The sequence below is a fragment of the Paenibacillus lacisoli genome (assembly GCF_030580655.1).
Lineage (GTDB): Bacteria > Bacillota > Bacilli > Paenibacillales > Paenibacillaceae > Paenibacillus > Paenibacillus lacisoli.
Genome location: NZ_JAUQTB010000009.1, coordinates 57,672 through 115,342, shown reverse-complemented (window position 1 = coordinate 115,342; position 57,671 = coordinate 57,672). Strand labels below are relative to the sequence as shown.

The window sequence follows — 57,671 nt, the reverse complement described above, 5'->3', positions numbered from 1 at the left end:
AGCCGTCTGTGCATCCGGGCATCGGTATCAGCAATTATGATAGTATACATACAGAACCTTCCAGATTTTTTAATAGAGTTGTTTTATTATTGTATACTATCATTCATGTTACATCGTCATTTGTGAGGATTCTATCCTTACCCATTTTACGAATCGCAGGAGGTAGAGTACGAATGCCTAAGTTACCATTGGAGCAGCTCATTGACCGGGAGAATCCGGCTTGGGAAGAAATTAAGGAATTGCTAAGCAGCGGCAGCCATGCATACACCCTGTTACCAGCTGATCGTGATGCAGCAGCCGGCACGCTGTCTGCCTTACAGGTCTCGACCCGTTCGTATCTGGGCGCCATTGCCTATGAGACCGGCGGTATTCGCCTGGATCACGGCTGGGTGACCGTGCTGGGGGCTGGACATTCGGAGGTCAGCGGAAGTCTGGCTTCCTGGAATGGTCTTGGCACACAGACGGATCTGGCTGCGTACCCGGACCTGCTTGTCGTTGCCTATGATGCCGCTGGTGGATTCTTTGCGTTAAATACAGGCAGGTTCGGCCAGGACGGATATGTCTATTATTTTGCACCGGATACGCTGGAATGGGAATCCACCGAACTGGCGTACTCCGGCTTTGTGAACTGGCTCGCACACGGTGATCTGGATTTGTTCTATCAGACCTTTCGCTGGGCAGGTTGGCAGGAGGATACTGAAAAGCTGGAAACTGGAGAAGTATGGGGTTATTATCCGCCGCTGTGGACGGCCGAAGGCGGCGGGGAACTCAGCAGCCATGCGCCCATCTCAGTGCTGGAAGCCTGGAATCAGACCTCAGGCCAGTCCCGCCCGCAGGAGTAAATTCATGCGTTATCTGAGAGATATTCCGGAGCCGGGGATGGGGACTTGGTACTTCGAGATTGATGCGGGCGGAACTGCCTTCCGGCAGATCGTACTGGGGTCGGATGGCAGCTCGATAACATCAAACCGGAAGCACGGAGCTGCTCACTTTGTGCTGGCAGAGCATCCGCTGAATCCGGAGGAGCCTTATTATGAGGAAATTAGCCGTGAGGAATTCGAAGGAATGTGGCACAGGCAGCTGCAGAAGCACGGAAGTCAATGGAAGGAAATACAGAAAAAGTTTCCGGTTGGTACAGCGGTTGAAGGCTATATTGAATGCTTTTATCCTCAGGGCACACTGGTGAACCTGCTGGAGGAAGGTGCCGTCGGATTGGCAAATACCTCCTCACTGTCCGCCTCCGCTTCAGAAGCATGGATGTATCCGCGGCACATCGTTCAGGCAGAGGTCACCGGGTATGATGAAGTGAACCATTGGGTGCTCCTGGATCACGCGCAAATTCTGAAGAATCAATATGAAGAGAAAGAGGGTGAGTCAGGTCATGACTGAACGTGTTCCTTGCCGGATGGAAGGCTGCACATCGACCATTCTGCCGGCTACTGCGGCGAGAACGGGCGGCTATTGTATGCCTTGTGTTCAGGAAAGGGAAAGACAGGAACGGCAGGCCTATATTGAGAAGCATCGCCGGACGGTCAATTTGTATGAGAACGTGACAGATCCTGTAGAGATTCTGCAAATTGGCTATGCCAAGCAGGTCCGCGACCCCCTTATTCGATATGTCCCCTATCCGAAGAAGCGGGAGGAGCTCTACCAAGAGCTCTCGGTTGGCGATGCCCGGCGGATGAAGGAATATGCACTGAAGCTGCTTGCAGAGGGTGAGAAGGACACCGCAATAGATATACTGACTGCCCTTGTCTGCTGGAGAAATGATGAAATCAGCGACGTGCTGCCACAGCTCATGGAGCGGAGGATATATGATCCCGGAATGATGTATAAGGACGCTCCACCCGAGGTGCGGGACCAGCTGCTCGGGCAGCTTGAACGTGACGAGGAGAACCGCAATCTTCTTCTGCTGGCTCTGGGCTGGATTGGTGATGAGGCGGTAGTGAACCAATTTCAGGAGTGGCGTCGTCAGGCTCCTGCCTGGGCCAAACAGCTGTATGTGCTTCCGGAAGCATACACCCGGGAGGCAGGATGGGAACTGGATGAGGGTGGAGGCCGAAGAGAGCTGGTATCCCCGGCAAGCTATGGGATTGTTGTGGAGAAGGACCTGACGGCAGAGGCTGTGCGTGACGCTGAGGAGCCAGTTGGACCCGGATTTCTGCAGCCGTCGGATCAGGTCTGTCCATGGTGCCATGGGAGTCTGGTTCTGCTGATGGACGTGGACGGGGCACACTCGTCCTTATCCGGGCTTGGACTGGAAGGAAGGCTGTGTATCCAGACCTGTGAGCGCTGCGGCGGGTACAGTGATATCTTTATGGAGCTTGACGAGCAGGGGATGCCGCACTGGAGCCCGTATAATCATGAGCCTGACTATCTGCCGGATTGGGAGGAAGAATCTGATGGCGACGGAATTCGTCTTCCACAGCTGTCCTTGTCCTCCGTACCGCGCTCGCCTTATTTTGCAGCTGTATGGGCCTTGTCGCAATCGGGTTCTCAGCTTGGCGGTCACCCCGGCTGGGTGCAGGACGCGGCTTATCCGCTCTGTCCCTGCTGTTCCAGGAGCATGCTGTTCATCGGGCAGCTGGATGGTGAGGATATAGAAGTGTATGGCGACGGAATTTTCTACATGTTCTATTGTCCGAAGGACAGGATGACCGCAACCTGTTACCAGCAGAGCTGATCCTGATTTGCAGGCATCTGGTGCTGCGGAGATGTGAAGGGAACGATAAAGGGGGTGAAATGATAATGAATACCGGCTGGGCATCGGGTGAACTGGTTGTAGAAGGCGAGCGGGTGGTGTATGCAGAATTGACTGAAGAGGAGCTGACGGCCTCCGCTTGGTACACTCGTTATTTCCATTCCACCCGCTCCATGGGGAACGGATATGAATGGCATCACCTCGACGAAGTGCCGCTCCTGAGGGAGAAATTTTTCGTCTCCGTTTGTTTTCATGGCGGCAGGCTGTATGCTCTGGAACTCTCCGTTCAGGGTGAAGCGTATCCGACTTCATGGGATAACTGGACTGTGGAGGGGGAACGCAGAAGGTATGAGAAGCATCGCAGACTGCTTGAAAAGGCCTTGTCCCGGAAACCAGATGATCAGTGGGAGAAGCCTTATCCTTATATGGAGTTCAAGCTGGATTGGGGAGCCATCATTTCTTACCAGGATCCGCGCTCGGGGTCGACCGCAATCGTATGGAACTACGGGGAATAACCATGTAATCCAGAACTGCGCCAATCCGGCGAAGCAAGGTGAGATTTACATATTCACATGCGATTGAAGCGGTCGGAGCCGGCATTGTAAGGCTGTTGGTGGGGAAGATGAGAGAAATCCGGCTAGCAACATATGGGATGACCAATGTCCCAGAAAGATTCATACTTCTTGTCTACTCTCCGGGCGCTGCTTTTCCGATATAATCAAGGTATAGACTGGGCTGTAACTGACTTTTTATGTTTCTGCCAGACAAGCCCTTCTCAGAGGTGATAAAGCGATGACAGTAGATGTTCTTGAACGTAATCATGTACAAGTCATAGGGAGTGGGAGCCAAACCATTATGTTTGCCCACGGCTTCGGATGCGATCAGGGTATGTGGAGATATATCGTTCCTGATTTTATGAGTGATTACCGGATTGTTTTATTTGATTATGTGGGTTCCGGTAACTCCCAGATCAGGCATTACGATGCAGACAAATACAGCAGTCTGCAAGGTTATGCCCAGGATGTAATTGATATTATCGAGAGGCTGGACCTCCGGGATGTCATTTTTGTAGGACACTCTGTTAGCAGCATGGTTGGCATGCTGGCTTCCATACGCGCTCCAGAACGTTTCGAACGAATCGTCATGCTGGGCCCTTCTCCGCGTTATGTGAATGATCCTCCAGCGTATTTCGGCGGTTTTGACAAAAGTGATATTGACGAACTGCTGGAGATGATGCAGATGAATTTTATTGGCTGGGCCAGCTATATGGCTCCAATTGCCATGAATTCAGACCGGCCGGAGCTAACTCACGAACTGGAGCAAAGCTTTTGTTCGAGAGATCCGCATATTGCCCGTCAATTTGCAGAGGTAACGTTCTACTGCGATTGCCGGAAGGAGCTTGCACTTATGTCTGTACCGACGCTGATCCTGCAGTGCTCGGACGACAGTATCGCTCCTGTTGAGGTGGGGGACTATCTGCATTCTCATCTTCGTCACAGTGAGCTGAGGCAGATGAATGCCAAAGGCCACTATCCCCATCTAAGCCAGCCCCAAGAGACAATCGAATTGATTAAAGAGTATATTTCCAGATCATAGATAACCAGACCATCAGGTAATTTGGATAGAAAGGCTGTTTTAATGGATATTCAACTAGATAGAGCCCCTTGCGGTTATTTCTCAATGTTGGAAAATGGTGTGGTCCAGGAGGTGAATCAAACGCTTTTGGACCTGCTGGAATACAAGCGCGATGAGCTGGTAGGGAAGCACATTGAATCCGCAATGTCAGCTACGAACAAAATGTTTTTTCATACATACTTCTATCCGTATATTCAGCTGTATGGGCATGTGAACGAGATGTATTTCTCATTAAGAACCAGCAGCAGTCAGCAGTTTCCCGTCCTCCTCAACGGAGTCAGGCAAGAAAGGGAAGGGATCGTCTATATTGACTGTATCTTAATCGTTGTGCGCAAGCGGATTGAGCATGAGAAGGATATCCTGCAGACCAAAAGCCGGCTGGAGGAGCTGTATCAGGCTACGAATGAGGCCAATTTGAGATTAGAACAAATACATAGGGAGTATGAAGCCAAGCAGCAGGAACTGACCCGAATGAATGAAGAACTTGAACAGCTGGCATCAACCGATCCGTTAACCGGCCTGAAGAACCGGCGATATTTTCAGAAGCAGCTGGATTTGCATATTCATGCTTACCAGGAATCAGGCACGCCCTTCTCGCTGCTTATCCTTGATATTGACCATTTCAAAAAAATCAACGATACCTACGGACACCCTGTAGGAGATCTGATCCTGACTCACTTGGCCAAGCTGCTGCAGCTCAATTTGGAGAAAGATGATGCAGCCGCCCGTTTCGGCGGAGAAGAATTTGTAATCATTCTGCCCGGAACCCAGGAGGGTCAGGCAGTTGAGGCGGCAGAAAAAATTCGTGAGGCTGCCGAGTCCGCCCGTTGGGGGGATTATCGCATTACAATCAGTGTGGGGACAGCAGCCGTTGAAGATTCGGATACAGGGGAGTCTCTTCTGCACAAAGCGGATGTGGCGCTGTACGCCTCCAAAACAAGAGGACGTAACCAGGTTACCGGATATAGTGAGGTTTAATGTAAAAAAGGACGCTATCCTCCCGGATGAAAGCGTCCTTTTCATTTTTGTGACATGGATAGTTGCAGATACCTGGCCTGAGCAGATCAGACAAAGCCGGTCGGTCCAGAATCGTATATGGTAAAATATAACTCAAGAAGCATTGTCGTTACGAAAGACAGCTTGAAGGAGGAGCAGGAGCATGAATGGGGAACTGCATCAATTGCTGCTAATTACAGCTCTGGGCAACGGCTTCCTGATTGCCGGGTCCGATTCAGCACATCCGGAGCTGGAGCAGCATGAAAGCCTGAAAATACAGTTTAAGAACAACCACCGCAGCTGTGGATGGCGGGAGTGGCTGCAGGAGATCAGACAGCAGGGAGGAGAACGGATCATGCTGGTCAGCAGCAGCGAACCGCACTCTTATTGGCAGACCAGCGGATTTGCCGGCGGTGGGAGACCTATCGGAGTTGTTGTGCTCGGAACCGGGGTTAACCGGGTATGGACACCGTCCTGGCAGTTCGATCAGCGGGGTTCCCGGCAGCTCTGGAATGTAACCTATACCGAGAAGGAGCTGCAGACGGGCAGCATGGATTCACGGCAGTTTATCCCGCTAGAGGTTTGCTCCAGCCGACTGCATCAGGTTCTTCAGGGAATTGGAGAGCTGGCCGATGCGATTGAAGAGAGCTTTTGGCGGGAGAAATTTTTTGAACCCGGCTTGAATATCCTCAAGGGTATTCTCCCTGTTCCCAAAATGTCCTTTGATCTGCCGGCCATCTACTCGGAACAGGCAAGCCGGATGCTGAATGCTGCCTACAAAAGCTGGGTATTTGGTGGGATGGGATCATGGAACGATTCGCCGCCATACTCCGCTTACCAGCATCAGAAGGAGAAGGAGTACGAAGAGCTGACTTCACAGCTGTATGAAGCTCTGCTAGGGTGTGTGCAGAGCGCCGTGAATTCAGTGATATTTCAGACAGGATGAGCCGTTATAGATGCAGGATTACCAGGTGGCGAGGATGACCCAAGTAATAAAAGTAAGGAGGACGAGCATGTACAAGCTGAAGGATAAAGGAAGCTTTGCAACCCTGCCGGATCCGGCATTACATATTTATGAAGGGAACAAGCAGGCTTTGGAACAGGCATTGGAAAAGGGATGGAACATTCAAGAGCCGCTTATTTTGAGCAAGCATATACAGCTGTCTCCGCTCGATATCGCTCTAATTCTGGATCGGCAGGAGATCATTCAAATGCTGGTTGAGCATGGAGCGGAACTGAATCATCCGGAGAGCCCTGCATTTCTTAAAGCCGTCCGCTATGGCAGCGAAGCGACAGTGCGGTATATCTATGAGAAGGGAGCACGCATCGACCTGATCAACCGCGTCGGCTCTTCTGCCTATCAGGAGGCCTACTACGGCAAAACGGGGCATATTCCGTTAATACAGGAGCTGGGTCTGGATATACGCAAGTATGGAGGGAAAACACTTCGGACAGCAGTTTCGGATCATCAGTTATCGGTCGTTGACTTCTTTCTGACCCAGGGGGTGGACATAAACTTCAGCGAGCCGGATATGGTCTATCCTTATGGGGCCACCCCGCTGACGGTGGCTGCCCGGAATAACGATATGGCCATGGTGCGTTATCTAGTAGAACGCGGAGCCGATGTGACAGCGACGGAGAAGGACGGGGATCGTGCCTATACGATTGCAGTTGTGAACAAGAACACCGAAATGACGGATTACCTGAAGGGACTGGAGCCTGCTGAATACCATGACCGCAGCAATAAGCTGTATGCGCTGCGAAGCTACAAGCTGCCTAGGGCAATGGTGGATTTTCTGTCTGGTGAAGAGCGGCGTCTGGAGCTTCCCGACAATGAGTATGATATCAGGTATATCGAATTTTTCAGTCTGACGGATACGATCGAGATGAAGGCGGGGCGCAAAAAGCTGCTGAGACTCTCGGCAGAGGTGGATAACTATTCCGATATCCTGATTGTATGGCATCCTGGTTCGAACATGGTGGGCTGGTACGATGAGGAGCATTTGGAGTATGCGCCGCTTGCCAAGTATGCCGATTTTATGGCTGATCCGGTCCGGTATCTCATGAGCATCTTTTAGTAGCAATGCGATAACGGGAAGTATTTCACCTGAGTTAGATGAAAAGGAGGCTGATGGAGTGTATCAGAAGCAAATAGATCGAATCCTGCGGAAGCTGAAGCAGCTGGCAGCATTGGATCCTGCGCTTGATCTGTTCGGAGCAGATCAGCATCGATACAGACTGGCCCCGCCCTGGAATGAGGATCAGGTCAGGGGCTTCGAGAAGGCCTGGAGTGTGACGCTGCCCGAGAATTATAAAGCTTTTATCATGCAGGCGGGCGCCGGCGGCGCGGGTCCCTACTACGGTCTGGCTGAGCCGGAAGAGGGTGTATACAGCGATTTGGATCACAAAAATGAACTAAATGATATATCTGCACCATTTCCCTATACGGACGAGTGGAACATGGATACGGATTGGAACGAAGATACGCACAGTGAGGAGCAGCTTCAGAGAATGGAGGAACAGTATTTCAGTACGGAGCATTCAGCCGGGCTGCTGCGCATCAGCAATTTTGGCTGCGGGGTGTCCATGAATCTGGTCCTCTGCGGGCCTTCCTGTGGAGAAATCTGGGTTGACGACCGGGTCAACGGTAACGGCATTTTTCCGGATCATTATTTTGAGAATGAGAACCGGCTTACCTTCCTGGACTGGTATGAAACCTGGCTGGACCGGTCGCTCGAAGAGCTGGAAGCACAGCAAGATTAGGACCTCATAGATTCCTGAATAAATGCCTAGAGTAAGTAAAGACATAAACAAAGAATATATGACGCCACTGGCCGTAACGGAGGCCGCTGGGGGATAACAGAGAACAGGCGTGCAGGACATTGAATTCCGAACGAATGCCGGTCATCTGCATGAACGGAAAGCAGCCGCAAGCTGCAGTGCAAAACCTTATTGACATGTTAGCGCTTCCGAGTAGAATGGGGAAAGAAAGTCAGATGAAGACGGACCCCAGGTCAGTCAAAGGAGTGTATCCCCATACCTAACACGGTCAAGCAAGTCCGACCGGCGGTCAAGCCAAGACCGCGCAGGAGGCTATCAGTTCAACGCAGGCAGATACGTATTGCCACATGGGAAGGGGTACCTTCAACGATATTTCAGACCCTCCTTGGAGGTCCGTTTCTTACCGGATTTCTGCTTTATCTTGGCGCCAGCTCCAGTCAGATCGGTTTTGTACTGGCAATAACCACCTTTGTTAATATCGCTCAGCTTGGAATTGCTTATGGTATACAGCGCATTCGCAGCCGCAAGTGGACATTGATCTGGTTTCTGACCATTCATCGACTGCTGTGGGCCGGTACCGGATTAATTCCTTTTATATTTCCGAAGGATCTGTGGGTTAGCGTATATATTGCGACCTATACAGTGGCGTTTGCGGCCAACGCTGTCGCGAGCATGCTCTGGACATCGTTAATCAGTGATATCGTGCCTGCGCGGGTACGGGGCCGACATTTCGGGATCCGCAATACCATTCTGAATGCACTCGGCAGCCTGTGCCTCTTCACGGGTGGCATCCTGTTAGACCGTTTTCCCGGCGGCACCGGCTTCCTGCTGCTCTTTATTCCGATCTGGATCTGCTCGGTAGCCAACATTATCATTTATTTTTATTATCCGGACCTTCCGTTCGAACGGTCACAGGAAACGTCCTTCTGGCCGATGCTTCGCAGACCGCTGCAGGACGCCGGATTCATGAAAGCGACTGCATTTCTGGCCAGCTGGCTCTTGGTACAGACGCTTGTTGTACCCTTGTTCAGCTATGCCATGCTGGACCTGATGCATGTCAATTACAAAACAATATCCATTATTACCGTCATGCAGACACTTGCAATGATGGCGAGCTTCTATATCTGGGGCAATCTGAATGCGCGGTACAGCAATAAGAAGCTGCTTTTCTGGACGCTTCCGATTATTGCGGCTTCCTGTCTTTCCTGGGGACTGCTTGCAATCCTGCCGATCCTGCTGGTGCTGGTTCTGTCGCATGTGCTGCTTGGGATCGGTGTCGGCGGATTTAACCAGCTTGCTTTTAACTTTACCATCGGAGATACGCCAAAAAGTGAACGTCCGATGTTCATCGCCATGTATTCAGCTTTAACGGGATTAACCTCGTTTGTCGGGCCTTTAGCCGGTGGCAGGATCTATGGCTGGATGAAGGCCTGGCCCTCATCACTGGACTGGTTTGAGCTCTACGGTTTTCCGGTCTCTATCGGTTTCATTATGCTGATTCTGACCGGTACCCTTGGAAGGCGTATTTTGCTGGCCAGCTGAAGCTCATAGGGATCAAATTGAATCGTACCACAAACAGGCGGCCGAGAGATCGGCCGCCTGTTTGGCTATCTGACCCGCCCTGATTATCTGGGGAGCAGCAGTTTATATAAGCTTTTCGATGTTCTACAATATGGAGTAACTCATTTTCATATATGATGAGATTATTTACCTATTGCATTGCCTGAAGGAGTGAGATTATGAAAATGATACCGTTTGATATTGTTGATGTATTTGCGGAAGAGAGATACCAGGGGAACCAGCTGGCAGTCTTCCGTCATGCTGCCGGCCTCACGCCAGAAGACATGCAGCGGATCGCCAAGGAAACGAATTTTGCCGAGACCACCTTCATCATATCCGGAGAATCAGTCCATGGAGGGTATGATGTACGGATCTTCACGCCGGATACGGAGGTGCCTTTCGCTGGTCATCCAACGCTCGGAACCGCTTATATCCTTCGTCGTGAATACGGTCATGAGCAGACGGACCAGCTTCTTCTTAATCTCAAGGTCGGACAGATTCCGGTTACCTTCGAAGCCGGAGGAGAGATCTGGATGCAGCAGAAGCCTCCACAGTTCGGCCGTACCGTCGATAGGGAAACAATATGCGGAATATTGAATCTCCAGCCGGAAGATATGGCCGATGGGTATCCGATTCAGGAGGTGTCCACCGGGCTGCCTTCGCTCATTGTACCGTTAACTTCACTCGCAGCCGTTAGGAAATGCCGGATCCACCCGGAAAAGTACAGCTGGTTCTTAAAGGAGCAATTTGGGGCCAATATTCTGGTGTTCTCTACGGAAACATATAACAAGGCAAATGACCTGAATGTGCGGGTTTTTTGTGATGATTCCGGCTATCCTGAAGATGCAGCAACAGGCAGCGCGAACGGTAATCTGGCGGGATACCTGCTGAAGCATCATTTTCTGAACAGACAGCGTCTGGCTTACCGGGTTGAGCAGGGGTATGAGATGCAACGGAAATCTCTGATCCTGGTTAGAGCCAGCGGTGATGGAGCAGGAATGGATATCCGTGTAGGAGGACAAGTATTTCCTGTTGCAAGAGGAGAATGGTTGGTAGAATAGCAGCCGGAGACTCGCAGACATGCGGGTCTTTTTGTCTATCATTTGATGCAATCCTGTAGGGGGCAGGAGATCTAGTTCGGAAACGAGAATTCACAGAAAAAACAAGATGAAAACGCTTTAATTATAATTCCTATAAAATAAGTCGGAAAAATGGTTGATTTTTGTCGGTGACTTGCTATACTACTTAACAGAATCTCTAATAGATTTGATACAACATGAGGGGGAAACAACAATGAAAGCAGGAAAAATTTGGCTGTCTCTAATGCTCGTTGCGATGATCGCCATCGTGAGTGCGTGCGGCAGCAGTAGTGACAGCGCCAGCTCGTCCAGCTCCACGGCAAGTGACGACGGTACGCCGAAAGATGGCGGCAGCATCGTGATTGCCGTTCAGGATGATCCGCAGGTGATGAACCCAATCTATGCAGGAGACCGTGTGACGCTGACGATTGACCAGTCTCTGTACGCTCCGCTGTTTAACATTAATGATGGCAAAAAAACTTATGTCCTCGCCGAGAGTGACAGCTTCTCCGATGACCATCTTACATACACCCTGAAGCTCAAAGACGGGCTTAAATGGCATGATGGACAGCCGCTGACGGCTGACGATATCGTGTTCACCATGAACAGCATTCTGGATGAGAAGCAGCACAGCTCCATGCGCAGCCAGTTTGTGTTCAACGGCAAGCCGGTGAAGGTTACCAAGGTAGACGATCTGACTGTGAAATTCCAGCTGCCGGAAGTATCCGCAGCATTCGAGGGCGGTATGGTTGCCTTCTATCCGATTCCAAAGCACATCTTCGATGGTGTGGCTGACATTGAGAAAAGCGATAAGAACAATGCGCCTGTCGGTTCCGGTCCATTCAAATTCAAAGAGTACCGTCCGGGCGAATATGTGACCCTGGAACGTTTTGACGATTATTTTGCAGGTAAAGCTCATCTCGATTCGGTGACTTATCGTGTAGCGAAGGATCCTAACGCAGCGAATCTTGCCCTGCAGAACGGCGAAATCCAGATGCGCATGGTGGATACCCAGGACTACAACAAGCTGAAAGATACCGGCAAGTTTAACCTGGAGATTTATCCGGAAGGCCGTCTGCAGTACATGGTCTTTAACCTGAATGTACCTGTAATGCAGAAGAAGGAAATTCGTCAGGCTATCGCTTATGCGCTGGATAAGAATGAATTGATTACAGCTTCCTACTCTTCCGGTGATTTTGCGGAACCTGCACCTTCCATTCTTACGCCGGATACGCTGTATCAGACGGACGATGTAGAGAAATATGATTACAATGCAGACAAAGCGAAACAGCTGCTGGCTGACGCAGGTGTCAGCAACCTGAAACTGCGTCTGGCTTATACGAACACGAACAAGCCGCAGACGAGCCAGGCTCTCTATATCCAGCAGAAGCTGAAGGATGTCGGCATTGAAGTCGAACTGCTTCCAATGGACGGTACGGCTTATGGTAATAAGACATTGGATATGAACAATAAGGACTTTGATCTGTCCTTCGGCGGTTACATCATGGGTTATGAGCCGGATGCGTATAAATCCCTCTTCCTGAGTGATGCAGCCTACAACTACTCTCATTATAAGAGTGCCGACTTTGACAAACTGTGGGATCAGGCAGCCGTTGAGATCGATACGACCAAGCGTGCTGATCTGTACAAACAGATCCAGCAGACGGTAGCTAACGAGATGACGGTATATCCAATTGCTTATACCAAAGCGATTGTGGCAATCGACAACACCTACGGCGGTGTAAAAGAAGCCAATCCGAAACCGGTCGTTATGCTGGAGGATCTGTCAAAGCTGTACAAAAAATAATAGCAGCAAACCAACTAACGCCGGCCGCGAGGCCGGCGTTGATTCGGAGGTGCCCAATTGAACAACTATATCGTCCGGAGGATCGCGCAGGCGATCCCTCTTCTGTTTGTGATTTCAATCGTTTCGTTTACGCTGATTAAGCTTGCACCTGGTGACCCGGTGTTATCCTTCGTCACCCCGAATATGGGGGCAGCCGATGTGGAGCGGATGCGCCAGAGTCTGGGTCTGGATCAGCCCATGTATGTCCAGTATGTCGTATGGCTCAAGAATGTGCTGACAGGTGACCTAGGTTATTCTCTTGTCAGTCATAGACCTGCTGCACAGATGATTATTGAACGCATACCAGCTACCTTTGGTCTAATGGGCGTGGCACTGCTGCTGTCCCTGTTAATCTCCATTCCGCTCAGTATGCTGGCAGGGTCCAAGCAGAACGGGCTTCTGGACCGTGTACTGAGCTTGATCTCGTATGTAGGGATTTCTATTCCAAGCTTCTGGTTTGCGCTGATGCTGATCTATCTGTTCGCCGTCGAGCTGCACTGGCTGCCCAGCATGGGTATGCGGACGGTAGGGATGGACTCTGCCTGGGACATTATCAAGCATGGAATTCTGCCATGTACGGTGTTAACGTTTATGAATGTCTCGGTTTATATGCGATATATCCGCTCCAATACGATCAGTCAGCTGGAGGAGGACTATGTCCAGATTCAATACGCCTATGGTGCAACCAAAGCTACGGTTCTTCTGCGTCATGTGCTCAAGAATGTGCTGCTGCCTGTGATCACGATTCTGGGCATGTCCTTACCTGAACTTATTGCCGGGGCTTTCATCACCGAGTCAGTCTTCTCCTGGCCGGGCATGGGCTCGTTGGGCATAACGGCTGTACATGGTCTGGACTATCCGATCATTATGGGAATTACCATGATTTCATCCATCCTGCTGGTCATCGGCAACCTGGTGGCCGATATCCTATATGGGGTGGTAGACCCAAGAATCAAGACAACGGGGTGAGATAAACAATGAATTCAATGCGGTGGCGTAATCTGCGGGAGCAGTTCCGGCATCAAAAAACCGGACTGTTTGCTCTAATTATATTATTTATTTTCGTGCTGGCCTCACTGCTGGCCTTTCTGTCTCCGCACGATCCCAACAAGATTGTTGTCATGGAGCGCCTTCAGCCGCCCAGTGCGGACCATTGGTTCGGCACAGACGATTATGGACGGGATTATCTGGCGCGGGCACTGTATGGGGGACGAGTCTCCCTGGCTGTCGGCTTCCTGTCCATGGCGATCGCTGTTATCGTCGGCACGATTGTCGGAACGGCGAGCGGTTATTTTGGCGGATGGGTTGATAATACCCTTATGCGTATCGTTGATGTGCTGATGTCCATTCCGTCCTTTTTCCTGATGCTGATTCTGAATGCTTATCTGAAGCCGGGAATCGGAACCATTATTGTCATTATTGGTGTTCTCAGCTGGATGAACATTGCGCGGATTGTCCGTGCCGAGGCCATGTCCGTCAAGGAACGGGAGTATGTACTCTATGCAAAAGTATCCGGCCAGAATCCGGCACGCATTATTATTAAGCACATTATTCCCAACGTGATGCCGACGATTATCGTGGCCGCTACCATCAATATTGCAACCGCGATTCTGATGGAATCGTCGCTGAGCTTTCTGGGGCTTGGGGTGAAACAGCCGAATTCCTCATGGGGCAGCATGCTGAATGACGCACAGGGCTTTATCAGTGAAGCGCCGTATATGGCGATCTTCCCGGGGCTGTTCATTCTGCTGACCGTGCTGTCCTTTAATTTTCTGGGGGATGTGTTCCGGGCTGCGTTTGAACCTAAAGTGAACAAAAGATAATGCATGGAGTGCGCATATGCCACAAGATGCAGAATTACATAGATACAGCGGGGTGAATACAAATCATGACGGAATTGTTGTCTGTACACAATTTGAAAACATCATTTAAAACCCGGGAAGGTGAAGTGCAGTCAGTACGGGGCGTCAGCTTTTCTATGCAGGAAGGTGAAGTCGTCGGGCTGGTCGGTGAATCGGGAAGCGGTAAAAGTGTGACCGCCCGTTCGCTGATTCGTCTCATTCAGCCGCCGGGACGGATTACAGAGGGGGAAGTCCTGTTCCGCGGGATGAATCTGCTGGAGCAGAGTGATCAGGAAATGCGTAAAATCCGGGGCAACCGGATCTCAATGATCTTCCAGGACCCGATGACCTCGCTGAATCCGGTGGTGCGGGTAGGCAAGCAGATGGTGGAGGTCATCCGGCGGCATCGCGGGATGGACAAGACTGCCGCCCGCAAGGAAGCAATTGAGCTGCTCCGTCAAGTCGGTATCCCTTCACCGGAGACGCGAATCGACCAGTACCCGCATGAGTTCAGCGGCGGAATGCGCCAGCGTGTCATGATTGCGATCGCTTTATCCTGCAAGCCGGAACTGCTGATCGCTGATGAACCGACGACAGCGCTCGACGTTACCATTCAGGCACAGATTCTACAGCTGATGAAGGAACTGAAGGAGACCACGCAAACCTCTATTCTGATGATCACCCATGATCTCGGGGTAGTGGCACAGGTCTGCACCAGAGTCGTCGTCATGTACGGCGGTCTGATTATGGAGGAAGGCCCAGTGGAACGAATCTTTGCCGAACCGCAGCATCCATATACCCAGGGGCTGCTGCGTTCCATTCCGAAACCGGGTGAAGAGGGGGCGCGCCAGCGTCTGGTTGCGATTGAGGGAACACCTCCGAATCTGGTGCATCCGCCTTCCGGCTGTCCGTTTATGGAGCGCTGCCCGCATGCCATGGACGTATGCAAGCAGATGCCTGCCTATACGGAGACCGCACCGGGACACCGCGCACTGTGTTGGCTTCTGGATGACCGTACCGATGAGGAGGTGGAAGCATGAGTGACAAAACACGCGAAGTGCTGCTGGATGTCCAGGGATTGAAGAAATATTTTCCGATCCAGAGCTCCAAAGGCAAGGACGTATTGAAGGCCGTAGATAACGTCAGCTTCCATATTCACCGCGGCGAGACCTTTGGCCTCGTCGGTGAATCAGGCTGCGGTAAATCTACGACCGGTCGCAGTATTGTCCGCCTGTACGATGTTACGGACGGAAGGATCCAATTTGGCGGGCAGGATCTGGCGAAGATGAACGAGCGTCAGCTCAAGCCGTTCCGCAAACGGATGCAGACGATATTCCAGGATCCGTATTCCTCATTGAATCCAGGCATGAATGTGCTGCAGATTATCAGCGAACCTATGGGAATTCATAACATCGGTTCGAAGGCCGAGATCAAGGAACGAGCGCTTGATCTCTTGAACCGGGTAGGGCTCAAGCCGGAACACGCTGAGCGTTATCCGCATGAATTCAGCGGCGGCCAGCGTCAGCGGATCAGTATTGCACGCGCGCTGTCGGTGAATCCGGAGTTTATTTTATGTGATGAGCCGCTGTCCGCGTTAGATGTGTCTGTTCAAGCACAGGTTGTGAATATGCTGGAGGACTTGCAGGAAGAGCTTGGCCTGACCTACCTGTTCATTGCCCATGACCTGTCCATGGTACGACATATCTCCAACCGGATTGGCGTGATGTACCGGGGCAAGCTGGTTGAGGTTGCTCCGAGTGAGGAGCTGTACCGTCACCCGGCGCATCCGTATACCAAGTCGCTGCTGGGAGCTATCCCGGTGCCTGATCCTACGGTCCGCCAGCAGATGCCGCCGCTCTATGTAGAGGCAGCCCGTCCGCAGGATGAAGAGCCAGAATGGTTTGAGGTTTCTCCGGGTCATTGGGTATCGGGTTACCGGGACCAGCTGTGAGTTGTGCTTTAATCCGAGCTGCTGAATGGACAGAAACCTGATAACGGAAGGAGCAGAATCATATGAGTACCGAAGTAAGAATATCGCAGAATACAGCTATTTTATTGGAGCATGCCCGCGGCAAGGGTTTGTCCGATGAGGTCATCCTGGAAGCGGTTCGCTCAGGAGATACGACATCGCTGGATACCGTGTCTGAGGAGCATTTTACGTATGAGGATTTTCTGTCTTATGCCCAGGAGCACAACGAACCCTTGGAACAGGCGGTACGCGAGGGGTACCGGATTACGTTCAACACACGCAACGGACTTAAGATCTGGCTGGAAAAGGCATTCGGCCTGCAATCAGACCGGGACTTCCAGGTAGGAGAAGGAGTCGTGAGTGGCCTTTCGCTCACAGCCGAACAGACCCGGCTGCTGGAGCAAAGGTTAGCCCCGAACTGGGTGATTGCCGAGTCGGTGAACACAGCGGAAAGTCATGAGCTGACCTTGAAGCTGCGAGCTCTGGCGTAGCATAATCTGAATCGTTTAGCAGTAAGACCGTTTATCACAGGCAGGCAGGTGCAGCTGTGATGAACGGTCTTATTTGCATGGAGAAGCTATCCTGCAGCTGCAAATATACTGGTAATCAGCATGAGAGCAATCCCCGAGAAGACGACGACGAACCAGCTTGCAGCTCCCGCGAACGAATGCCAGTAAGGAAGAATTACATTGGTTTTGCTTAGTACAATTAAGGCCATTAGCGACAGAATCGCAGCTTGAACTATGGATGCTATACGCATAACCGGCGAATATTTCCCAGGAAACTTTCCGCCCATGGCATAACTGCCCCAAGGGGCACCAGCCGCCAGTGCAAGCTGAAAAAGAATGACGATCCCGATTAGAATAGAAAAGGCGACAGCCGATACCAGCATGAAATGGAATCCCCCTTAATTGGTGTTTATATAAAATCAATTCAGCTTTCCATCAGACGAATTGAATAATCGTTATCAGTTCTTCATGTGAAACTAACAGTTTCCGTCATAAGTGTAAATGCTGAAGCTTTTCCGGATTGCGGATCAGGTAGATCCGTCCAATCTTACCTTTTATGAATGCCAAACTGACTACTGTGGGGAAAGGCTCGGAAGGACCGCTTATTATAAATCCAGGCTCTCCGTTTATCTTAACGAGCTGGAAGGTTTCCGTACCGGTACTCTTGGATAAAATCCCCTGGATGAAGCCGATGACGCGCTGGCTGGAGGTGATAGGCTTCACCGCCGCGAGAACCTTGCCGCCGCCATCGCTGTAGAGCACGATGTCATCGGAGAGCAGTGCGAGCAGTTTTTCCATATCACCAGTAGAAACCGCTTGGAGAAAGCTTGTTACCAGCAGCTTGTGTTGGCTGCCGGGAATCTGGTCAGCTGCCGGCTCAGCTTGGATTTTTCGTTTGAGACGGCTGTATATTTTACGGCACCCGGGCTCTGTTTTATCGACGAAGTGAGCAATATCATGATAGTCGAATTCGAATGCTTCCCTAAGAATGAATACTGCGCGTTCCACAGGTGTCAGCTGGTCCAGCAAGATGAGGAACGCATAAGAGATCGTATCCTCGAGGAGGACGGTCTGCAGAGGATCCTGATGCAAGCTCGCTCCGGCTCCAGATGGATCTGCGTAGGGTTCTACAAGAGGTTCTGGAAGCCAGGGTCCAACATAAGTCTCTCTTTTGAATCGGTTGGATTTCAGAAAGTCGAGACAGCGGTTGGTGATCATTTTACATAAGTAGGCCTTACAGTTAGATACGGAAGTATCATCCTTGTACAACCTCTGCTGCTGTACCGTTACAAATACATCCTGCACCAAATCCTCAGCCTGTGCGACAGAGCCCAGCATGCGGTATGCAATGGAGAGAAGTAGAGGTTTATACGATCTGTATACGAAATCAAGTTCCACCATGAATCCCTTCCTTATCCTGATCTATACCAGAAACTATACATTGTGCTGCTTCCTTCGCACTCGCCAGAGAGGCATTCAAGAGCATTCCCTTTGATCCTACCCAGTCGCCGGCAATGAACAGTCCGGGCCTTCCCTTGACCGCAGGTCCGGGCCTGCCAGCAAGGCCGCCGTTGACTGCTGTGACGGTACCGTGCGAGACAAGCATCCGGGGCAGAAACCGCTCTTGAATAACATATCTGCGCCATCCCGGCTGAATGATATCCAGAAAGTTTTCGAGCTCCCGCTTATCCTCTTTCGCATCTGACCGACCCGAAGCAGGCAGATACTTCATTACGTGAATCACCTCATGGGCACGGCCATCGGTTAACAGGGCAGCCTGTGAATGGTTGGAATAGTACCATGGAGCTTCAATGCCTAACACAAACTTCGTGTCCTGCTGTGGCATCCCGGAGACGACGAGATCGAGGCATGCAGCTCTGACCGGAATGAGGTTTTGATAAATTGCAGCTTCCGCCGTTGAGAGTGCCGGGTTCAGGAAAGCCAGCATTTCAGATGGTCCTGCAGTGGAGATGACATTCCGGGCCGCCAGCTGGGTTCCGTTTTTCAAAGTAACTGTCATGTTGGGGGTGCTGCCGCTAACTTCTAGTACCTGTGAATGATTAAGGAAAGAGGTACCCAAACGTTGGGCTCGTTCTATCAGCTGATTCACGATAGACTGCCAGCCTCGATCCACATAGATTACCCCTCCTTGCCTGAGCTGCTCAATAGCAGCCCCTGCACTTAGCAGTTCAGGAGCATCACAGTATGTGGAGAGACGAACCAGGGCAAGAACGATATGACGTACACGCAAACTGGAGATGCGGGATTCCAGGTAAGCCTGCAGGGTTATCGAACTGAGAGCGGGAGTGTCTGCTTTACGGAGACGGCTGTAAAAACGCAGCAGTTGAGTTTTCTCCTTCCACTTCAGGAAAGGTCCGAGCAGCAGCTGCGTAAGGGAGATCGGTATAAACTCTCCGTCAGCGTCCTTAACTATAAGTTTTCCCGGCGGTTTCGGTTCTGTTCCGACAGGCGTCACGCCGACCTCGTGCAAAAGGGGGAGAGCACTTTTGGAGAGAGCATGTGCCCCGAGATTCACCTGCGCGCCAGCCAGCTGATTTGTCATACCGCGGCCTCCTGGTTGTGCTCCTTTGTCGACCACCAGTACGCTGCGGCCCGTTTGTGGCAAATGAATTGAGGCGGTTAACCCGGCGATGCCGGCTCCAATAATAACTACATCCCATATCGTTTCATTGAGGTTTTTAATCATCAGCAATCATCCTTTCCGGTCTGCTGCTTATATGACGATTAATCGAAACGATGTGTGACATGACGAAGAGCCAGGATCTTCAGCTGATTCGATAGCGAATCATTACAATTTCAATATAATTACCTTTACCTGATCATATTCGGTCTGTCCATAGTAAATCTCCTTCTTATGGATTAATAATACTTCTGTTCATAGCATGGCTCAAATCAATTTCCAACACCAAAAAGCCCGCTGTTCAGCAGGCTTTTTGGCATAACTGTCTATTACAAATTAGGAGATACGAGAATTTTGACCTGGTTTTTCTCTTTCAGCAGAGCTTCAAAACCCTGGTCAACAATATCCTTCAAGCCAATCCGCTTGGTCACAAGCTTCTCGGCAGAGAAGTAGCCTTGATTCATCAGGCTGATCACAGCCGGGAACACATCACGATAACCGATAATACCCGCGATATTGCGCTCCTGCATGACGATCAGATTCGGATGAATCGGAGCTTCCTTCTCAAAAATGCTGACGATCATGATCTGCCCGCTCAGCTTTGTGGACTCAATGGCCTGTGTCAGCACGACAGGGACCCCGGTAACTTCATAAGCGACGTCTGCACCGCCATCAGTCAGACGGCGGATCTCCTGGACAACGTTGACTTCAGCCGGATTGAGGCCAATCGCACCCAGCTCCTCGGCTTTGCTTCTCCGTTCGCTGGAGAGCTCGACGGCATAAATATCGGAAGCTCCGGAAGCCTTCAGCGCTTCGATCACCAGCAGTCCGATTGGTCCTGCGCCGAAGACGACAGCACGGTCACCAACCTTGAACTGGCTCTGGCGGACAGCATACAAGGCCACAGCCGAAGGTTCTACAAGTGCACCCTGTTCGTAGGAGACAGAGTCCGGGATCTTATGGACCATATGCTCATCGGCAGCCACATACTCGGAGAAACCGCCGCCCCCGCCGGCAAGGCCAAGGAAGCCCATTTGTTCGCACAGGTTATATTTACCTTGTCTGCAGGCCGTACATTCACCACAGGCAAAGATGGGTTCAACGACAACGCGGTCGCCAGCCTTGAATTTGGTTACACCTTCGCCAACCTCAACGACCTGGCCGGAAAATTCATGGCCCATGACAACAGGTGCCTTCTCATGAGTCAATGGATGAGGGCTGTCCTGTGAAATAAAGATCGGTCCTGCCGCGTATTCATGCAGGTCACTTCCGCAGATACCGCACCATTCGATTTTAATTTTTACTTTCCCTTTAAGTGCTGCCGGCTCCTGAATTTCTTCCACCCGCACATCCTTAACGCTGTGCCATCGTAATGCTTGCATGAAAAGTCATCTCCCTGATCTAGGTTTGGAACATAATGAAAGTTAAAAAAGAAAATAAAAATAATTTAGGAAACGTTTCCTAAAACATGATGTCATAATATGTATGGGTTGTCAATGGGGCAGCAAAATCGGAATAAGGTCAGATCAGAAGGGAAGCCAGGGGAATGGGCAAGTTACAAAGCGGCACAATCTTAGTACAATAAAGGAGGTGATTTGAAATATGCATATAGTAACCTGAAGGACAGCAAAAGCAGGGCGTTAGACGGCTAACGCAATCTGCCAAGAAGGCTGCTTCATGATATAATGAAAGAAAGAGAATGAAAATTTCAAGTGATACGGGAAACGATTCCGGTAAAAGGGGAACGAACAGCATGGCAAACCAGAAAAAAGTAACCATAGAGGATGTAGCCAGACAAGCGGGTGTCGGCATTGCAACCGTATCCCGGGCCCTCAATAACAGCGGGGGTATCAGTGCCAAGACCAAAGCTCATATTCTGCAGGTCGTTGCCGAAATGGGGTTTGTTCCGAATACGTCCGCCCAGAGTTTGAAGATTCGCCAGACTCGTCAGATTGCGCTGGCTGTCCCGGATATCCGCAATGCTATCATTCCGGATATTGCCTGGTCGGTTGAACAGGCGGCCAAGCAGCATGATTACAGGGTTGTGCAGATCAATACACTTGGCAATGCCCGTCTGGAGCTGGAGACACTGCGGGAGATCAAGAAGCTGCACGTGGACGGCCTTGTGATCATGCCGCTCGCGTATCCGAAAACACTGGAGAATATGATCAACCAGGCTGGAATCCCTGTGTCGGTTATTAATTACGGCAAGACGCTGAGCGCGGACCTGAAGGCTGATATTGTAGGGCTGGCCCGCCAGGAAGGGAAGCTGGTGATGGAGCATCTGCTGCAGATCGGCCGGACCCGGATCGCTTATGCCGGTGCGCCGAAGGACAAGATTGAGGAGCGTTACCGGGCCTATGAGAAGTCACTGGGACAGGTCGATGCTTCGCTGGTCTATTTTGGAGAGGATTTCTCGTTTGAGACAGGCCGTCAGGCCGCTAACTATTTCTATAGTCTCAAGCATATGCCGGATGCGATCTATGCCGTCAACGACATGGTCGCGATTGGTATCGTAAACCGTTTCAAGGAGCTGGGCATCTCGGTTCCGGAAGAGGTAGCTGTGGTAGGGATTGATAACAACCTATGGACAACCGTAACATCACCCCAGATCAGCTCGGTTTCCATTATGGGGAATGAGGTCGGCCGTCTCGCCGCAGAACTGCTGCTCAAGCGCATCCAGTCCACGAGTCCGACCGAATATGAACGAGTCGAGTTCGAGCCGCGTCTGATCGTCCGGGAATCAAGCGTGGCCATGAGGCAGTATTCACACCGGGACATGCCGTCGTCGGATTGACGATTTGCCGATGCCTCATATCAGCGGACCGATGGATGAACGCTCAATTTTGTGAAGTCCGCGTCCAGCGCGGGCTTTTCTGATTTAGGGTGCCTCGGTTTCAGGTTTTCATTTGTAAATAATCGGGTCCTTGTCACCCTTTCTTCATTTATCTTACAATTTACTTATTCAATACATAATTATAGCGAGGGAGTATAAACAGCCATGGACAAGAAAGCAAAAAAGATACTGATTCAGACGTATTGGACCTCCAGCGGATGGAAGAGCGGAGGTTTTACCTTTACGAATGAGGACTTCAATTATGCCAAAAGCAAAGGCGTTATGTTCGATCCCCTCAGCATCACCCATGATGAATGCATTGGCAGACTGCGGGCCATTCACGAGGGTAGACTTACACAAAGTCAAGTAGTGAATGCATTCCTGCACAGTCTGTCTACCCGGAAGGTGCATTTGCGGAGTGCTCTATCGAGCTGGGCTTTGACGAAGGAGCTTCCGCTGCACAGCTATGGACAGCCGAAAGCGGCAGAGCCTATGTACAGTGCCTGCGAGTATTGTAATGAACACAAGCTGATGTCTAATGAGCATTACGTGGACGAGGATCTGAACATTCTGAACTTCGAGCGGATAAAATGGGGCGGTGTCCGCCTGAACTGGCTGGTCTACTGTCTGCTGGATCTGGAACTGCTGTGCCGGGAAGAGGAACATACGGTCAGTGAAGAAGATATCGCGATTTTGAAGAGTATGCTCGAAGCTGTGGAAGCCTGCGGTGAGAATGAAGCTGCACGGCAGCTGGAGAAACGCTGGAAAGGGATATTCCCCTCCAGTAAAGACGAGCGCGACCAGGTGATGGAGATTTGGGGTTATGCAGGCCTTCTTCAATCTACGGATGACTATAGAAAAGAGCGGGGGCGGGGTACTGATTTTAACTCGATGGCAACCTGGCGGGGGATCGACGGATATCGCCGGGACAAGGTGGATGAATATTTCGGCGGCTGTCTTGGCGGACAGCGCAGTTAAGCGGCAGGCCGCTTGATCGCGGCACCTGCCTGTAATACTGCCGGGATAGCTTCATTCTACTTTTTGTGTACAATGCCGCTATCGCCGACAGCTTTCACTGCTTGCCGGAGAACGTCTGCATCCTGTACCAGGGCTAACCTCACATAACCTTCGCCGGAGGGACCAAAGGCACTGCCCGGCGTCACGATGACACCGGCCCGGTGAACCAGCTCCATAGCAAAATCCTCGGAGGTCTGGTAGTGATCCGGAATACGGCTCCAGATAAACATGGTAGCAGCAGGTTTGTCCATGGGCCATCCCAAGCTGGTGAATCCTTCGCACAGAATATCCCTGCGTTCCTCGTAGATTTCTCTGACACGTATAACTTCGGACTGATCACCGGTAATGGCAGCAATGGCAGCCTTCTGGATCGGCAGGAACATCCCGTAATCCATGTTGGATTTCAGCTTCTTCAGCATGGATACGATTCCCGCATGGCCGACACAGAAGCCAATACGGGCACCGGCGAGACCATAGGTTTTGGACAATGAATTGAATTCGACGCCCACGTCCATAGCACCGGGGTAGGAGAGGAAGCTGCCGCAGGAGTTCCCGTCAAAAACGAGCTCGCTGTAGGCGTTATCATGCAGTACGATAATTTCATACTTTTGTGCAAAAGCAATCAGATCATTGTAAAACGAATCGGGTGCTATTGCTGCTGTCGGATTATTAGGGTAGGACACCAGCATAAATTTAGCTCTTCGGGCAACCTCCTCGGGAATGTCCTGGAGCTGGATGACATAGTTGTTTTCTTCCGTTTGCGCCATGTAGTAGAGCTCGGCGCCGGCCAGCAGAGGGCCATCCGCGAACACCGGATAACAAGGGTCCGGTACGAGCACCAGATCGCCCTCATCCACGATGGACAAAGAAATATGGGCAAGTCCCTCCTGCGAGCCGAGCAGGGAGCAGATTTGGGTCGCGGGATCCAGGTCTACCTGGTACCGGTGCTTATACCAGCCGCTGACGGCCTGCAGCAGATCGTTCTGGTCATTGACCGCATAGATGTAATTGCGTGTATCCGCTGCGGCTTCGCATAAAGCGTTTATGATGTGGGGAGCCGGAGGAATATTCGGTGTTCCGACACTGAGATCAATGACAGGATCCCCGTTCTCCAGCCGCTGCCGCTTGATTTCCAGAAGCCTGGTAAATATTCCTTCCCGGAATAGGTCCATTCGTTTGGCAAACTTCATGATGTTTGTTCTCCTCCAATCGCATTCTGATATCTATCATAGATGGGATAGCAACAAATGAGAAGGGGATGAAGCATCGAGAAGAAGAACCTGTACAGCTTCTATTACTGGTTGTATTTGCTGAAGGCATCCTTGTCCGCCTGCACATTTTCCAGATAGATAATTTGCCCTGCCTCATTAACACGAGCAATATCAATCCCTGTTTTAGCGTATACCTTACCGTCTGCCGCTTGTCCGCAAACTGCCCAGTTCGTCTTATAACTGCCATCCGGCTGCAGCTCCCATTGATCCCACATGTGTTTGACGTCTGCGTTGTATTCATAAAAAGCCTTTATAAAATCTGTAAATCCTGTTCTTCTGGTGCCGTTGAGAACAATTTCTGCATCAGGTGTAAAAAGGGACAATAAGTCCTGCATCGCACGTTCATCCGTGCGGGAAGCGTCAAATAAACGGAAATAGTTGTTTAACAAGGTTGTCATCTGTATTCCTCCTGAAAATGAAGTAAATCTGAATTAAGTTTGAAAAATATCGAACTAATTACCAATGTGAACTGTACCATAGTTAGTATCCTTTAACAACTATGAGTTCGAAAAAAATCAAACATTGAAACGGCGGGTTGATTGTGCTACCGTCGTACATATGAAAACTCCAACAATCCCTTTGGTCTCAGCATTAAGTCTGACTGCAGTCTGCAATGCGCTGGGAGATCCGGTTCGCATGAAAATTGCACACTGTCTGGCCCGTTCCGGAGAGAAAAATTGTTCCGCCTTTGAAGTAGACCATATTTCTAAATCGACGTTGTCCCATCACATTAAAATTTTGCGCGAAGCAGGACTGATCCAACCGCGAATTGAAGGCAAGCAGCATTTTTATTCCTTGAGAAAGGATGATTTAAACCAGCGTTTTCCTGGTTTGGTAGAACTGATTTTGAGTGCTTCCGAGGAGTAATTATATTCAAGGAAGTCCTTGTAAGATTGTGCTTCTGAGCCCTTCTGGACAGCGGATAAGACAGGGCTCATTCAAGGACTAAAAAAATTCAAATTTAATATCATGGTATACATTGACAAAAAGGGACGGCTCCCTCATAATGCAATTAATGATAATGATTATCATTATCTATTAATATTACATAAGCAGGGGAGATACGAATCAATGAGAACATATACAGCGAAAAAGGGGTTTGTCGGGATTTTATTATCACTTTTTTTGGTGATTGCTTTGGCAGGATGCGGTTCAGCTAACAATGCAAATGATGCAGGTGAGAGCAGCGGAGCCGGGAACAAGCCGGCAGAGACCGCATCAGAGAAACCTGTAACATTCAAGGATAACCGTGGTGAGGTTACGCTTGCCAAGCCTGCGACGCGTGTGGTCACACTGGAATGGACATATACAGAAGATGTTATTGCACTGGGTGTGCAGCCGATCGGTAATGCAGACAACGCGAACTACAAGATTTATGTTACACCACAGGCCGCGCTGGACAGCAATGTCACGGATGTCGGGACACGGGGAGAACCCAACCTGGAGACGATCGCTGCCCTGAAGCCGGATCTGATCATTGCGGATGCCAGAAGTCATGAAGCTATCTATGATCAGCTGAAGGCGATCGCACCAACGATAGAATTCAGTCCGTACAGCGGTAATGGTTATGACTATGACAAAATGACGGAAATTTTCAATACAATTGCCGTTGCAGTAGGCAAGGAAGACAAGGCGAAGCAGGTACTGCAGGAACTGGATCAGCATTATGCAGAAGCCAAAGAAAAGCTTGCCGCAGCTGGTAAAGCTGACTTTCATTATGCGCTGACCCAAGCGTTCACCTATCAGAATGCCGTCAGCCTGCGCATGTTCTCGGACAATTCCGTTGTTGTAGGGACTTTGGCGAAGATCGGATTAATCAATGACTGGAAGCCTGCCAAACTTGAGGAGTATGGCTTCACGACCGTAGGCATCGAAGCACTCCCTGAGGTGCAGGACAGCAACTTCATCTACATTACACAGCCAGATGACGATGTATTTGGTACCGCTATGAAGGATAACAAGGTGTGGAACGGTCTTAAATTTGTCAAAGAAAAACGTACGTACCCGCTGGGCAGCACGACCTGGACTTTTGGCGGACCTGTATCCTCCAAAGAGCTGGTTGACCAGGTAGTGGGAGCTATTACGAAATGAGCACGGTCCGGGTGACACGCCGGTTCTATAACTGGCGGATGATGAGCATCTATGGGGGCGGTCTTACCGCTCTCATCGTGCTTTTTTTTGTAAGCCTATGTTACGGAGAGGCGGAAATTCCCCTTCATACAGTGATCAGTGCTCTGACACACAGACAAGACACGCTGGAACATGATATGGTCTGGGACCTGCGGATGCCGCGAACCGTTATCGGCATTCTGGCCGGGGGTGCGCTGGCCGTGGCCGGGGCGCTGCTGCAGACCATTACGCGTAACCCGCTGGCTGCATCCGATACGCTGGGTATTAACGCAGGTGCTTATTTTGTAGTCGTATTGGGTACCGTGTTATTCCCGGGAGTTCTGCGCCAGTCGCCGTTCCTGTTTGCTGCGATCGGAGGATTGCTGGCAGCTGGAGCAGCCTATTTGATGGGGGGAGGGCGTACGTCCAGCCCGGTACGACTCGCCTTGTCGGGGTTGATCGTTTCTATGGTACTGGGCTCATTTACAAGTGCGCTGCATATCTTTTTCTCCGAACAAACCCAGGGGCTGTTCCTGTGGGGCTCAGGGACGCTGGTACAGAATGATTGGAGCGGGGTACGTTTTGTCTGGCCGTGGGTGCTCGGAATTACGATCGCTGCGCTGCTGCTATCCAGGCAGTGGGATGTGCTGGATCTGGATGAGTCTACAGCCTCTTCGCTCGGTCAAAAGGTAGGACTGACAAGAGCCGGAGGGCTGTTGATCGCTGTCTTGCTGGCGGCGGTCATTGTCAGCATTGTCGGGCCGATCGGTTTCGTGGGGCTCGTTGCACCGCATCTGGTGCGGTTAAGCGGGGCGCGTTCACACCGTATGCTGCTCCCGGGGGCCTTCCTCTGGGGTTCGGCGCTGCTCGTCGGTGCAGATGTTCTTGCTAAAATGGTGCACAACTCCAGCATGGAACTTCCAACTGGTGCGGTAATGGCCATCATCGGTTCTCCCTGCCTGGTCTGGCTTGTACTCACACGCATGAATGCTGCGAATGGGGCAGGTGGTGCATCTTCTTCCATGAGCGTTGGAGGACGGAACCGGCGCTGGCCTTTTATATGGGTGGCAAGCCTGTTCACGGTAATGACGATTGTACTTCTTGTGGTTAGTACCATGTTTGGCGGCATGCGGATTCCACTGGCCGAGCTGCTGCCAAGCCTGTTCCAGTCGGATGGACTCTACTCGGCGCTGGTGCAGCTTCGAATACCGCGGACACTGGTTGCCGCAGGTGCAGGGGCAGCTATTGCCATCAGCGGGGTACTCATTCAGATGGCGGTACGCAATCCATTGGCAGACGCATCCATCGTAGGGGTATCTTCGGGTGCGGGGCTTGGGGCGATGACGGTGATGATCTTATGGCCCGGGCTTCCGTTCGTCTTTGTTCCCGCAGCGGCTATTGCCGGCGGGGTTGCTGCTGCTGTTATTATATTTTTCCTGGCATGGAGAAAAGCGCTTAATCCGTCGGCCGTCGTGCTCATGGGGATCGCCATTTCCGCCATCACGGCAGCAGGAATTCAAATTTTGATCGTACGCGGGGCCCTGTATGGAAGCTCCAGCTACATTTGGCTGACCGGCAGCACCTATGCACGTACCTGGGATCAGGTGAAAATGATTGCGATACTATTGATTCTGCTGCTGCCGTTCGTCTGGTGGCTGGCCCGGCGCTTTGAGCTGCTGGTGTTTGATGAGCACAGCGCGGCAGGGCTTGGTATACGTGTACGCAGGACCCGTCTCTTGTCAATGGCAGCAGGTGTTCTGCTAGCTGCTGGAGCGGTTGCCTGTGTAGGGACGATCGGATTTATCGGTTTGATTGCTCCGCATCTGGTGCGTCTGCTGGCAGGACATCAGCTGAGGCATTCCTTATTCCTGTCTGCCCTAGTCGGCGCGGTCATGCTCGTACTGGCCGATACGATCGGCCGGACCGTGATTGCGCCCACCGAGGTGCCTTCCGGCCTGCTGATTGCTTTGATTGGGACACCGTATTTCCTGTATATCATGTATCGTTCCAACTGGCACCGGCCGCAGGGGTAAGGATACTATTGAGGGTGAAGGAAAGATCATTGCAGAGGTTAGATTAACAAGACACTGGCAGATGGCTCACTTGCAGCCTGCCAGTGTCTTGTTAAATAATTTTATCCGAGTTTCTTGATGAACTATATTTTATAGGACGTGTTATCGATCTTCCAGCCATACTTTGTTTTCAAAAAGATAATATATGTATTCATTACGCCACTCTCACCTGTATCATAGTCCTCATATTTTATTTTTCCATGTAAGGTAGCTTTATTACCATCCGAAGAAAAAGACAATTGACTCGTGTTCTTCTCAAGTTCAGGTAAATAAATTGAGTTAGTATCAACTAGAGATTCTGAATATTTTTCATAAATAAGATTGTAGGTTAGTAAGTACTGCATGTTGTTTTTATAACTGGTGAAGCTGATGCTGGGTGTTTTATATATTTTTTTGCTCGCATTATTCACTAGATTAACTGCTTCTGTCAAACTAAGCTTTCCGATATGTGGTCTCAAGTCATCTCGTTTTCCGTCCTGTCCATAAACATATTTTAAATATTTTTTATTAACGGAATCCCATTTATACATATACTTATCATAAATCGCTACAGAGTGTGCGACATTACGTGTTTCTTCTGCTAGATACCACTCATAACCGTAGATTTCATCATTTCCATCTTTGTCTGAATCTTTAATGACTCTGGTACCTTCACTTGAATCAATTTGAGCCAGGGTTATAAGTTTATTATTTCTCAACGCTAAAATAACCATATTAGATCCTCCGCTGCCGCCAGGAAGGTTATCGAGAGCCAGACAATTTTTATGAGTTTTATTTTTAAGCTGGTGAAGTTGAAAAGGGATGAATTCATAGTTTTCGTATTTTTGAACCGCGATCAGTTTGCCTGTTTTGCTGTAAATGCCAATATAACCCCTTGAATCTTCTCCCATTCTTGCATTCCACGCTAAAATAATAATTTCACTCGTACCATCATTTGTAAGATCATAAATCATCGTTTGGCGGATATCAGTATTCTTTAGTTTATATTTTTGTAAGAAGTCAGTCTGGGCTTTATAAACGGCAGTCTGTAATTGAGTCGGCGCAGCAGATGCGCTGCTTGAATAGACTTGTAGTGAACAAAGCAAGATAACAATAACTTTAACAGATTACTGCGCTTATAGACGATGTTTCAAGTCCTTGTATCTTTGAGTCTTGTAAGTGGTGGATCTATGGAAGAACGGCAGCTGCACATCTGTGAAATCATTAGCATATGTAATATTATGAATGTCTAGATATTCGTCTTGCAAAAGCTGTTAATAGGTTTGGACGTTTCCATCTCATGAGTAGAACATCGTGTGTAAATCATTCGGCTATAGAGAAGGTGAATAGCTCTTTCCGTTGAATAATGGGCGGAATAGGTTTGCGCGGCTTCCATAATTTTAACTCGTATTCCTTGAATGTCCTTCTATCCATGGATAGCCAGGCACCAACATGCATTATGGGCAACATTAAAGTCCTCGGGTAAAAGCTCAGAGCGAGCCAAATCTATTCTGTGAATAGTTTCATCTTCAGAATCATAACCGAACCAAAGGTGCCAGATTTCAAGGCTGGTTTCCGGATCAAGGGACATGACATAATGATGCATTTCCTGTGCAAAATCCATTTCCCTAACATCGATCATGTAGAAATGACGGAACTCCGAATATTTACTCATTATTTTAGCGGCGTTCGGGACATGGCTCACATACAATCGTTTCGGCACTACGGAACCGACTCTATATAGAATTTCTGTATGTTTGTCCAACTCTTTCCATGGAATCATCGTAGCGGGAATATCCATGCGAATCATATCAGCCACTGTCAGCTTCTGATAGGTAGTATCTTTAATCTCCGGAAGCGGACGGTTGGCTGCGATGAAATATTCAAAGCTCATTTTGATCTCCACCTTGCCATCGAAGTGATGAGAAGCTTAGGGAGCCGAATTTTTGTTCTCTAATAATAATACGCTCTCCTCTCCCTGCTGTCCATTGGTGATAAAAAGGAGATTTACACGCGGAAGGGTTCGGTATCCTTTACTGTAGATGAGGTAGTCGCACCTTCTGAAGCCAACATGAATCATGTTCGCGCGGCAGCGTTACCGGATTTTGCAGTCTTTGGCGCCTCGTTACAAGCAGCGGATGAAGAGATTCACCAAAGTGCACCAAATTATATCCGTTATATCTGTGAATATCAGAATAAAGTCGGGAAGCGGTCCATTTAACCTCTATTTTGTTACTTTGCTTGGTTATGTCTTATTTATTTACATCTTGGATACATTTCGGTTTCAAAATGGATATATCCGGCAGTTAAGATTAGTTTGTAAAGGAAAACAAAACATGAAGGAGATGGATGAATCATGCGTTACCCACAATGGATCACAGCATCGATCGCGGCAAGTATACTTTTGACGGGGACAGTATCGGCTCAGCCAGCGTCGGCAGCTGGAAAAGCCACAAGACCGGCCGCTTCTACCGGTTCGAATTCTGTCACAACCTCTGCCAAGGACCCCGCCACAACTTCCCAGAAGCTGAACTTTTCTTTGAGTGATGTGCCCTATACGCCCGCTCAATACAAACAAATCGTTAAAGCCTTCGCTGCTTTTAAAGGCTTTGAAACGCCGTATGTGCCTTCGCGCATGATCACTGGCGACGCATTCCAAAAAGTAGGCGTTGGCGGTGATAGCGTTACATTCATTTTCAAATACATGAGGGTTTCCATATCTCCGCGCGACGATTCCTACAGCTACAAAGGCACCATAGTGACGCTGCCCAATTCCAATAGCGTGAAAGGCAAATGGTACAAAGTTAATGGTACCGACATGCTGACATTCCCTTTGAAGGATCGGTTTGTCACGATATATGCTCCTTATCATTCGTTGAGTAAAACGAAATTGGAGCATGTGGCTGTAGACGTTACACGGTACGCACCTTAAGCCTATGCCGAACTGGCGTTATGTGCGTGCGAACAGATGTTACACCAAGATAAGAGGAATCCAGCTTGTCTTGGTGTTTTATTTATCGCTATTTGACCCGTATACTTAGTTGAAAAGCACTTCATTGGGAAAGGAGACTTCATTCTATGAACTATTATTTTCTGGAATCTCAATATCCACGTGGAGGATATATTCGTGGAGGAACGACCTTTACTCCCGAATTAGATATGAATTATTCAGCCATAGAGAATCCGCTGCCATAGGGGACGACGGCAGAGGTTTAGTTACTGCTTGAAGAGCGAATTACATAGATATAGTGAAAGCAAACAAAATGATTTGGGAAACGATATTACCCGAATGGAGAGATGAGGAATGGCAGCGTTCCAGCCAATGCTTTTGCGGGTCTCAATTGATTTTACGATCATAGGAATATCGAAAAGAATCTGCTGTTAAAACTTTGTAAATTACATTTCAAAATCATCTCAACACTAAAAAGCCCGCGTAGGATGCGGGCTTTTCTACTTGAAACCATGTTAATCTTCCTCACTAGTCGCAATCGCATTTCCCTCATAGCTGATCCAGTCGCTCCAGCTGCCCGCATACAGCCGCACGTTCTTAAAACCGGCAGCCTGCAGTGCCAGCACATTCGGACAGGCAGATACCCCGGAGCCGCAATACACAATGTATTCCTCATTCGGATCAAGATCTGCATAATGCTGCTGCAGCTCCTCCACACTCTTGAAACTTCCGTCTTCCTTAAGGACATCTTTCCAAAAGAAGTTGATTGCTCCCGGGATATGCCCGGCTTTGGGGTCCATCGTCTCGTTCTGGCCGAGATAGCGGTCATAAGACCGGGAATCGATAAGAGCTGCCGTGCCATTGAATGCTGACGCCCCTGAAGTTCTATGATCAGAGACGGAATTGACCTCCAACATATCAGCCAGCAGCTGCGGTTGAACGTGTGCCGTATACGTGCTTGGTATCCGCACAGGCTGGGCATCCGTCACGGGAAATTTGGCATCTTTCCATGCCGTGAAACCTTGATCCAATACATAGACATGCTCATGTCCCAGCCAGCGAAGCATCCACCACAGCCGGGACGCATACATCCCGTTCTGGTCATCATAAGCGACGATGCGGGAATCATTGCTGATACCAGCCTTTGCGAGGCGTTGGGCGAATTGTTCAGGATCAGGCAGCGGATGACGGCCGCCATGCTCGCTAACCGGAGCGGACAGATCCTCTTCCAGATCGAGATAGACGGCACCGGGAATATGGCTGTCTGCATAAGCTTTTTGTCCTGCAGCAGGGCTGCCTAATTCAAAGCGGCAGTCCACAATGACAAGGTCGGGCTCGTACATGCGTGCGAGCAGCCAGTTTTTCGTTACAATGGGAACCATATGTACACCTCCGCGATGAAATAGGTAAGAAATTTGATTTAAGTAAGTGTGATCAGCAAGGATTGCAGTCAGCACATACAACCATTTTATCAGAAGAAACGCCCTTGGGATAAACGGGATTTAGAACGGACAAGAAAAATGATAAATACGGCTGAATCCAACGTTAAGAAAAGCCTGTATCCCTAAAGGGACACAGGCCTCTTCCATCATTTTTTTAATTCGCAATCTTATCGTTTGGCATCACAGGGACATCCGGAGCTGTACGATCAACCGGAAGCTCCACAACCTTATTGTCTCCGCGTCCGTAACGGATGAAGAGCCACACGCCGGCTAGAATAAAAGCACCTGCACCGAACTGAAGCGGCGTCAGCTTCTCACCCAGCAGCATCCAGGCCAGCAGAGAGGAGAAGACGGGCTCCCCGAGCACGGCCATGGATACAGCGGCCGCGTTGATATACTTGAGCAGCCAGTTGAAGAGGTAGTGCCCGAACAGCGTCGGTACAATCGCCAGCAGCAGGAAGATACCCCACTCGCGGGGAGCATAACCTGTAAAAGGGTATCCCTGCACGATGTTATACAGAGCAAGCGAAGTAGCCGCAATCATGAACACCCAGAAATTATAGACAAAAGCACTTAGCTGCTCGCGCAGATGCTTGCCGATCAGCATGTGAACCGAGACGGCTACGGTCCCCAGAATAGAGAGCACATCGCCGGTGAGAGCCTGGCCGGACAGCTTGAAATCTCCCGAAGCAATCGCCAGCGACCCGAGAATGGCCATCCCCATTCCGATGATCATCATGCGGTTCGTCTTGGTCCGGAAGAAGAAATAAGAGCCGAGCATGACCAGAATAGGCTCCAGGGATAGGAAAACCGTCGAGCTTGCAACGGTCGTCAGGCGAAGTGACGCCATCCAGAGCAGGAAGTGAAGACCCAGCGCGATACCGGACCACGCCAGCATACTCCACTGCCTTGCACTCAGATGAAATAGTTCATTTCGGTATCTCCAGGCGAGCGGCAGCATCAGCAGATTGGTCAGGTACAGCCGGTACATGGCCACCACCGATACTTCCGCCGTCGACCATTTAATAAAAATGGAAGAGAACGAAATGGCGATAATCCCAATAATGTAGAGAAGTTCAAACGTATGGGATGATTTTTGTTTTGCATTCATGACAGCAGCTCCGCATATATATATTTGTGGCAGGTTTCCGTATAAGGATTAAATTTAAGGAAAGGCCAGGCTTTATTATACTAAAGACAACCGGCAAGGGGAATGCAAAAATAGGCAGAAAAGCATTTGCGCGCAAAACGGGTAATAGAAGGTAAGCAAACTTGCAAGGATCAGGCAGTAAACTCATTCTCGGAGGTGGCTTATGATGACGAAACGAACTTATATTACATCTGCTTTGCTGACGGCTGTACTTGCTTTTCCGCTGACAGTGTATGGCCAGAGCTCACCGGCTGCATCCGGCGCAACAGGACACGCTGCCCCAACGGTAACTATGAATGCTCAACATACAGCCACAACGGCTCCGGCTACAGTCAAAACAACGAAGATGCTGATTTCAACCGGTTTTTACAATGGACAGCAGGATCCGCATACGATTGAGATCGAGACCAACGGAGTACCGGATGCTTATCAGATCAGCGATGAGCTTGCCGCAAAGCTGGACCAGCTTCCGGAGGGCGGCGTTATTACATTTGAATATATGGTCAAAACGTTACCGGGAGAACCGGAGCTTCAGCAGCGGATTCTGGTCCGGGCAGCTCCCGGCTACAAAACTTCACTAACTGCGTCTAAGACCATATCCCACTGACACATCCACATCTATAGCTGAGATTTCTGTACCCCTTCATTATAGTGAGGGGGTTTTTGCTTTCTCCTGCACGTATTAAATGAAATATTATCCAGCCGCTGGGCGGATAGGCTGGTCAATCCGGTGCCACAATCCTATAATAGGTATGGCTGTTGTGTTCAAGCAGCTTACAGATTATCCTAGCGGGGGACTTGCTCATGAGAGTAGAAAAAGATTTTCTAGGGACCAAAGAAGTGCCGCTTGATGCGTATTACGGAATTCAGACGATGCGGGCATCCGAGAATTTTCCGATTACCGGGCAGCGGATTCATCCAGAGCTGATCAAGGCCATGGCCATGGTTAAAAAAGCGGCTGCAGCTGCCAACATGGAATTGAAACGCCTGATTCCTGCCAAAGCGGAGCCGATCATCCAGGCTGCTGACGAAGTGATCAGCGGACGCTGGAACGATCAGTTTATTGTGGACCCGATTCAGGGTGGAGCAGGCACCTCGATTAATATGAATACCAATGAAGTCATTGCGAATCGTGCACTTGAAATTGCCGGGCTGCCGAAGGCAAGCTACGCCGATATTAGCCCCAATAACCATGTGAACATGGCGCAGTCAACGAACGATTCTTTTCCGACAGCGGTTCATCTGGCGGTTCTCGCCATGATTGACAAGCTGCTCGTAACGATGAATGAGCTGCAGCAGACATTTGAAGCCAAAGCGGCTGAATTTGATAGTGTCATCAAAATGGGACGCACTCATCTCCAGGATGCTGTGCCTATTCGTCTGGGACAGGAATTTCAGGCTTATTCCCGTGTGCTGAAGCGGGACATCGGGCGTGTGGCCGCTACACGAACCCATCTTCTCAGCATTAACATGGGAGCAACGGCGGTCGGAACCGGACTGAATGCCGATGTACGTTATATCAGCCGGGTAGCCGAGATTTTGGCCGAGATCAGCGGCTTTCCGCTGAAGCCGGATGAGCATCTGGTAGATGCCACCCAGAATACGGATGCATACACCGAAGTATCCGCGGCATTGAAAATCTGCATGATCAATATGTCTAAGGTGGCCAATGATATTCGCCTGATGGCTTCCGGGCCGTATGCGGGTCTCGGCGAGCTGGTGCTGCCTGCAAGACAGCCCGGATCTTCTATCATGCCGGGCAAAGTTAACCCGGTGATGTGTGAAGTGATCAACCAGATCGCCTTCCAGGTCATTGGGAATGACCACACCATTTGTCTGGCTTCTGAAGCCGGCCAGCTGGAACTGAATGTCATGGAACCTGTACTTGTCTATAATCTGCTGCAGTCCCTGGAGATCATGAATAACGGCTTCCGGGTGTTCCGGATTCATTGCGTGGAAGGCATCCAGGCGAATGTGGAGCGCTGTAAAGATTATGTAGAGCGCAGTGTGGGCATGATTACGGCATTGAATCCGCATCTCGGTTATGAAGTGGTATCGCGTATTGCGCGTGAGGCCATTCAAACCGGACGCTCGGTGCGGGAGCTGTGTCTGCTGTATAACGTCTTGACCGAAGAAGAGCTGAATCTGATCCTGGATCCTTATCAAATGACGAAGCCGGGTATCGCCGGAGAAGAGCTTCTTCATCGGGATTAGACGCGATGGAAGGCTAATAGATGGAGGAACCCCGCTGTCTCACAAGGGCGGGGTTCTTTCATTCATTTTTAGAGAAGAAGAGAAGAGGAAGGATGATCAATATGAGCAGAGAGCGTATTGAAGTCAGCATTCATCTGCTGCGGGAATGTCTGGCATTGCGCAGCGGGGAGAGCCTGCTGGTTGTGACGGATGATGACAAGCGGGAGCTCGGCGAGTCCTTATATGAGGCAGGAAAGGAAATGGGCGCAGATGCTTCACTGATGGTGATGCCGGTGCGCTCCAAATCGGGAGAAGAACCACCGAAGATGGTAGCGGAAGCTATGACCCGCGCTAATGTCGTGGTCTGCATCACCCGCTATTCGCTGACTCATACCCAGGCACGCAAACAGGCAGCGGCAGCCGGTGCACGATTGGCGACGATGCCTGGCATGACGGATGACATGTTCCTGAATGGCGCCATCCTGGCCGATTACCAGCAGGTGAAGGCGCTGACCGAACGGGTGACAGACAAGCTTACTGCAGCGACTCGTGTACGGATTGAGAAAGAAGGGTACCATCTGGAATTCTCAACCGCAGGCCGAAACGGGGTGCCAAGCACGGGCATGTACCTGGAGCCAGGACAATCCGGCAACCTGCCTTCCGGCGAAGCTTACATTGCACCTGTGGAAGGCACGGCAGAGGGACAGATTCTCGTAGATGGATCCGTCGCAGGTATCGGCGCACTGAGCGAACCGCTGCTGCTGACCCTCCAGGAAGGCAGGCTTGTGAGTGCCGACGGGGCGGATGGAGCGAGGCTGCTGGACATGCTGGGTGACGGCGATGGGCGGATGCTGGCTGAATTCGGGGTCGGCACCAACGACAAGGCCCGTATTACCGGGGTGGTGCTGGAGGATGAGAAGGTGTACGGGACCATTCATGTTGCCTTCGGCAGCAATAATACGTTTGGCGGGGTCATTACAGCAGGTGTTCACATTGACGGTGTCGTGAAGCAGCCGGATGTTTACTTTGATGAAGTTATCGTCATGAAACAGGGAGATTTGCTTGAATAACAGCTTCGCTATCAGGAAAAGGGGCCCATAGGGCTCCTTAACTATTCCACACACTGATCCATATGAAGTTCCTTCACATCCTGAATGTTAAGAAACACCGGATGGTTCAAATATCTCAGTGAATTGATGGGTCTGCACATCGTATTCGAACAAGCCCTGCCAGCACATTCAGGCAGGCTTTTTTGTGCAGAGGCCAAGCCTGGAATATAATACTTGTGCATCCCTGTTGGCGGCATGTCGAAATTTGCATTACAATAGGATGTCGTCATGGTATGATAGCGTTATCATGAAAATTTGAACAAATTGAATTGTGTCCATAGATTATAATAATGTTAGTTGAACTGAAGTATACAGAACAGACAGCATCAGCCTTTAAAGCAAGGCGGGCGAGTAGGGGGCATAAGGATGGACGGATTGTGCAGGGTTCTGATTGTAGACGATGAAATTCTGGTGCGGCAGGGGATGAAGCACCATCTGAACTGGGAGCAGGAAGGCTTCCGGATCGTGGGTGAAGCCAGCAACGGACAGGAGGCCCTGGAGATGGTGAAGACGCTGCGGCCGCATATTGTGATTACAGATATCGTCATGCCGGTAATGGATGGCGAGGAATTCACCCGTCTGGTCAAACAAGAGTTCTCCGACATCGAAGTTATTGTGCTCAGCAGCTTTGGCGAATTTGATTATGTACGGTCAACGTTCCAGCACGGAGTTGTGGATTATATTTTGAAGCCGAAGCTCGAAGCAGAGCAGCTGCTGGATGTCCTGAAGAAGACAGTCCAGCGAATCCCTTCGCTGGATTATACAGAGTCAGGCGCAGAAGAAACGATCGGTCCCCGACTGGAAGATACACTGGAGAAGCTGATATCCGGGTTTGAGGTAACCCTCAGCCCAGAATGGCTGGCGGAGCATTTTCCGTACAGCGGTTACCTGCTGGCAGCGGTTGACCTAAGGCGATCGGCCGTGAATGAAGAGGAGGCGCTCAGCCTCTTCCATGACCATTGGGAGCTGGAAGGTCTGGATGCGGAATGGAGTGCGGGGCTGCAGCGTCTCCCCGGTCAACCTGGAATGCCAGTTACGTTGATTCATTTCGACCGGCAGCATCTTGCTGCTGCGAAGAACAGGCTGAAGAAAACAGCTGACCGGCTGTCTCAATCTGTAAGCTCCAGCTGTATTCTGGTCAGTCAGGATTTTAAGGCACTGGATCAGCTGGGGCTGATTTACCGGGATCAGCTGGCGAAGCTGGCAGGCCAGCGTTTCTATACACCGGACAGCTCTATGCTGGATGGGGAGTCAACCCCCTTGAATGGAAGTATACGTTTTGATATGAACACCTTTATGGAGGAGATCCGGCGGCGGCATTTTCACAGCGCGTTTCTATCGCTGACAGATAGTGTGAAGCAGATGATCACAGAGGAGCGGCCGGATGTATTTGAGTTCAAGACCTTCCTGAGTAATATCATCTTCAATGTGTCGGTACTTCTCGGCAGCATGAATTATGACACGAAGATGCTGGATGAGAACAAATATAAATATTTCAGGGCCGTGGATGATACACAGGAAGCCGGAGCAGCACTTGCGCTGCTGGAGGATTTCATTGCAGACGTAAATATCGTCACCGGGGGAAGGGAAGGAACGGTGGATCCTGCGCTGACCAAGCTGCTGGATTACATTGAGGAACACTATGCGGATCCGCTGTCGCTGACTGAGGTTGCAAGGCATTTTCACTTTAATCCTTCGTACCTGTCCACCTATTTTGCGGATCGTAACAAGGAAGGCTTCAATGAGTATGTCAACAAGGTCCGCATTGAGAAGGCTGTAGCGCTGCTGCAGTCCGGCAGTATGCCCATTTCGGAGATCAGCGGGAATGTCGGCTATTCGGATCACAGCTATTTTTGTAAAGTGTTCAAAAAATTTAAGGGTCTGTCCCCCAGCCAGTACCGCAAACAGCACTACAGCTGATAGATACCATGGCAGGGCCAGTCCAGGCAGCATGCTGAAGAACCGGGGGATGTGGAGTTCATGCATAAACTGATAGCCAAATTTCGAGATCAGCGTCTTTTTGTCAAAATGTTTATCGTTATGGTGGTTAGCATTATTACTGTGTCGCTCCTGACATCGTGGATTACCGTCCGCATGTCGGAGCGGCTTTTTATGAACACGTTCAGTATTACCAATTCCAAGGTACTCAGCCAAATCAAGGCGAACTTCGATTCATTTAACTACTCGATGATCACGGCGCTGAATAATGCCCAGCAGAGCGGGACCATCAAAAGTTTCCTTACCCAGGGGGACACCGATTCTTTGGGCACCTTCAAAAATTACTACAACATGGAGCAGGCCATGAAGCGAGTGCAGTCCAATGTGGATGCCAACGATCTGAGTGTGACGATGACAGGCATTAACGGACGTGCTTTTTCCGGCGACCGGATCGATTCCTTCATTATTTCGGAGCTGGTCCAGAATGAAGAGATCAAGCGGCGTACGCGGGCGCAGCCGGATCGTCTGCACTATCAATATTACTTGGCCAAGGCCGGACAGAACGGCGGGGGACAGGCTATGGTCATTTCGTCAAAAATTCTTGCGGAGCGTACGACCGGTGAATCCTATGGGATGATCTACTTTACAATTTCGGAGCAGGGCTTCCGCCGGCTCTACGCCAACTTCACCAGTGAAGGCAATGATGTCGCCATCATTGAGAAGACCGGCCGGATCGTATCCAGCAACCGCAGCGAGTGGGTTGGCCAATTCGATCCGGCTCTGCTTCGATATGCCCTGCGCGAGGAAGGCGGCAGCCATACTCTTGTTAATGCAGAGGTCATGGGCCGCAAAAGTCTTGTTCTGGCGGATGATCTGCCTTCGAACGACCTTTATCTGGTCAACATTATTGATAAGGACATGGTCATGGGTCAGGTTATCAACATGAAGACCGTCCTGCTGGTGACCCTGGCCATTGCAGCTGGAGCCTTAATTATCGTATTCCTGATCTCAAGACAGCTGACCAAGTCGCTGACGAAGCTGGTGAAGCAGATGTCAAGCGCGACAAAACATGACCTGGACAATTATATTACCGTGACGGGCAGCTATGAAATTCGGGAACTGGGCAACGCCTACAACGGCATGCTGGACGAGCTGCATGATTATGTGGACCGGCTGGTAGAGACACAGAAAGAACAGCGGAATGCGGAGCTGGCTGCTCTGCAGCGGCAGATTAATCCGCATTTTCTCTATAATACGCTGGCGTCGATCAAATTTCTGGTTCAGCAGGGCGGCAAAGAGAAAGCGGCAGAAATGATCAATGCCCTGATTTCTCTGCTCCAGAATACGATCAGCAATGTCAGCGAGACGATCTCGGTTGCCGATGAAGTCATCAATCTGAAAAATTATGTCTACATCAATCAGATGCGCTATGGAGAGCGGATTCGGGTCAACTATCTGGTGGCGCCGGATTGCATGAATTTCCGGGTGCCCAAGCTGATTATACAGCCGTTTATTGAGAATGCCTTCTTCCATGCTTTTAACAAAAAAACGGAAGGTTTTATCCATGTCTTAATTGCAAGGGAGGGCGGTGATCTGCTCTGTGAGATTGTAGACAATGGGGATGGTATGGATTGCAGCGGCGGGGAGGAAGGACTTCCGAATGCCAAAAGCAAGCGCCAGTTGTTCACCGGAATCGGAGTTCAGAATGTCCATGACCGGATCAAGCTTCTGTATGGGGAGTATTACGGAGTGAATATTACCAGCCAACCTGGCCAAGGGACAAGAGTGACGCTGCGACTGCCGCAAAACGAGGAGGAATAGCACTCTCTATAAAAAGTACAAAAATCTAAAGATATTACAAATTTCCTTTAAGGAAGCGCATACATTTGGCGATAAAAAGACAAATCCAACTAAAAATCCTGCTAACAGCTGATCGCCTGCTGGTGGTAGGATTGTTTTACAGGCAAGGCAAACGCTTTCACAAAGCGCTTACAAAAAAAGAAAATGGGGTTGATACACAATGAAAAAGTTGTTGGCAGTTGTCATGGCAAGCTTCCTGATGCTGACGGCATGTTCTTCAGGCGGGAAGGATGCAGCAAGCTCCGGTGACGCAGGCAGTTCAGGCAGCAGTAAAGAAGTAACAGTATGGGCATGGGATCCTAACTTCAATATCAAGGCACTCAAGATCGCCCAAGAGAAGTACAACAAAACTCACCCTGACGTTAAGATCAAAATTGTTGAATACGCACAAGCAGATATTATCCAAAAGCTGAACACAGGCTTTAACTCCGGTACAACCAAAGGTCTTCCAGACGCGGTGCTGATTGAGGATTACCGTGCACAGGGCTTCATCAAATCCTATCCGGAATCTTTCCACGAGCTGGGAGATAAAGTGAAAGGCTCAGATTTCGCTGATTATAAAGCAGGTCCAACCAGTCTCGATGGCAAACAGTATGGTGTTCCGTTTGACTCCGGTGTAGCCGGTCTCTACATCCGTACGGATTACCTCAAAGAAGCGGGTTATACACTGGATGACCTGAAAGATATCGACTGGATGCAATTTATTGAAATCGGTAAAAAGATCAAAGAAAAAACGGGTAAGAAACTGGTAGCTCTGGATCCGAACGATCTCGGTATCATTCGTATGATGGCTCAATCCGCAGGCTCCTGGTATGTGAAAGATGACGGGGTTACTCCGGATCTGGCTGACAATGCTGCGCTGAAAGAAGCTTTCAAAACTTATAAAGCGTTCATGGATGCCGATGTTGCCAAAATGCAGTCCGACTGGAGCCAGTTCCTGGCCGCATTCAACAGCGGTGATGTAGCTGCGGTTCCTACAGGCAACTGGATTACAGCATCTGTCAAAGCCGAAGCTTCCCAATCCGGAAAATGGGCTGTTGTGCCTCTGCCTAAGCTGGCTAACGTTCCGAATGCAACGCATTACTCCAACCTGGGCGGCAGCTCCTGGTATGTGCTGAACACACCGGCTGCAGATGCAGCTACGGACTTCCTGGCTTCCACTTTTGGTTCCGATGCTGATTTCTATCAGACTCTGAACAAGGAAATCAATGCAATTGGTACATTGAATACAGCAGGCCAAGGTGCTGCATATCAAGAGGCTGATCCGTTCTTCAACAATCAGAAGCTGACATCTGACTTTGCTGAATGGACCAAAGAAATTCCAAAAGTTAACTACGGTGTTAACACATATGCAATTGAAGACATCATGATCGTTGCGATGCAAAATTTCCTTAACGGCGCGGATGTTGATAGTGTCATGAAGGATGCACAAGCACAAGCCGAGACACAAGTAAAATAACGGGCTAACACCCGAACCTGTATCACAATCAGGCGATGACCTCCGATGGCTGGGGTCATCGCCTCTAACAACCTTGGGCACGCGCCTGAGCTCCTCCACCGGACACGGTCTTAGAGGGTAGCCGGTCAGCGGCGTTCAAGGTTGTATTATTTAGGGGAGAAAGGGGACGAAGCGTCATGAAGACGGCAACCAAAGCTGAATTAGCGCTCAATCCAAAAAAAGGCTTAAATATTCGTACCCGCAGCAGTATAACCGGATGGTTGTTCGTGCTGCTTGCAGTAATCATGATTTTTATTTTCTATTTCTATCCGATGATCCAGGCGTTCATCCTGTCCCTGAAGACAGGCACAGGCGTCAACATGGAATACACCGGCTTTAGCAATTACAAACGCCTGCTTTCTGACGTGACCTTCTGGGCAGCGGTTAAAAATACGTTCATTTACCTGATTGTTCAGGTACCGCTTATGATCATTCTGGGTCTGTTCATTTCGGTCCTGCTGAATGACAACAAGCTCAGATTTAAAGGCTTTTTCCGTACAGCGATCTTCCTGCCATGCGTAACCTCGCTGGTAGCTTATGCAGTTGTATTCAAGTACTTGTTTTCTCCAGACGGTCTGGTGAATTCACTTCTGATGAATGTTCACCTGATCAGCAGTCCGATCCAATGGATCACGGATCCGTTCTGGGCCAAGATCACTATCATCATCGCGATCACATGGCGCTGGACCGGATACAACATGATTTTTTATCTGTCTTCCCTGCAAAATATTGACCACTCTGTCTACGAGGCAGCCCGTATTGACGGCGCTTCCGCCTGGACCCAATTTACGAAAATTACGATTCCGCTGCTCAAGCCGATCATTCTGTTCACATCTATTACGTCGACCATCGGTACGCTGCAGCTGTTCGACGAGGTTATGAACATTACGAAGGGCGGACCAGGTAACGCGACATTAACGATTTCCCAGTACATCTACAACCTGTCCTTCAAGTACTCGGCAGACTTTGGTTATGCGGCAACCGTTTCATATTCGATTGTAATCATGATTATTATTTTGTCCTTCATTCAGTTCAAAGCGGCAGGTGAGCGTAATGGCTAATAACGGTAAACGTATTTTCACATATGTCTTTCTGATTCTGGCGGCCGTGATCTCGATTTTCCCGTTCTTGTGGATGATTGTCAGTTCCACCAACGCATCGGTTGATGTAACGCGCGGCCGTTTGCTTCCCGGCTCACACTTGGTAGAGAACTTCAACAACTTGCTGGCGAGCGCGGATATCATGCAGGCGCTCTTGAACTCAGCCAGAATTACGGTAATTACGACGTTACTGTCTCTGCTGATTGCATCGCTGGCCGGATACGGTTTCGAAATTTACCGCAGCCGTGCCAAGGATATCGTCTTCAACATTCTGCTTCTCTCGATGATGATTCCGTTTGCGGCCTTGATGGTTCCGCTGTATCGCATGTTCGCAAGTATTTCGAATACGGTTCCGGTCATCGGTATTGATACGGTAACTTCGGTGATCCTGCCGACCGTGACCACGGCGTTCCTGATCTTCTTCTTCCGCCAGAGCACCAAAATGTTCCCGAAAGATATGCTGGAAGCAGGAAGAATTGACGGACTCAGCGAATTGGGTATTTTCTTCAAAATTTACCTGCCTACAATGAAAACTACCTATGCTGCAGCCGCCATTATTACCTTCATGTCCAGTTGGAACAGCTACATGTGGCCGCTGATTGTCCTGCAGTCTCCGGAGAAAATGACGGTGCCGCTGCTGATCTCCAATCTCGGCTCCAGTTACTCGCCAGACTTCGGAATGATCTTTACGGCGATCGTGATGGCTACCCTGCCTACAGCATTGGTGTTCTTTGCGATGCAGAAGCAGTTCGTTCAAGGTATGGTTGGATCGGTGAAATAATGAAGCTTCACAGATGGAAGGAGATTTAAGCAATGAGCAAGCACACAGCACCAACTTTAGACTGGCTGAGCGATGTGGGCACTTTCGCCGTGAACCGGCTGCCCGCTCACTCGGACCACCGCTACTATGAGACGCTGCAAGAAGCTGAACAGGATCAAGGGGTGAGGCTTCGCCACAGTCTGAACGGAACGTGGAAGTTCAGCTATGCGGAGAATCCCTACGGACGCCAAGAGAACTTTTATAAGCCGGATTATTCCTGCCGCGGGTGGGATGACATCCAGGTGCCCGGGCATATTCAGCTGCAGGGCTACGGACGTCCGCAATATGTCAATACCATGTACCCATGGGATGGATACGATCATTTGCGGCCGCCGCAGATTCCCGCTGATCATAATCCGGTCGGCAGCTATGTGAGATATTTTGAGCTTCCGTCCTTTATGGAGAATGTGCCGGTTCGTATTTCCTTCCAGGGAGCAGAGTCCGCGATCTACGTTTGGTTGAACGGGGAGTTCGTTGGTTACAGCGAAGACAGCTTCACGCCGTCCGAATTTGATCTGACGCCATATATCCAGACGGGTGAGAACAAGCTCGCAGTGGAAGTGTATCAGCGCAGCACCGGAGGCTGGCTGGAAGACCAGGATTTTTGGCGCTTCTCCGGCATTTTCCGTGATGTATATCTGTACACTGTGCCGGAGGTTCATGTGCGTGATCTGCATGTGAAGACAGAGCTGGACAGCAGCTTCAAACAGGCGTCACTCTCCGTCAAGACAGAGCTTGAACAGCTGGGACATGTAGGTTCAGGCCGGATAGAACTGGAGCTGCGTGCTGCGGACGGTCAACGTGTCGCGGCAGGAACTGCTGAATTTTCCGATGCGCAGCTGAGCGTAACCGCCCAGCTGACAGTAGAAAATCCTTCGCTGTGGAGCGCAGAAATTCCTTACCTGTACCGGTTGTATGTATCGGTCTACGCTGCAAATGGTACGCTGCTGGAAGTGGTGCCGCAGAAGGTGGGCTTCCGTCACTTCGAGATGAAGGATAAGATCATGCATTTGAACGGCAAGCGTATTGTGTTCAAAGGGGTTAACCGTCATGAATTCAATGCCCGCCGCGGCCGTGCAATCACCAAGGAAGATATGCTGTGGGATATTCGTACCCTGAAGCAGAACAATATGAACGCCGTGCGTACTTCGCACTATCCGAACCAAAGTTTGTGGTATGAGCTGTGCGACGAGTATGGAGTCTATGTCATTGACGAAATGAACCTGGAAACCCACGGTTCATGGCAGAAGATGGGCGCGGTTGAGCCTTCCTGGGCGATCCCTGGCAGCCAGCCGGAGTGGGAGCCGATCGTTATGGACCGTGCCATCTCCATGGTGGAGCGGGACAAAAACCATCCGTCCATTCTGATCTGGTCCTGCGGAAATGAATCTTATGCAGGTGAGGTGCTTCTGCATGTCTCCGATTATTTCCGCTCGGTGGATCCGAGCCGCCTCGTGCATTATGAAGGTGTGTTCCATGATCGTGACTTTGATGATACCAGCGATATGGAGAGCCGGATGTACGCAAAGGTAGCGGACATTGAAGCTTACTTGAATGACAACCCGGCGAAGCCGTTCATCAGCTGCGAATACATGCATGCGATGGGTAATTCACTGGGCGGCATGCATAAGTATACGGAACTGGAAGACCGCTATCCGATGTACCAGGGTGGATTTATCTGGGATTACATCGATCAGTCCCTGATGCTGCGCAATCGCCAGGATGGTCAGGAGTATCTGGCCTTTGGCGGTGATTTCGATGACCGCTCGACAGACTACAACTTCTGCACGAATGGTATTGTGTATGCAGATCGCAGATTGTCACCGAAAATGCAGGAAGTCAAATTCCTCTACCAGAACATTAAGCTGCTGCCGGACCGTAATGGTGTCACTGTGAAGAATGGCAATCTGTTTGCAGGCACGGATGAGCTGGAGCTCGTATACAGTCTGCTGCGTAACGGCAAAGAGGTAGCAGGAGGCATGCTGGACGTCCATGTGGCAGCTGAGAGCGAAGCTTTTATAGAGCTTCCGCTTACAGGTGAAGATGTACAGCCGGGTGAATATGCAATTAACGTATCCCTTCGTCTTAAGCAGTCTGTACTTTGGGCCGAAGCAGGTCATGAGGTCTCCTTCGGACAATATGTGTATCAGGTGGAGCCAGAGAAGGGAACAGCTTCTTCGCCTGCTCGCGCTGGAGCACCTGTGATGAATTATTCATCCACGGGAACAGCCGAGCTGGACAGTGTCTACACGCTGAGAGTGGTTGAAGGAGATGTTAACATTGGCGTGCAGGGTCATGATTTCAGCGTTCTCTTCTCCAAATCAGTAGGCAGCCTGGTCTCCTTAAATTATGGTGGACGCGAGCTGATCGCTTCACCGCCGGTGCCGCAGTTCTGGCGTGCGACGACGGATAACGATAAAGGAACCGCCATGGCATTTACGTCAGGGGTATGGGCAGCAGCAAGTATGGCCCGCCGCTGTACAGGTGTCGAAATAACACCATCCGGTTCGGATGTGACGGTATCCTTCACGTATCAGCTGAGCATCAGCCAGGAGCTGGAAGTCACGGCAGCCTATACGGTTCAGCCGGACGGACAGGTACAGGTGCGCTATCGCTATAAGGGTGCAGCCGGTCTGCCGGATGTGCCAGTACAGGCGCTGTCCTTCAAGATTCCGGCCGATTACAGCCAGCTCGACTGGTATGCGATGGGACCGGAAGAGAATTATGCGGACAGGAAGCATGGTGCACGGCTGGGCCGCTTCTCTACGAAGACGGCCGATGCTCTGGCCGGTTATGTGGTGCCGCAGGAGTCGGGGAACCGTACGGGCGTCCGTCAGGTTGCAATTACGGATGCTGCCGGCCATGGCCTGCGCATTGTGTCCCCTGCCGTCCAGCCGGTCGAGTGCAACATCTCGCCGTATACGGCCTTCGAGCTGGAGAATGCCTATCATGTCTATGAGCTGCCTCCGGTTCATTATACGGTTGTCACCGTAGCCGGACGCCAGATGGGTGTGGGCGGCGATGACAGCTGGGGTGCGCCAGTTCTGCCGGAGTACCGGATTTCGGCTGACGAGGATTACGAGTTTACGTTTACGCTTCAACCTATTCAGCCAACTGTATAACCTTGAATAAGCAAGCCCCGGACCGGCACAAGCCGCTGTCCGGGGCTTTTGTATGGGCTCTGGAAGGGGTTGGGTATTGGGCGGGACTGCTATACAATAGAGAATATAAGCAAATAAGGGAGGGTGGGATCCAGGATGATTCGATATCTGGTGCTGCTGCGAGGTATTAATGTAGGCGGCAGACATGTCGTCAAAATGGCTGAATTGAAGAGTCTGCTCGCTGATCTCGGAATGAGCCATGTCCAGACCTACATCCAGAGCGGGAATGTCATCCTCGACTCGGAGCTTGCGGAAGAGGAGCTGGGTTCCCTGCTGGAGCAGCAGCTGCAGCTGCGCTTTGGCTTCGAGATACCGGTCATTCTCCGGACTGTAGGAGAGTGGCACGGGATCATAGAGCGCTGCCCGTTCTCGCTGGAGGAAGCGGAAGACATTCGTGCGGCGTCTGGCAAGGAGAGCTTGTACATCTCTTTTCTGGAAAAATTTCCTGCCGAAGAGGCGCTTCAGGTTCTCTTGTCGTACAAGACGGACGAGGAAGAAGTTCAGCTGATCGGCCGCGAGCTCTATCTGCTGGTCCGCAAGGGCATCAGCGATTCCAAGCTGGCGAACCAGCTTCAGGTGCTGCAGGTAACCGCAACGACCCGAAACTGGAAGACGGTGGAGAAGCTGCGTGAGCTGGCCGGGCCTGCTCATGAGGCCCCGGGGAAGGAGGACATCCTGCGATGAATCCAATGGAAAGGAACCTGGACCTGGATCCGGACCGGTTCCATGGCTGCCTCGCCGGGCTGGCCACCGGCGATGCACTGGGTACGACGGTGGAGTTCTCGGCACCGGGCACATTCCAGCCGGTCACGGACCTTGTGGGCGGCGGTGTCTTCGGGCTCGAAGCCGGGCAGTGGACGGATGATACGTCCATGGCCCTGTGTCTCGCCGAGAGCCTGGTGGAACGGCAGGTCTTTGACCCTGCCGACCAGATGCAGCGGTACGTGAACTGGTACCGCCGCGGGTATCTCAGCAGCACGGGGAGCTGCTTCGACATTGGTAATGCCACCCGCGAAGCGCTGGTGCATTACGAACGAACCGGCCAGGCATATGCCGGTTCCACCGATCCCCGCAGCGCCGGGAACGGCTCGATCATGCGACTGGCCCCCGTCGCCATGTTCTACGCCCGCCAGCCGCTGCAGGCGCTGCACTTCGCGGAGCTCAGCTCGCGAACGACCCATGGCGCCGCCGAAGCGGTCGGCGGCTGCCGGCTGCTCGCCGCCATCCTGCTGGCGGCGCTGCACGGCCGGAGCAAGGCGGAGATGCTGTCTCCGGCCGTGCTGGACAGCTGGCTGCCGCCGGGTGCGGGGCAGCCGAAACAGCCGCTGCCGGGGCGGCTGCAGGAGGTGCTGAATGGCTCCTACCAGGAGCTGGAGCCGCCGGATATCCAGGGCAGCGGGTATGTTGTCCGCTCCCTGGAAGCGGCGTTGTGGGCATTCAGCCGGACGGAAGATTTTCGCAGCGGAGCGCTGCTGGCTGTGAATCTGGGCGACGATGCGGATACGACCGGGGCGGTGTACGGGCAGATTGCCGGAGCTTATTACGGATACACGGGCATTCCGGCTGCCTGGAGGGACAGATTGGTAATGTCCGGTCTGATCCAAAAGCTGTCACTCAGCCTCTACACGAATGGTGCAAGCGATTCACTGTAAAGTTTGTTCACAGCAAAATAGCAATTTGTTCGGGTGTACTTGTCCTATCACATTCTCCTTCTGCATATCTATCAGTAAGGAGCGTGATAGAGATGAATGAAGCAGTGCAGCGGTATTACGAGCTTAAACAGCAGCAAAAGGAATTGGAGCAGGAGCTGAACGGACTGCGGAGCAAAATTATAGCTCATTTGTCTGAACAGCAGGCCGGAGAGATTGAAATCGATGGCTACCGGGTGAAGGTCGTCAGCCAGCTTCGCAAGGAATACGATGATCAGAAGCTGTATCATGCCCTGCCTGATCCGGAAATGTGGCGGCTGATCTCGAAGGCAGATGTCAACAAGATCGCGGGTCTGATCCGGCTGAATATTCTGGCAGAGGATCGTCTGGCCGATACCTATGCAGTCAAGACCGTTTCGCTGTTGTACGTGGACAAGCAATAGAATAGGTGATGAAAAAATAACCTGCAGAAGGCCGTGAATGAGACCAGGGCTGCTGCAGGTTATTTTTAGTGGAGGCGGGCGGCCAGAATACCGAGATACTCCTTCAGGGCAAGTCCGGTGAGGGACATGGCCGCAGAAGAAGGTGCAATTTTCCCCCAGTAGAATTGGACCGAGGAGCTTGCCATATAGTCTGTAGGGATAGGCTGGACGTGAATACCTGCCTTTTCGAATTGAAGAACAGCCCGCGGCAGATGGAAGCCGGATGTAATAAGCACAGGCTGCTGCAAATGGTTCTGCTGCAGGATAACCGCCGTATTCTCTGCGTTCTGCTCCGTATTCAGTGACGTGTTCTCAATCAGGATGTCCTGCTCCGGCACACCAAGTGCCAGCAGCTGCCTGTGGGCGATATCCGCTTCATTACCGCTGTCCGGGAATACCTGGCCACCCGAGAACAGAATCGGTAATCCCGTGGCCCGGTGCAGCCGTACTGCTGTCAGCAGCCGGTTGGCGGCAGAGCCGAGCAGATTTCCTTTTCCATCGATGTCTGGCGTTCCCTGCGTCGCGCCCGCGCCAAGAACGACCAGAACATCGCCATGCACAGCAGCGGGCTGCTCGTATTGACGCTCCAGTCCACGCACCAGAGCTTCACTGAACAAACCTGTAGAGGTCAGATAGAGGAGGGTTGTCAATGCAAGCAGTACCGTTGCTATTCTCCGCTGTCTGCGCCACAGCCAGATGACAGCCGGCAAGAAGAGCAGAATGAACAGCCCCGGGGGCAGCAGCCAGCTGTAAAGAAATTTAATGATATAAATCAACGAAAAAACACCGCCTTGTGATTTCTTTTCATTCCCTCTCGATTCCCCCGCTATTGTAGCATGAAGCACAACAGAAATTAATGAAGCTTTGGTGCATGTTAAGTATTGGGTACCGATGAGCACTTGTAGATTTATGACGTCAAGAAGCATCGGAGGGTGGATTAGTATGAGCACTAAAGAACGTATTATCTGCTTTATCAGCAATCCTGATAGATGCTATAAGATCATTCTGGTTGACCCGTTTGTCGACCTGTGATAGTTTCAAGTAATAGTAACCTGACCATTTTACAAGGATTTAAAATAAACTAACGGCAAGCCGCGCGAGGTGGATACGAATTGGTATTACATGTGACAAACAGTCCTTTTAATGAAGAACAAGTCGAACTGTTGAATCGTCTTATGCCGACGCTGAACGATATACAGCGTATCTGGCTGACCGGATATCTGAGTGCAAGTGCAGCCGGTGTCACGCTGACTAACGCGTCTGCAGCAGAGAGTGTACTGCCGGTATCAGCGCCAGCTGTACCCGCTCCGGTATTATCGAAGGAAGTAACTGTGCTGTACGGCTCCCAGACCGGGAACAGCAGCAATCTGGCGAAGAAGCTGACCGCCCAGCTGCAGAATGAAGGATTTGAAGTAACGCTGACTTCCATGGGGGATTTCAAATCCAACGCGCTCAAGAAAGTGCAAAATTTGCTGATTCTTGTCAGCACGCATGGTGAGGGGGAGCCGCCGGATCATGCGATTGCTTTCTACGAGTTCCTGCACAGCAAGAGAGCTCCAAAGCTTGAAGAGCTGCGGTATTCTGTGCTGGCACTTGGAGATACCTCTTATGAATTTTTCTGTCAGACAGGCAAGGATTTTGACAAGCGCCTGGAAGAGCTCGGTGCTAAGCGCCTGGCAGACCGCGCAGACTGCGATGTTGATTTTGATGAGCCGGCAGCGGAGTGGATGAAGCAAGTGCTGACTGCACTTGGTGAGAATCCGGCAGCAGCTGCGAACGCTGCGGCTGAGGCTGTATCATCCAGTGACACTGCGGTATCCGAATACTCCAGAAGCAATCCCTTCCATGCTGAGGTTCTGGAGAATCTGAATCTCAATGGCCGCGGCTCTGACCGGGAGACACGTCATGTGGAATTATCTCTGGAAGGGTCCAACCTGACCTATGAACCTGGAGACAGCCTAGGCATCTACCCTGAGAACCATCCCCGTCTGGTTGAAGAGCTGATCGAAGCCTTTGGCTGGAACGGTGAGGAACTGGTTACGGTGAATAAAGACGGCCAGAAGCAGACCATCCGGGAAGCGCTGACCCGTCAATATGAAATTACGATTCTGACAAAACCGCTTGTGGAGCAGCTTGCACAGCTTACCGGCAATGCGGGTCTGCAGGAGCTGGTCGGGGCAGGGCATGACCAACTGCGGGCTTATCTGCAGGGACATGATCTGCTGGATCTGGTTCAGGATTATTCTCTGATCGGTATTCCGGCACAGGAGTTCATCTCGAAGCTGCGTAAAATTCCGGCCCGCCTGTACTCCATTGCCTCAAGTCCCCTGGCTTTTCCGGAAGAGGTACATTTAACCGTACGTGCTGTACGTTATGATCATAAGCAGCGGGAACGTTATGGCGTATGCTCCGTGCAGCTGGCTGAACGTGTGTCTGCCGGCGATAAGCTGCCAGTCTTCATTCAGAATAATCCGAGCTTCAAGCTTCCAGCCGATTCGTCTGCGAAAATCATCATGATTGGACCAGGCACAGGGGTTGCTCCGTTCCGCGCCTTCATCGGTGAACGTGAAGAGCAGGGAGCATCCGGGGAATCCTGGCTGTTCTACGGAGACCAGCATTTCTCTACAGATTTCCTGTACCAGACAGAATGGCAGCGCTGGCTCAAGGACGGTGTCCTGACACGCATGGATGTTGCTTTCTCCCGTGACACGGAAGAGAAGATCTACGTCCAGCACCGGATGCTGGAGAACAGCAAAGATTTGTATCAGTGGATTCAGGATGGTGCTTATATTTATGTCTGCGGAGATGAGAGCAAGATGGCGCATGACGTGCATGCGGCACTGGGTACGATCCTGGAGCAGGAAGGCGGCATGAGTCCCGAGCAGGCTTCGGAGTATCTGACAGAACTGATGCAGAATAAACGTTATCAGCGGGATGTGTATTAATCGGAAGGCATGAACCAGCCGGAAGATGTTGAGAGGAGACAGGAACATGACAGATCGATCGTTGCTTCCGCCGAAGGATGCACCTATAAGTGATGTTGAACATATCAAGCTGCGCAGCAACTATCTGCGCGGCAGTCTGGAAGAGACGCTGCAGGACAGAATTACGGGATCGATCCCCGAGGACGACAATCGCCTGATGAAACACCATGGCAGCTACATGCAGGACGACCGGGATCTGCGCAATGAACGGGCCAAGCAGAAGCTGGAGCCTGCGTATCAATTCATGCTGCGCGTTCGTGCCGCCGGCGGTATCGTAACACCGGAGCAGTGGCTGATGATGGATTCGGTCTCGCAAAAATATGCCAACGGCACGATTCGGCTGACGACCCGTCAGTCGTTTCAGCTGCATGGTGTCATTAAGTGGAACATGAAGAAGACGATTCAGGAGGTCAATGCCTCCATGCTGAGCACTTTAGCCGCTTGCGGTGACGTTAACCGTAATGTCATGTGCAACCCCAATCCGTATGAGTCCGATGTTCATGGTGATGTGTACGAATGGGCCAGCCGTGTCAGTGATCATCTGGATCCGCAGACACGAGCCTATCATGAGATCTGGCTGGATGAGGAGAAAGTGTTCGACAGCCGGGACCTTACCGAGGAAGAGATTGAGCCGATCTACGGTAAAGCTTATCTCCCCCGCAAATTCAAGATCGGCATTGCAGTACCGCCGAATAATGATGTTGACGTTTTCTCCCAGGATCTCGGCTTTATCGCCATCGTGGAGGAAGGCAAACTGAAAGGTTTTAATGTAGCAGTTGGCGGCGGTATGGGCATGACGCATGGCGATACCAAAACATATCCGCAGCTCGGCCGGGTCATCGGCTTCTGCACACCGGAGCAGATGATTGATGTAGCTGAGAAAACGGTTATGATCCAGCGCGACTACGGTGACCGTGCGGTCCGCAAGCATGCCCGCTTCAAATACACCATCGATGACCGGGGCCTTGAATGGTTCGTGAACGAGCTGACTGAACGTCTCGGATGGCAGCTGCAGGCCGCTCGTCCATATGAATTTACGAGCCGTGGCGACCGCTATGGCTGGGTAAAGGGCAGCAATGGCAAATGGCATTATACACTCTTCATTTCGAACGGGCGTGTGAAAGATGAGGATGGCTATCTGCTGATGACCGGACTGCGTGAAATTGCAAAAGTGCATACCGGGGATTTCCGTCTGACGGCGAACCAGAACCTCATCATCGGCAATGTCAGCACGCAGAAGAAGAACATTGACGCGCTGATCAAGCAGTACAGCCTGACGGACGGCAAGCATTATTCCGCACTCCGCCGCAACTCCATGGCCTGTGTGGCTCTGCCGACATGCGGTCTGGCGATGGCTGAATCGGAGCGCTATCTTCCTGATCTGCTGGACCAAATTGATCCGATTCTGGCACAGGCAGGGCTCAGCGAAGAAGACATCGTGATCCGTATGACAGGCTGTCCTAACGGCTGTGCACGTCCGGCTCTCGCGGAATTGTCGTTCATCGGCAAAGCGCCGGGTAAATACAACATGTATCTGGGCGGCGGCTTTGACGGCAGCCGGCTGAACAAGCTGTACAAAGAGAATATCGGCGAAGCTGAAATTCTTGAAGACCTGAGCGTTATCCTTAACCGCTATGCCGCAGAGCGGCAGCCGGGCGAACATTTTGGTGATTTCACCATCCGTGCCGGTTACGTGCAGGCTGTCCATGACGGACAGGAATTTCATGCTTGATATCGTATAAGTAATAATCATGGCTTCGGTCCCTTTAGGGGGCCGGAGCCATTTTTTGATGAAGACAGGAACGTTCTGATTACATTGGGTCCGGTAAAAGTATAGTAGGAGGATGAAGACAGCTTATGACGAGCAGAATGTCTTTTCGGGACTTATTCTACACGTACAGGCACAGTTGGGCATCTGCCCACATACAAATAAATAGACCGTCGAATGTTGCAGCAGACAGGGCCGGTTTTGAATTGTAAAACTGCAGGAGGTGTCATCTGTGCCTGGATTTTTTACCGCTATAGCGTTATTCATCAAGGAATTGACCCTGCTCGTCTCGTATGTGAAGAATAATGCTTTTCCCCAGCCGTTGACTGAAAGCGAAGAAGCCAAGCATCTGAAACTGATGGCCGAAGGCAACGAGCATTCCCGTAACCTGCTGATTGAGCATAACCTGCGTCTCGTAGCACATATTGTCAAAAAATTCGATAACACAGGCGAGGATCTGGAGGATTTGATCTCCATTGGAACCATCGGCTTGATCAAAGCGATTGAGAGCTTTCAGGTCGGGAAAGGGACTAAACTGGCTACGTTTGCAGCACGCTGTATCGAGAACGAAATTCTCATGCATCTCCGTTCCCTGAAGAAAACTCGTAAGGATGTCTCTCTCCATGATCCGATTGGTACGGATAAAGAAGGAAACGAGATTACCCTAATTGATATTCTCGGCTCCGAAGCCGACGATGTGGCGGAAGCGGTACAGCTCAAAATTGAGAAGAGCAAAATCTACCGGAACCTTGATATATTGGATGAGCGGGAGAAGGAAGTCGTGATCGGCCGTTTTGGCCTAGAGGCCGGCGGGGATGAACGAACCCAGCGTGAGATTGCGAAAGAACTTGGTATCAGCCGCAGTTATGTGTCACGGATTGAGAAGCGTGCTTTGATGAAGCTGTATCATGAGTTTTATAAGGCGAAAAATTAGAGTGATCTATCTATAATGATAGCTGCAGCTGAAATTTTAACTAGAGTACAACAACAAGCTCTGTGAATAAATGTCGAGGGGGGTTGACCTCGGATACCATTTCTTACAGTATAGAGCGTAATCGATACATGAGCAGACGGCATGAATGCGGTAAAGGAAAAGAGGAGCGCAATTAGCGGTCCTCTTTTTTATGTTGAAAAAAGCCTATATTATTTCGACTTTATTCGACTTTGATATTCATAATTCGACATATTTTGACGATATCAATTTCTGTTATCTGATTCTGTTTTTTTCTAAATTCAGGGTTGGTATACAAACAATTAGAGGGGATGAATGAACGGAATGTTTATAAGGCTCAAAAAGAAACTCGGCGCTTTACTTGCAGCTGCACTGATGATCACTTCACCGTCTGTAGTTAGCGCGAATCAAGATCCAATGCCAGGTGATAACAACGACGCATCACTTTTCAGTACAGTTGTTAGTATTGATAGTGCCCGGAACCCGGCATTAGAGGGGGAGCCCGTAACATTCGTTGCCAGAGCCTATTCGGATCAATCTTACGAAGAACTTGCAGGTACGGTGACTTTTAAAGAGGGCGATACCTTATTGGGTACAGCGCCAGTGGGTGAAGATCCGACGAAACCGGGAATGGCTCTTCTTGCGGTGAAAAACCTTAGTGCCGGAGAGCATCTGATCACAGCAGAGTATAGCGGGGACAGCAAATTTAGCGGCAGCACTTCTGCTCCATTGACACAAATGGTATCCGATGAAGCAGTTCCGCCTACAGCTAATCCGACTGTAACAGAGGTTACCAGCTATCTGAATCCATCCCATGTTGGAAACTCCGTGACTTTTTATATAAAGGCAAAAACGGATCCGCAAAGATACAAAAATATGGCTGGAACCGTGATCCTCATGGATGGAGAAAAGAAATTGGCTACGCTTCCCATGAGACCGAACGGTGAAGCCAATGGGGTGGCAGCAGCTTCTTTCACAACAAGCGATCTAAGTGCCGGAGATCATCCGAATACAGCCAAATATTTCGGAGATACCCGATTTGATATAGCGGACAGCATTTCTCAACCTATGACTCAGGTTGTATTGGGAGGCAGCACGGGTTCCATACCTTCTAAACCATTAGATCCTCCAGTGCAAAGTCCAGGCAATTCTTCCGTGTTTATACCTGTGTCCTAAAAACCAGCGGAACCGTCTGATTCAGTAGCAGAAACTCCATCAAAGGAGCAGTCAAACCATCAATCTGAATCTGAGGATTATCAAAATCCTGATGATATTTTCAGAAGCCGGGTTGTGAATACAGACAGTAACGTAATTGCTGGTGTGCAGGCGAGAACGACAGAGATCCTCAGCAAAGGGGATACATTCGTTACATTAAATTATAGCGATATTGCACAACACTGGGCGATGGATTCTATTAAAAAATTGACCAAGCTGCGTGTGATCAACGGATATCCGAATGGCGGATTTAAGCCGGATGAACAAATCACTCGTGCGGAATTTGCAGCGATGATTGACCGTGCTTTTGTAGATATGGCTTCACGGAAAGTATCCATGAAGGATGATGATTTTACAGCATTCAGGGATATCAATGGTCGTTGGTCAACAGATAGCCTTAAGAAGCTTGTAAAGGTTGGAGTTTTGAACGGGTATGAGGATGGCACTATTCGTCCAGAAAAAACCATCTCCCGTCAAGAAATGGCTCTTATTATTACTCGCGTATTAAATGCAAACATTCTAAAAGTTGACACGTCCAAAGTACAATTTACGGACCTG

53 protein-coding genes (1 of these 53 only partly in view) are annotated in these 57,671 nt (G+C 50.5%); 42 read left to right on the top strand and 11 right to left on the bottom strand.

The window, feature by feature from the left end; all coding sequences use genetic code 11:
* Positions 1–173: 173 nt before the first annotated feature.
* From Q5741_RS15280 to Q5741_RS15200, 17 genes are all read left to right on the top strand, one after another.
* Complete coding sequence (locus Q5741_RS15280) at positions 174–842, top strand: DUF2625 family protein (protein WP_305024975.1); 669 nt, start codon at positions 174–176, stop codon at positions 840–842.
* A gap of 4 nt (positions 843–846) precedes the next feature.
* The gene (locus tag Q5741_RS15275) at positions 847–1,389 is read left to right on the top strand and encodes a hypothetical protein (RefSeq protein ID WP_305024974.1); all 543 of its coding nucleotides are present in this window, start codon (positions 847–849) and stop codon (positions 1,387–1,389) included.
* Complete coding sequence (locus Q5741_RS15270; RefSeq protein WP_305024973.1) at positions 1,382–2,683, top strand: DUF1963 domain-containing protein; 1,302 nt, start codon at positions 1,382–1,384, stop codon at positions 2,681–2,683. Before Q5741_RS15275 ends, Q5741_RS15270 begins: the two co-directional genes overlap by 8 nt.
* Positions 2,684–2,748: 65 nt before the next feature.
* The gene (locus Q5741_RS15265) at positions 2,749–3,216 is read left to right on the top strand and encodes a hypothetical protein (protein WP_305024972.1); all 468 of its coding nucleotides are present in this window, start codon (positions 2,749–2,751) and stop codon (positions 3,214–3,216) included.
* Between the two features lie 277 nt (positions 3,217–3,493).
* Positions 3,494–4,297, top strand: a complete 804-nt coding sequence (locus Q5741_RS15260) for an alpha/beta fold hydrolase (protein WP_305024971.1) — start codon at positions 3,494–3,496, stop codon at positions 4,295–4,297.
* Positions 4,298–4,339: 42 nt separating this feature from the next.
* Complete coding sequence (locus Q5741_RS15255) at positions 4,340–5,314, top strand: sensor domain-containing diguanylate cyclase (protein ID WP_305024970.1); 975 nt, start codon at positions 4,340–4,342, stop codon at positions 5,312–5,314.
* Positions 5,315–5,495: 181 nt separating this feature from the next.
* Positions 5,496–6,278, top strand: coding sequence for a hypothetical protein (locus Q5741_RS15250; protein ID WP_305024969.1), 783 nt, complete (start codon positions 5,496–5,498; stop codon positions 6,276–6,278).
* Positions 6,279–6,345: 67 nt separating this feature from the next.
* Positions 6,346–7,410, top strand: coding sequence for an ankyrin repeat domain-containing protein (locus Q5741_RS15245; RefSeq protein WP_305024968.1), 1,065 nt, complete (start codon positions 6,346–6,348; stop codon positions 7,408–7,410).
* Positions 7,411–7,468: 58 nt separating this feature from the next.
* Positions 7,469–8,095 (top strand): SMI1/KNR4 family protein, encoded by a 627-nt coding sequence (locus Q5741_RS15240; protein ID WP_305024967.1) that lies wholly within the window; start codon positions 7,469–7,471, stop codon positions 8,093–8,095.
* A 273-nt stretch (positions 8,096–8,368) separates the two neighbouring features.
* Entirely contained in the window at positions 8,369–9,655 is a 1,287-nt protein-coding gene (locus Q5741_RS15235; RefSeq protein ID WP_407074368.1) for an MFS transporter, read from the top strand.
* A gap of 197 nt (positions 9,656–9,852) precedes the next feature.
* Complete coding sequence (locus tag Q5741_RS15230) at positions 9,853–10,734, top strand: PhzF family phenazine biosynthesis protein (RefSeq protein WP_305024966.1); 882 nt, start codon at positions 9,853–9,855, stop codon at positions 10,732–10,734.
* 232 nt (positions 10,735–10,966) lie between these two features.
* A complete protein-coding gene (locus Q5741_RS15225; RefSeq protein WP_305024965.1) occupies positions 10,967–12,559 on the top strand; it encodes an ABC transporter substrate-binding protein in 1,593 nt (530 codons plus the stop codon).
* Positions 12,560–12,616: 57 nt separating this feature from the next.
* The gene (locus tag Q5741_RS15220) at positions 12,617–13,567 is read left to right on the top strand and encodes an ABC transporter permease (RefSeq protein ID WP_305024964.1); all 951 of its coding nucleotides are present in this window, start codon (positions 12,617–12,619) and stop codon (positions 13,565–13,567) included.
* Positions 13,568–13,575: 8 nt separating this feature from the next.
* A complete protein-coding gene (locus Q5741_RS15215; protein ID WP_305024963.1) occupies positions 13,576–14,421 on the top strand; it encodes an ABC transporter permease in 846 nt (281 codons plus the stop codon).
* A 65-nt stretch (positions 14,422–14,486) separates the two neighbouring features.
* Positions 14,487–15,479, top strand: a complete 993-nt coding sequence (locus tag Q5741_RS15210) for an ABC transporter ATP-binding protein (protein ID WP_305024962.1) — start codon at positions 14,487–14,489, stop codon at positions 15,477–15,479.
* The gene (locus tag Q5741_RS15205; RefSeq protein WP_305024961.1) at positions 15,476–16,390 is read left to right on the top strand and encodes an ABC transporter ATP-binding protein; all 915 of its coding nucleotides are present in this window, start codon (positions 15,476–15,478) and stop codon (positions 16,388–16,390) included. Before Q5741_RS15210 ends, Q5741_RS15205 begins: the two co-directional genes overlap by 4 nt.
* A 62-nt stretch (positions 16,391–16,452) precedes the next feature.
* Positions 16,453–16,899 (top strand): hypothetical protein, encoded by a 447-nt coding sequence (locus Q5741_RS15200; protein ID WP_305024960.1) that lies wholly within the window; start codon positions 16,453–16,455, stop codon positions 16,897–16,899.
* A gap of 86 nt (positions 16,900–16,985) precedes the next feature.
* Here the strand turns inward: Q5741_RS15200 and Q5741_RS15195 are convergent, their stop codons facing one another.
* From Q5741_RS15195 to Q5741_RS15180, 4 genes are all read right to left on the bottom strand, one after another.
* Entirely contained in the window at positions 16,986–17,300 is a 315-nt protein-coding gene (locus tag Q5741_RS15195) for a hypothetical protein (RefSeq protein ID WP_305024959.1), read from the bottom strand.
* Positions 17,301–17,406: 106 nt separating this feature from the next.
* A complete protein-coding gene (sigJ, locus tag Q5741_RS15190) occupies positions 17,407–18,318 on the bottom strand; it encodes an RNA polymerase sigma factor SigJ (protein ID WP_305024958.1) in 912 nt (303 codons plus the stop codon).
* Complete coding sequence (locus tag Q5741_RS15185; RefSeq protein WP_305024957.1) at positions 18,305–19,624, bottom strand: phytoene desaturase family protein; 1,320 nt, start codon at positions 19,622–19,624, stop codon at positions 18,305–18,307. Before Q5741_RS15185 ends, sigJ begins: the two co-directional genes overlap by 14 nt.
* Before the next feature lie 263 nt (positions 19,625–19,887).
* Positions 19,888–20,940, bottom strand: a complete 1,053-nt coding sequence (locus tag Q5741_RS15180) for a 2,3-butanediol dehydrogenase (protein ID WP_305024956.1) — start codon at positions 20,938–20,940, stop codon at positions 19,888–19,890.
* A 371-nt stretch (positions 20,941–21,311) separates the two neighbouring features.
* Here Q5741_RS15180 and Q5741_RS15175 point away from each other — a divergent pair, with 371 nt between their 5' ends.
* Together Q5741_RS15175 and Q5741_RS15170 are read left to right on the top strand one after the other, a co-directional pair.
* Positions 21,312–22,355, top strand: coding sequence for a LacI family DNA-binding transcriptional regulator (locus Q5741_RS15175; protein WP_305024955.1), 1,044 nt, complete (start codon positions 21,312–21,314; stop codon positions 22,353–22,355).
* Between the two features lie 204 nt (positions 22,356–22,559).
* Positions 22,560–23,372: a hypothetical protein gene (locus Q5741_RS15170; RefSeq protein ID WP_305024954.1), complete on the top strand. Its 813-nt coding sequence runs from the start codon at positions 22,560–22,562 to the stop codon at positions 23,370–23,372.
* 56 nt (positions 23,373–23,428) lie between these two features.
* Here Q5741_RS15170 and Q5741_RS15165 read toward each other — a convergent pair whose 3' ends face one another.
* Positions 23,429–24,601 carry an aminotransferase class I/II-fold pyridoxal phosphate-dependent enzyme gene (locus Q5741_RS15165; RefSeq protein WP_305024953.1) on the bottom strand — a complete coding sequence of 391 codons (1,173 nt, stop codon included), beginning with the start codon at positions 24,599–24,601 and terminating at the stop codon, positions 23,429–23,431.
* A gap of 104 nt (positions 24,602–24,705) precedes the next feature.
* On the bottom strand, positions 24,706–25,080 hold the full coding sequence (locus Q5741_RS15160; protein WP_305024952.1) for a nuclear transport factor 2 family protein: 375 nt from the start codon (positions 25,078–25,080) through the stop codon (positions 24,706–24,708).
* Between the two features lie 160 nt (positions 25,081–25,240).
* Here Q5741_RS15160 and Q5741_RS15155 point away from each other — a divergent pair, with 160 nt between their 5' ends.
* The 3 genes from Q5741_RS15155 (at position 25,241) to Q5741_RS15145 (ending at position 28,824) form a co-directional block, all read left to right on the top strand.
* Positions 25,241–25,549 (top strand): ArsR/SmtB family transcription factor, encoded by a 309-nt coding sequence (locus Q5741_RS15155; protein ID WP_305024951.1) that lies wholly within the window; start codon positions 25,241–25,243, stop codon positions 25,547–25,549.
* A gap of 204 nt (positions 25,550–25,753) precedes the next feature.
* Positions 25,754–26,773 carry an ABC transporter substrate-binding protein gene (locus Q5741_RS15150; RefSeq protein ID WP_305024950.1) on the top strand — a complete coding sequence of 340 codons (1,020 nt, stop codon included), beginning with the start codon at positions 25,754–25,756 and terminating at the stop codon, positions 26,771–26,773.
* Entirely contained in the window at positions 26,770–28,824 is a 2,055-nt protein-coding gene (locus Q5741_RS15145; protein ID WP_305024949.1) for an iron ABC transporter permease, read from the top strand. Before Q5741_RS15150 ends, Q5741_RS15145 begins: the two co-directional genes overlap by 4 nt.
* 122 nt (positions 28,825–28,946) lie before the next feature.
* On the opposite strand, the gene Q5741_RS15140 is transcribed toward Q5741_RS15145, so the two are convergent.
* Together Q5741_RS15140 and Q5741_RS15135 are read right to left on the bottom strand one after the other, a co-directional pair.
* Positions 28,947–29,816, bottom strand: a complete 870-nt coding sequence (locus Q5741_RS15140) for a hypothetical protein (protein ID WP_305024948.1) — start codon at positions 29,814–29,816, stop codon at positions 28,947–28,949.
* A 452-nt stretch (positions 29,817–30,268) separates the two neighbouring features.
* Positions 30,269–30,736: a hypothetical protein gene (locus Q5741_RS15135; protein WP_305024947.1), complete on the bottom strand. Its 468-nt coding sequence runs from the start codon at positions 30,734–30,736 to the stop codon at positions 30,269–30,271.
* 177 nt (positions 30,737–30,913) lie between these two features.
* On the opposite strand from Q5741_RS15135, the gene Q5741_RS15130 reads away from it, so the two are divergent.
* Both Q5741_RS15130 and Q5741_RS15125 read left to right on the top strand, forming a co-directional pair.
* The gene (locus tag Q5741_RS15130; RefSeq protein ID WP_305024946.1) at positions 30,914–31,063 is read left to right on the top strand and encodes a hypothetical protein; all 150 of its coding nucleotides are present in this window, start codon (positions 30,914–30,916) and stop codon (positions 31,061–31,063) included.
* A 135-nt stretch (positions 31,064–31,198) separates the two neighbouring features.
* Positions 31,199–31,774, top strand: coding sequence for a hypothetical protein (locus Q5741_RS15125; RefSeq protein WP_305024945.1), 576 nt, complete (start codon positions 31,199–31,201; stop codon positions 31,772–31,774).
* Positions 31,775–32,307: 533 nt separating this feature from the next.
* Here the strand turns inward: Q5741_RS15125 and Q5741_RS15120 are convergent.
* Together Q5741_RS15120 and Q5741_RS15115 are read right to left on the bottom strand one after the other, a co-directional pair.
* Entirely contained in the window at positions 32,308–33,174 is an 867-nt protein-coding gene (locus tag Q5741_RS15120) for a sulfurtransferase (RefSeq protein WP_305024944.1), read from the bottom strand.
* A gap of 214 nt (positions 33,175–33,388) precedes the next feature.
* Positions 33,389–34,345, bottom strand: a complete 957-nt coding sequence (locus Q5741_RS15115; RefSeq protein WP_305024943.1) for a DMT family transporter — start codon at positions 34,343–34,345, stop codon at positions 33,389–33,391.
* A 205-nt stretch (positions 34,346–34,550) separates the two neighbouring features.
* Here Q5741_RS15115 and Q5741_RS15110 point away from each other — a divergent pair, with 205 nt between their 5' ends.
* From Q5741_RS15110 to Q5741_RS15050, 13 genes are all read left to right on the top strand, one after another.
* Positions 34,551–34,991 carry a hypothetical protein gene (locus Q5741_RS15110; protein ID WP_305024942.1) on the top strand — a complete coding sequence of 147 codons (441 nt, stop codon included), beginning with the start codon at positions 34,551–34,553 and terminating at the stop codon, positions 34,989–34,991.
* A gap of 197 nt (positions 34,992–35,188) precedes the next feature.
* Entirely contained in the window at positions 35,189–36,598 is a 1,410-nt protein-coding gene (gene aspA, locus Q5741_RS15105; RefSeq protein WP_305024941.1) for an aspartate ammonia-lyase, read from the top strand.
* 101 nt (positions 36,599–36,699) lie between these two features.
* Positions 36,700–37,647, top strand: coding sequence for an aminopeptidase (locus Q5741_RS15100; protein ID WP_305024940.1), 948 nt, complete (start codon positions 36,700–36,702; stop codon positions 37,645–37,647).
* Between the two features lie 405 nt (positions 37,648–38,052).
* On the top strand, positions 38,053–39,606 hold the full coding sequence (locus Q5741_RS15095) for a response regulator transcription factor (protein ID WP_305024939.1): 1,554 nt from the start codon (positions 38,053–38,055) through the stop codon (positions 39,604–39,606).
* Positions 39,607–39,666: 60 nt separating this feature from the next.
* The gene (locus tag Q5741_RS15090; RefSeq protein ID WP_305024938.1) at positions 39,667–41,445 is read left to right on the top strand and encodes a cache domain-containing sensor histidine kinase; all 1,779 of its coding nucleotides are present in this window, start codon (positions 39,667–39,669) and stop codon (positions 41,443–41,445) included.
* A 65-nt stretch (positions 41,446–41,510) separates the two neighbouring features.
* The gene (locus Q5741_RS15085; protein ID WP_305024937.1) at positions 41,511–41,648 is read left to right on the top strand and encodes a hypothetical protein; all 138 of its coding nucleotides are present in this window, start codon (positions 41,511–41,513) and stop codon (positions 41,646–41,648) included.
* Entirely contained in the window at positions 41,645–42,943 is a 1,299-nt protein-coding gene (locus Q5741_RS15080; protein WP_305024936.1) for an ABC transporter substrate-binding protein, read from the top strand. The genes Q5741_RS15085 and Q5741_RS15080 overlap by 4 nt, the downstream gene beginning before the upstream one ends.
* A 176-nt stretch (positions 42,944–43,119) precedes the next feature.
* Complete coding sequence (locus Q5741_RS15075; protein WP_305024935.1) at positions 43,120–44,043, top strand: carbohydrate ABC transporter permease; 924 nt, start codon at positions 43,120–43,122, stop codon at positions 44,041–44,043.
* Positions 44,036–44,863 carry a carbohydrate ABC transporter permease gene (locus tag Q5741_RS15070; RefSeq protein ID WP_305024934.1) on the top strand — a complete coding sequence of 276 codons (828 nt, stop codon included), beginning with the start codon at positions 44,036–44,038 and terminating at the stop codon, positions 44,861–44,863. The genes Q5741_RS15075 and Q5741_RS15070 overlap by 8 nt, the downstream gene beginning before the upstream one ends.
* A gap of 32 nt (positions 44,864–44,895) precedes the next feature.
* Positions 44,896–48,024: a glycoside hydrolase family 2 TIM barrel-domain containing protein gene (locus Q5741_RS15065; RefSeq protein WP_305024933.1), complete on the top strand. Its 3,129-nt coding sequence runs from the start codon at positions 44,896–44,898 to the stop codon at positions 48,022–48,024.
* Positions 48,025–48,159: 135 nt separating this feature from the next.
* Entirely contained in the window at positions 48,160–48,747 is a 588-nt protein-coding gene (locus Q5741_RS15060; protein ID WP_305024932.1) for a DUF1697 domain-containing protein, read from the top strand.
* Positions 48,748–48,764: 17 nt separating this feature from the next.
* Entirely contained in the window at positions 48,765–49,715 is a 951-nt protein-coding gene (locus Q5741_RS15055; RefSeq protein ID WP_305025021.1) for an ADP-ribosylglycohydrolase family protein, read from the top strand.
* A gap of 92 nt (positions 49,716–49,807) precedes the next feature.
* Positions 49,808–50,155 carry a ubiquitin family protein gene (locus Q5741_RS15050; RefSeq protein WP_305024931.1) on the top strand — a complete coding sequence of 116 codons (348 nt, stop codon included), beginning with the start codon at positions 49,808–49,810 and terminating at the stop codon, positions 50,153–50,155.
* A 65-nt stretch (positions 50,156–50,220) separates the two neighbouring features.
* Here Q5741_RS15050 and Q5741_RS15045 read toward each other — a convergent pair whose 3' ends face one another.
* Positions 50,221–50,970 (bottom strand): YdcF family protein, encoded by a 750-nt coding sequence (locus Q5741_RS15045; RefSeq protein WP_305024930.1) that lies wholly within the window; start codon positions 50,968–50,970, stop codon positions 50,221–50,223.
* 336 nt (positions 50,971–51,306) lie between these two features.
* Between Q5741_RS15045 and Q5741_RS15040 the strand changes: the two genes are divergently transcribed.
* The 5 genes from Q5741_RS15040 to Q5741_RS15020 all read left to right on the top strand — a co-directional run.
* On the top strand, positions 51,307–53,139 hold the full coding sequence (locus Q5741_RS15040) for an assimilatory sulfite reductase (NADPH) flavoprotein subunit (RefSeq protein ID WP_305024929.1): 1,833 nt from the start codon (positions 51,307–51,309) through the stop codon (positions 53,137–53,139).
* A 46-nt stretch (positions 53,140–53,185) separates the two neighbouring features.
* Complete coding sequence (gene cysI, locus Q5741_RS15035) at positions 53,186–54,910, top strand: assimilatory sulfite reductase (NADPH) hemoprotein subunit (protein WP_305024928.1); 1,725 nt, start codon at positions 53,186–53,188, stop codon at positions 54,908–54,910.
* 268 nt (positions 54,911–55,178) lie between these two features.
* The gene (gene sigK / locus Q5741_RS15030) at positions 55,179–55,880 is read left to right on the top strand and encodes an RNA polymerase sporulation sigma factor SigK (protein ID WP_305024927.1); all 702 of its coding nucleotides are present in this window, start codon (positions 55,179–55,181) and stop codon (positions 55,878–55,880) included.
* Positions 55,881–56,213: 333 nt separating this feature from the next.
* A complete protein-coding gene (locus Q5741_RS15025) occupies positions 56,214–57,074 on the top strand; it encodes an Ig-like domain-containing protein (protein WP_305024926.1) in 861 nt (286 codons plus the stop codon).
* Between the two features lie 114 nt (positions 57,075–57,188).
* Positions 57,189–57,671: the 5' portion of an S-layer homology domain-containing protein gene (locus tag Q5741_RS15020; protein WP_305024925.1), read on the top strand. 177 nt of this gene lie beyond the right edge of the window; 483 of the gene's 660 nt are visible here — the first part of the coding sequence; its start codon is at positions 57,189–57,191; the stop codon falls past the right edge of the window.

Excerpts from the sequence above, each read along its gene's own strand:
- Q5741_RS15115 (WP_305024943.1), bottom strand. The coding sequence starts at position 34,345 with ATGAATGCAAAACAAAAATCATCCCATACGTTTGAACTTCTCTACATT.
- Q5741_RS15165 (WP_305024953.1), bottom strand. The coding sequence starts at position 24,601 with ATGAAGTTTGCCAAACGAATGGACCTATTCCGGGAAGGAATATTTACC.
- Q5741_RS15170 (WP_305024954.1), top strand. The coding sequence starts at position 22,560 with ATGGACAAGAAAGCAAAAAAGATACTGATTCAGACGTATTGGACCTCC.
- cysI (WP_305024928.1), top strand. The coding sequence starts at position 53,186 with ATGACAGATCGATCGTTGCTTCCGCCGAAGGATGCACCTATAAGTGAT.
- Q5741_RS15150 (WP_305024950.1), top strand. The coding sequence starts at position 25,754 with ATGAGAACATATACAGCGAAAAAGGGGTTTGTCGGGATTTTATTATCA.
- Q5741_RS15095 (WP_305024939.1), top strand. The coding sequence starts at position 38,053 with ATGGACGGATTGTGCAGGGTTCTGATTGTAGACGATGAAATTCTGGTG.
- Q5741_RS15275 (WP_305024974.1), top strand. The coding sequence starts at position 847 with ATGCGTTATCTGAGAGATATTCCGGAGCCGGGGATGGGGACTTGGTAC.
- Q5741_RS15175 (WP_305024955.1), top strand. The coding sequence starts at position 21,312 with ATGGCAAACCAGAAAAAAGTAACCATAGAGGATGTAGCCAGACAAGCG.
- Q5741_RS15125 (WP_305024945.1), top strand. The coding sequence starts at position 31,199 with ATGCGTTACCCACAATGGATCACAGCATCGATCGCGGCAAGTATACTT.
- Q5741_RS15110 (WP_305024942.1), top strand. The coding sequence starts at position 34,551 with ATGACGAAACGAACTTATATTACATCTGCTTTGCTGACGGCTGTACTT.
- Q5741_RS15160 (WP_305024952.1), bottom strand. The coding sequence starts at position 25,080 with ATGACAACCTTGTTAAACAACTATTTCCGTTTATTTGACGCTTCCCGC.
- sigJ (WP_305024958.1), bottom strand. The coding sequence starts at position 18,318 with ATGGTGGAACTTGATTTCGTATACAGATCGTATAAACCTCTACTTCTC.
- Q5741_RS15075 (WP_305024935.1), top strand. The coding sequence starts at position 43,120 with ATGAAGACGGCAACCAAAGCTGAATTAGCGCTCAATCCAAAAAAAGGC.
- Q5741_RS15180 (WP_305024956.1), bottom strand. The coding sequence starts at position 20,940 with ATGCAAGCATTACGATGGCACAGCGTTAAGGATGTGCGGGTGGAAGAA.
- Q5741_RS15070 (WP_305024934.1), top strand. The coding sequence starts at position 44,036 with ATGGCTAATAACGGTAAACGTATTTTCACATATGTCTTTCTGATTCTG.
- Q5741_RS15100 (WP_305024940.1), top strand. The coding sequence starts at position 36,700 with ATGAGCAGAGAGCGTATTGAAGTCAGCATTCATCTGCTGCGGGAATGT.
- Q5741_RS15210 (WP_305024962.1), top strand. The coding sequence starts at position 14,487 with ATGACGGAATTGTTGTCTGTACACAATTTGAAAACATCATTTAAAACC.
- Q5741_RS15225 (WP_305024965.1), top strand. The coding sequence starts at position 10,967 with ATGAAAGCAGGAAAAATTTGGCTGTCTCTAATGCTCGTTGCGATGATC.
- Q5741_RS15255 (WP_305024970.1), top strand. The coding sequence starts at position 4,340 with ATGGATATTCAACTAGATAGAGCCCCTTGCGGTTATTTCTCAATGTTG.
- Q5741_RS15090 (WP_305024938.1), top strand. The coding sequence starts at position 39,667 with ATGCATAAACTGATAGCCAAATTTCGAGATCAGCGTCTTTTTGTCAAA.
- Q5741_RS15270 (WP_305024973.1), top strand. The coding sequence starts at position 1,382 with ATGACTGAACGTGTTCCTTGCCGGATGGAAGGCTGCACATCGACCATT.
- Q5741_RS15200 (WP_305024960.1), top strand. The coding sequence starts at position 16,453 with ATGAGTACCGAAGTAAGAATATCGCAGAATACAGCTATTTTATTGGAG.
- Q5741_RS15130 (WP_305024946.1), top strand. The coding sequence starts at position 30,914 with ATGAATCATGTTCGCGCGGCAGCGTTACCGGATTTTGCAGTCTTTGGC.
- Q5741_RS15280 (WP_305024975.1), top strand. The coding sequence starts at position 174 with ATGCCTAAGTTACCATTGGAGCAGCTCATTGACCGGGAGAATCCGGCT.
- Q5741_RS15260 (WP_305024971.1), top strand. The coding sequence starts at position 3,494 with ATGACAGTAGATGTTCTTGAACGTAATCATGTACAAGTCATAGGGAGT.
- Q5741_RS15065 (WP_305024933.1), top strand. The coding sequence starts at position 44,896 with ATGAGCAAGCACACAGCACCAACTTTAGACTGGCTGAGCGATGTGGGC.
- Q5741_RS15060 (WP_305024932.1), top strand. The coding sequence starts at position 48,160 with ATGATTCGATATCTGGTGCTGCTGCGAGGTATTAATGTAGGCGGCAGA.
- aspA (WP_305024941.1), top strand. The coding sequence starts at position 35,189 with ATGAGAGTAGAAAAAGATTTTCTAGGGACCAAAGAAGTGCCGCTTGAT.
- Q5741_RS15195 (WP_305024959.1), bottom strand. The coding sequence starts at position 17,300 with ATGCTGGTATCGGCTGTCGCCTTTTCTATTCTAATCGGGATCGTCATT.
- Q5741_RS15215 (WP_305024963.1), top strand. The coding sequence starts at position 13,576 with ATGAATTCAATGCGGTGGCGTAATCTGCGGGAGCAGTTCCGGCATCAA.
- Q5741_RS15120 (WP_305024944.1), bottom strand. The coding sequence starts at position 33,174 with ATGGTTCCCATTGTAACGAAAAACTGGCTGCTCGCACGCATGTACGAG.
- Q5741_RS15050 (WP_305024931.1), top strand. The coding sequence starts at position 49,808 with ATGAATGAAGCAGTGCAGCGGTATTACGAGCTTAAACAGCAGCAAAAG.
- Q5741_RS15155 (WP_305024951.1), top strand. The coding sequence starts at position 25,241 with ATGAAAACTCCAACAATCCCTTTGGTCTCAGCATTAAGTCTGACTGCA.
- Q5741_RS15025 (WP_305024926.1), top strand. The coding sequence starts at position 56,214 with ATGAACGGAATGTTTATAAGGCTCAAAAAGAAACTCGGCGCTTTACTT.
- Q5741_RS15250 (WP_305024969.1), top strand. The coding sequence starts at position 5,496 with ATGAATGGGGAACTGCATCAATTGCTGCTAATTACAGCTCTGGGCAAC.
- Q5741_RS15185 (WP_305024957.1), bottom strand. The coding sequence starts at position 19,624 with ATGATTAAAAACCTCAATGAAACGATATGGGATGTAGTTATTATTGGA.
- Q5741_RS15230 (WP_305024966.1), top strand. The coding sequence starts at position 9,853 with ATGAAAATGATACCGTTTGATATTGTTGATGTATTTGCGGAAGAGAGA.
- Q5741_RS15140 (WP_305024948.1), bottom strand. The coding sequence starts at position 29,816 with ATGATTTATGATCTTACAAATGATGGTACGAGTGAAATTATTATTTTA.
- Q5741_RS15205 (WP_305024961.1), top strand. The coding sequence starts at position 15,476 with ATGAGTGACAAAACACGCGAAGTGCTGCTGGATGTCCAGGGATTGAAG.
- Q5741_RS15145 (WP_305024949.1), top strand. The coding sequence starts at position 26,770 with ATGAGCACGGTCCGGGTGACACGCCGGTTCTATAACTGGCGGATGATG.
- Q5741_RS15135 (WP_305024947.1), bottom strand. The coding sequence starts at position 30,736 with ATGAGCTTTGAATATTTCATCGCAGCCAACCGTCCGCTTCCGGAGATT.
- Q5741_RS15080 (WP_305024936.1), top strand. The coding sequence starts at position 41,645 with ATGAAAAAGTTGTTGGCAGTTGTCATGGCAAGCTTCCTGATGCTGACG.
- Q5741_RS15245 (WP_305024968.1), top strand. The coding sequence starts at position 6,346 with ATGTACAAGCTGAAGGATAAAGGAAGCTTTGCAACCCTGCCGGATCCG.
- Q5741_RS15265 (WP_305024972.1), top strand. The coding sequence starts at position 2,749 with ATGAATACCGGCTGGGCATCGGGTGAACTGGTTGTAGAAGGCGAGCGG.